This window comes from Variovorax sp. CCNWLW225 (assembly GCF_037204045.1).
GTDB lineage: Bacteria > Pseudomonadota > Gammaproteobacteria > Burkholderiales > Burkholderiaceae_C > Variovorax.
Map to the genome: position 1 here is coordinate 55,244 of NZ_JBBCBV010000007.1, position 56,321 is coordinate 111,564.

Sequence of the window (56,321 nt, forward strand, 5' to 3'; positions counted from 1 at the left end):
GGCGGCGAGCGTCTGCGCATCGCCGGCCACGTCCATCAGGCGGATCTGCAGCGCCGGGCCGATGGCGACCGTGGTGCCGATGAGAAACACGTTGAACGCCGCAGTAAAGACGTTGTGCGCCGCGAACGTGAACATGGCGAGCACCAGCGCCGCATACACCAGCAGGCCGCCGATGGTGCGCATGAGCGACTTGTCGGCCAGCCGCGAGCCGACGAGGTTGCCCGTGACCATGCCCAGGCCGAACAGCGCAAGCACGAAGGGCACGCCGCCCAAAGGCAAGCCAGCCACCTCGATGAGCGTGGGCTTGATGTAGCTGAACACCGAGAACATGCCGCCGAAGCCGATGGCGCCGATGCCGAGCGTGAACCACACCTGCTTGCGCTTGAGCGCGCCAAGCTCGCGCCAGGGGCTGGCGCCTGCGGGCGCCGCAAGATCGGGAATGTCGCGGCGCAGCAGCGCCACGGCAATCAGCGCGATGACGCCGACGAACACGAAGGCCGCGCGCCAGCCGAATAGCTGGCCGAGCCAGGCGGCAATCGGCACGCCGACGAGCGTGGCGCCGGTGAGACCCAGCATGACAAGGCCCACGGCCCGCGCGCGCCGCCCGGGTGGCGCCAGCGTTGCCGCCACCAGCGCGGCAACGCCAAAGTAGGTGCCGTGCGGAAGGCCGGTCGCAAAGCGCAGCAGGTTGAGCGACATGTAGCCCGGCGCCATGGCGCTGGCGAAGTTGCCGGCGGCAAAAATGGCCATGAGGGCAATCAGCAGTGCGCGCCGGCGCCAGCCCGCGGCAAGCACCGCGAGCACGGGCGCGCCGATGACCACGCCAAGCGCGTAGGCGCTGATGACGTGGCCCGCCTGCGGAATGCTGACAGCAATGTCGCGCGCCACCTCGGGCAGCAGGCCCATGATGACGAACTCACCCGTGCCAATGGCAAAGCCGCCGACGCCGAGCGCGAGCACGGCCCGCAAGAAGTTGACGGGCCGAGTCGGCGCAGACAAAGCGGAAGAGGAAATGTCGGTGTCCGCGCCGGTATCGTGCACGGGTGGGGAGGCGTTCAAGGCCAGGCTCCTGGGAGGGTGCCCGGCGGTGACGGGCAGAGCCCGATTTTAGGGTAAACCCTGAATCGCTGCCGATACGCAAAGGCCGAAGGGCTGATACGGGGACGGGCCTTTCCTGGCTTCTGCCCCTTGCGGTCAGATGGCGACGAGCTGCCGCACGCCCTGTGCTTCCATGTCCTTGCCGAGGCCGCGCGCGATCACCTCGCCGCGCTCCATCACGAGGTAGTCGTCGGCGAGCTCCTGCGCAAAGTCGTAGTACTGCTCGCACAGCACGATGGCCATGTCGCCGCGATCGGCCAGCATGCGGATGACGCGGCCGATGTCCTTGATGATGCTCGGCTGAATGCCTTCGGTGGGCTCGTCGAGGATCAGCAGCTTGGGCTTGGGCGCCAGGGCGCGGGCAATGGCCAGTTGCTGCTGCTGCCCGCCCGAGAGATCGCCGCCTCTTCTGTTGATCATCTGCTTGAGCACGGGGAACAGCTCGAAGAGTTCCGACGGAATGGGCGTGCTGCCGCTCTTGTAGGCGAGGCCCATGCGCAGGTTTTCCTCGACGGTGAGGCGCGCGAAAATTTCGCGGCCTTGGGGGACGAAGCCGATGCCGGCTCTTGCCCGTTCATACGGCGTGGCCTTGTGGATCGGCTTGCCCTCGAGCTCGATGCTGCCGCTCTTGATGGGCACCAGGCCCATCAACGACTTCAGCAACGTTGTCTTGCCTACGCCGTTGCGGCCCAGCAGCACGGTGACCTTGCCGAGCGTTGCCTCGAAGCTCACGTCCCGCAGGATGTGGGAGCCGCCGTAGTACTGGTGGATGTTTTTTACTGTCAGCATTTTGTTGACGCCTTCCTTTGTCTTTGTTGGCGGCGCCCGGCATGCGGCACGGTGCGGTCGGCTCCACTATGCCGGCCCTTCGGGCTGCCCTGCGGTGCTCGCGTTTCGCGGGGTCTCGCAGAACTCGCTTCGCTCAGACAGCTGCGAGCCCTGACCCGCGAAACGCTGCGCTCCTCGGCGGCACAGAGGGGCCGCCCGCACCGCGCCGCATGCCGGGCGCTGGTCGTGATGTTGAGGCCACCTGCCCTCACCCCGGCCCTCTCCCAGGGAGAGAGGGAGGAAGTCGGGGAATGCACTACCGCTCTGACCGCGGCGACGGGGGCTGTGCCCTTGGGCGGCCGTTGAGGCGCCGCCGAGCAGCGCAGCGACGGGCGGATCAGGGCTCGCCCTTGTCTGAGCGAAGCGAGTTTGGGCGAGACCCCGCCCGTCGCGAGCAGCGCAGGGAAGCCGCGAAGCGGCCGGTGACGTCGGCCGCCCAAGGGCACAGCCCTCACCGCCGAGCCCCGGACAACAGCAGCGACGAAATCAACGCCCAAGATAAACCTCGATCACGCGCTCATCGGACTGCACCTCGTCCAGCGTGCCCTGCGCCAGTACCGATCCATCGCACAGCACGGTCACGATCTCGGAAATGGTGCGGATGAAGCTCATGTCGTGCTCCACCACCATCAGCGAGTGCTTGCCCTTGAGGGTGAGAAACAGCTCGGCGGTGCGCGCGGTTTCCTCGTCGGTCATGCCGGCCACGGGTTCGTCGAGCAGCAGCAGCTTCGGGTCTTGCATCAGCAGCATGCCGATCTCGAGCCACTGCTTCTGGCCGTGGCTCAGGTTGCCGGCCAGGCGCGACACGCTGTCGGCCAGATGAATGGTGTGCAGCACTTCGGCCAGCCGGTCGCTCTGCGCCGAGTCGAGCCTGAACAGCATCGATGCGCGAACGCCCTTGTTGGTCTTGAGCGCGAGCTCGAGGTTCTCGAACACGGTGAGGTGCTCGAATACCGTCGGCTTCTGGAACTTGCGGCCGATGCCGAGCTGAGCAATGTCGGCCTCGCGGTGGCGCAGCAGGTCGATGGTGCTGCCGAAGAACACCGTGCCTTCATCGGGCCGCGTCTTGCCGGTGATGATGTCCATCATCGTCGTCTTGCCCGCGCCGTTGGGGCCGATGATGCAGCGCAACTCGCCCGGCGCAATGTCGAGCGAGAGCTTGTTGATGGCCTTGAAGCCGTCGAAGCTCACGCTCACGTCTTCGAGGTACAGGATGCGGCCGTGCGTGATGTCGACCTCGCCCGGCGTGGCAATGCGGCCGAAGCCGGCGGAACGACCGCCCGACTCGGTGCTGCCGCTCACGTAGTGCATGCCGTGGGCCCTTGCCGCGCGCTCGGCCCCGGCTTCCATCAGGTCGGGCGTCATGCGCGCGCTCCCTTCACTTCAGGCGCGAGCGGTGCATGCAGCGCCTCGGGCTCCATGCCCTGCGCGGCGGCCATGGCGCGCTGCGCTTCCTCGCGGCCGGCACTCGGTGCAGCGGGTGCCGCCTTCTCACGCGACAGCCATTTCTTCACCAGGCCCACGATGCCGTTCGGCAGGAACAGCGTGACGGCAATGAACAACGCGCCAAGGAAGTACAGCCAGTACTCCGGGTACGCCACAGTGAGCCAGCTCTTCGCACCGTTGACGATGAAAGCGCCGATGATCGGCCCGATGAGCGTTGCGCGACCCCCCACGGCCGCCCAGATCGCGATCTCGATGGAGTTGGCCGCGCTCATCTCGCCCGGGTTGATGATGCCGACCTGCGGCACGTACAACGCACCGGCGACACCGCACATGATGGCCGAGATGACCCAGATGGTGAGCTTGTAAGGCAGCGGGTTGTAGCCCGAGAACATCACGCGCGTTTCGGCATCGCGAATGGCCTGGAGCACGCGGCCGAACTTGCTGCCGATGAGCCATTTGGCAAACAGGAAGAAGCCCAGGAGCGTGATGCCCGTGAGCGCGAAGAGCGTCATGCGCATCTCTTGCGTGGCAATCGGAATGCCGAGGATGCGCTTGAAATCGGTAAAGCCGTTGTTGCCGCCGAAGCCCGTTTCGTTGCGGAAGAACAGCAGCATTGCCGCGAAGGTCATGGCCTGCGTGATGATTGAAAAATACACGCCCTTGATGCGCGAGCGGAACGCGAAGAAGCCGAACACGAAGGCGATGAGGCCCGGCACCGCAACGATGAGGACGAGCGTGGCGATGAAGCTGTCGCTGAAGGTCCAGTGCCAGGGCAGCGTCTTCCAGTCGAGAAACACCATGAAGTCCGGCAGGTCGCTCTTGTAGTTGCCGTCGCGGCCGATCTGGCGCATGAGGTACATGCCCATCATGTAGCCGCCGAGCGCAAAGAAGAGACCGTGCCCCAGCGAGAGAATGCCGGTGTAGCCCCAGATCAGGTCCATGGCCAGCGCGCAGATGGCGTAGCACATGATCTTGCCGACGAGCGCCACGGCGTAGTCGCTCATGTGCAGCGGGCTGTCGGCCGGCACCACCATGTTGAGAACCGGCGCCACCGCGCACACCACGATCAGCGTGACAAAGAAGGCTGTCCAGCCCTTGCCGCTCAACAGCGGCCCTTTGGTTGGAAGTACGACCTTGCTGCTCATGCTTCTGCGCTCCGGCCCTTCATGGCGAAGATGCCCTGAGGTCTCTTCTGAATGAAGATGATGATGAAGACAAGCACCGCGATCTTCGCGAGCACCGCGCCCGCCCAGCCTTCGATGAACTTGTTGAGAACGCCGAGCCCCAGCGCCGCATACACGGTGCCCGCAAGCTGGCCGACGCCGCCCATCACGACCACCATGAAGCTGTCGACGATGTAGCTCTGGCCGAGGTCGGGCCCGACATTGCCGATCTGGCTCAGCGCGCAACCCGCGAGGCCGGCAATGCCGGAGCCGAGTGCGAAAGCGTAGGTGTCGATGCGCGCCGTGTTCACGCCCATGCACGAGGCAATGGGCCGGTTCTGCGTGACGCCGCGCACAAACAGCCCGAGCCGCGTGCGGCCGATGAGCCAGCCCATGGCCAGCAGCACCAGCGCCGCAAAGATGATGATGCAGATGCGGTTCCACGGCAGCGTGACGTTGCTCAGCATGGTGAAGCCGCCGCTCATCCAGCCCGGGTTTTCCACGCCGACGTTCTGCGCGCCGAAGAGCGACCGCACAAGCTGCTGCAGCATCAGGCTGATGCCCCAGGTGGCCAGCAGCGTTTCGAGCGGGCGGCCGTAAAGAAAGCGGATCACCCCGCGTTCGAGCACCGCACCGACGAGCGCCGACGCAAGGAACGCCACCGGAATGGCCGCCACCAGGTACCAGCCGAAGGCCGCCTCGGGCATGTAGCGCTGGAAGATGCCCTGCATCACGTAGGTGGCGTAGGCGCCGATCATCATCAGCTCGCCGTGCGCCATGTTGATGACGCCCATCAGGCCGTAGGTAATGGCCAGGCCCAGCGCGGCCAGCAGCAGCACCGAGCCCAGGCTGATGCCGCTGAACACGGCGTTGATGCGGTCGCCCCACACCAGCGAGCCGTCGATGCTGGCAATGGAAGCGACGATGGCGGCCTTGACGTCCGCTTCGGTCTCGTCGGCGAGCCGCTGGTTGAGCAGCAGCTTGGTGTCAGGGCTGCTGTTGGCGCCAAGCTCCTTGGCCGCGACAAGGCGCTTGGCCTTGTCGGCGCTGCTGAGCATGCTGGCAGCGCGCACCAGCTGGAGCTGCGCCTTGATGGCGGGGTTGGTCTCGGCGGCCAGCGCCTTCTCGACCATGGGCACGCGGGATTCGTCGGGCTCCTTGAAGAGCGCTTGCGCGGCTTCGGCGCGCACCGCGTCGTCCTTGCTGGTGAGCTTGAGCGCGGCCTGCGCGGCATCGAGCGCGCCGCGCATCAGGTTGTTGTTCACCACGTCCTCGGCGGTGTCGGGCACTTTCAGTTCGGCGCCGGTCACGGGGTCGTAGCCTTTGTCATCCTTCATCACGAAGACCTTGTCTTCGGTGTACTTGACCGCGTCTTCCGACATGGCCTGGATGAAGGCGGTGGTTTTTTCGTCGGCCGTGAGCACGGCCTTGTTGAGGGCGGTGATGCGCGATTCGGATTCGCCGGAGGCGATGGCCTTGGCTTCGTCGGCGGTCAGCGCGTGGACGGCCGTTGCCATGAAGAGCATGGCGGCAAGTGCGCAGTGAAGGGTTCGTCGAAGCATTGTGAAGTGGAAGTTGGGATTGGCTCCCTCCCCTTCCGGGGGAGGGTTGGGGTGGGGGCACACGGCGCTCATTCAGGCGCAGTGACCAGATCGACCGCCGCTTGCCCCCACCCCTGCCCTCCCCCAGCGGGGGAGGGAGAAACGCGCTTTACAGCGACTTGCCAGCCGGCTGATCCGGCTTCTTGTCGTTGCCTTCGATGTACGGGCTCCAAGGCTTGGCCTTCACCGGGCCCGGCGTCTTCCACACCACGCTGAACTGGCCGTCGGCCTTGATCTCGCCGATGAACACGCTCTTGTGCAGGTGATGGTTCTTCTCGTCCATCTTCGAGACGATGCCGGAGGGCGCCGTGAAGGTCTGGCCGGCCATCGCCGCGATGACCTTGTCGGTGTCGGTGCTCTTGGCCTTCTCGACGGCCTGCTTCCACATGTGGATGCCGATCCAGGTGGCTTCCATCGGGTCGTTGGTGAGCGGCTTGTCCTTGTGGCCGGCGATGTTCTTGGCCTTGGCGTAGTCGCCCCACTGCTTGATGAAGGCCGTGTTGGTCGGGTTCTTGATCGACATGAAGTAGTTCCATGCGGCCAGGTGGCCGACCAGCGGCTTGGTGTCCACGCCGCGCAGTTCTTCCTCGCCCACCGAGAAGGCCACCACCGGCACGTCCTTGGCCTTCAGGCCGGCGTTGCCGAGTTCCTTGTAGAAGGGCACGTTGGAGTCGCCATTGATGGTCGACACCACGGCCGTCTTGCCACCGGCCGAGAACTTCTTGATGTCGGCAACGATGGTCTGGTAGTCGCTGTGGCCGAAGGGGGTGTACTTCTCGTCGATGTCGGTGTCCTTCACGCCCTTGCTCTTCAGGTAGGCACGCAGGATCTTGTTGGTGGTGCGGGGGTACACGTAGTCGGTGCCCAGCAGCACCCAGCGCTTGGCGCCGCCGCCTTCCTTGCTCATCAGGTAGTCGACCGCCGGAATGGCTTGCTGGTTGGGCGCGGCGCCGGTGTAGAACACGTTCTTGGAGAGCTCTTCACCTTCGTATTGCACGGGGTAGAACAAGAGGCCGTTCATTTCCTCGACCACCGGCAGCACCGACTTGCGCGACACCGAGGTCCAGCAGCCGAAGATCACCGAAACCTTGTCCTGGCCCAGCAGCTGCTTGGTCTTTTCGGCGAACAGCGGCCAATTGGAGGCCGGGTCGACCACCACGGGCTCGAGCTGCTTGCCCAGCACGCCGCCCTTCTTGTTGATGTCTTCAATGGCCATCAGCACCGTGTCTTTCAACACGGTTTCAGAAATGGCCATCGTGCCCGACAGCGAGTGCAGCACGCCGACCTTGATGGTGTCGGCAGCGAATGCCGGCGCAGCGGAGATGCTGGCCAGGGCGACGGCGGCGGTGAGCGCCTTGAGGGTGAAACGACGTTGCATGTGGAACTCCTGCTCCGGGGTGGTTGAAACCTTTGTCGCCGGGCTCGCCGGACGATGGAGGGGAGTCTGCGGATTCGACCGCGCGCGAGAAATACGCCGGGTGGCGTACACGGAGGTATTCAGGGCAGCAGCCCCGGCCCGCCTTAACGTCCCGGTGTCAGGTCAAGCTCCGGCGCCTCGCGCTTGAATTGCGCCGCCGCAAAGGCCCAGACCATCCGCGTGGCATCCGGCCCGGCCGGGTCGCTGAAAAGCAGGCTGGCCTTGCCGCCGCTCCACGCGTGGCCCAAACCCGCAATCTCGCACAGCGTGACCAGCGTGCGGCCCTTGCGGCGGAACTGGGTCACCCGCATGGGGTGCCGCTTGCCGCGCTGGAGCGTGCGCGCGAGCCCCGGCTTTGCGCCCACCGCCGTGGCCCACACGGCCGCACTGTTGACGGCGTTGCTCGGCGCCACCACGGCATCGGCATCGCCGTGCAGCACCAGCATCGGCGGCAATGTCGCGAAGACTGCGGCGGCGCCCATCGCCTTGCCGACCGCGGTGGAGGGCATGGGCGGCGTGTGCTGGCCGCGCATCGCGCCCAGCGCGGTGGCCGAAGATTTCGCGGCGCCCGGCGCCACGCCCGAATGCATGACCACAGCGCGGAATCGCAGCGGGTAGCGGGTTGCCAGCAATGCCGCCATGCTGGCCCCGGCCGAGAGGCCAGCCAGCGCAATGCGCTCGCGGTCTACCGGATACAGCACGCAGGCCTGGTCGATGGCCGCCATCAGCGTGGCGGCTTCGGCGTCGGCCTTGCCCGAGCGCCGCTCGTACCAGTTCCAGCAGCCTTGCGGATGGGCCAGCCTGTCTTGTTCCAGGTAGAGCACCAGGAAGCGTTGCCGCACCGCGAGCGCGTTCATGCGCGTGCTGGCCGCAAAGTCGCGCCCGGTCTGGCCGCAGCCGTGCAGCATGACCATGAGCGGCAGCCTTTCGCCGGGCTTCAGCTTCAGGTCGGCCGGGCGAAACAGGTGATAGCCCCGTGCGCCGCCGGGGCCCAGCGCCATGCCGCTGAGCCAGTCGCCCCGGCCCGGCGGCGGCTTGAGGCGCTTGGCGGTGGCGCGCTGCACCTGCCCCGTCACGCGCTTGCTGTTGCTCAGCGTGAGCTTGGTCAGGGCCTTCAGGTTACGCTCGTAGGCGCGGGCGAAGAGAGAAGCAGTGGTGGAGCGGCGAACCATGGGCGCAGTGTGAGGGCAAAGCGCCGGGCGTCCAAACGGGGCGGTGAAGGCTTGGAGCCCCGCCCCGTGCCTCAGTAGATTTCCGGCACGATCATGCTCGCCGGCACCGGCTGGCGCAGGTAGTCGGCGTGGCGCTCCCGTGCGGGCAGTTGAACTGGCGGATGCGCCACTTCCTGGTACGGCAACTGGCCCAGCAGGTGGCTGATGCAGTTGAGCCGCGCCTTCTTTTTGTCGACCGCCTGCACCACCCACCAGGGCGCCTCGGGAATGTGCGTGCGCTCCAGCATGATTTCCTTGGCCTTGGTGTATTCCTCCCACCGGCGGCGGCTTTCCAGGTCCATCGGGCTCAGCTTCCATTGCTTGAGCGGATCGTGAATGCGCCCGAGAAAGCGCATGTGCTGCTCGTCGTCGGTAATGGAGAACCAGTACTTGATGAGCTTGATGCCCGAGCGCACCAGCATCTTCTCGAACTCCGGCACGGTGCGGAAGAACTCTTCGTACTCGTCGTCGGTGCAAAAGCCCATCACGCGCTCGACGCCGGCGCGGTTGTACCAGCTGCGGTCGAACAGCACCATTTCGCCGGCGGCCGGCAGGTGCGCGGCATAGCGCTGAAAGTACCACTGGGTGCGTTCGCGGTCGTTGGGCGCCGGCAGCGCGGCCACGCGCGCCACGCGCGGGTTCAGCCGCTGGGTAATGCGCTTGATCACGCCGCCCTTGCCGGCCGCGTCGCGGCCTTCGAAAAGAATGACCACCTTCTGCTTGCTGTGCTGCACCCAGTCCTGCAGCTTCACCAGTTCGCCCTGCAGGCGGAACAGCTCCTTGAAGTAGGCCTGCCGCGCGGCCTTGTCGGTGGCGCGGGCGGCGGGATCGAGGTCGTCGATGTTGCGGTCTTCGATCTCCAGCTCCAACTCCTCGTCATAGCTGTCGATCAAATCGCGGGCGATGCGTTGCATCAGGTCTTCGTGGTCTGGAAGTGCGCTCGTCAGCATCATGGCTAGAAAAGAGAGAGATCTGTGGGATGGATCAAGGCATGCTGCACGCAGCGTATGACCGTTGCGTGACGGATTGGCGTCGGCGGACACGAGGTTGTCATATAGGTCGAACACCATCTGGCAAACCCCTTTGGCTTTCCTGATCCACACGCACCTTGCCGGCACTCCATGACCTGGCCGCCAATTCGTACGGCGGCGACGAAGCCGGGCTGATCTGCGGCTATTTGTTCGACGCCGCCGCGCCGGAGCCCGTGCGGGCGATCGACTCGGCGCAGGCCGCGGCCTGGCTGGACACCGGCGCGCCGCCCTCGTCAAACTCCGCATTCTTGTGGTTGCACTTCAACCTGAGCCATGCCCAGGCCGAGCGCTGGCTGCTGCGTCATGCGCAGCTCTCCGACACTTTTTATGAAGCGCTGCACGAGGGCCTGCCCTCCACGCGCATCGAACGCGCCGACGATTCGCTGATTGCCGTCATCAACGACGTGCACTTCGAGTTCAGCTTCGAGCCCTCGGACATCTCCACGCTCTGGATCAGCGTGGGGCCGCGCCTGGTGGTGACGGCGCGCGCCAAGCCGCTGCGCTCGGTCGACGCGCTGCGAACGGCGGTCAAGGCCGGAGACGCGCCGCGCTCGAGCACCGAACTGCTCGAGCACCTGCTGCGCGCCCAGGCCGACGTGCTGGTGAAGATCGTGCGCGGCGTTACTTCGCGCATCGACCGCATCGAGGATGAGCTGCTGGCCGGCCGGCTCGACCACAAGCGTGCGCGGCTGGGGGTGCTGCGCCGGCTGCTGGTGCGGCTGCAGCGGCTGCTGGCGCCGGAACCCGCCGCCCTCTTCCGCCTGCTGCAAGGGCCGCCGGCCTGGATGGCCGAGCCCGATGCGCAAGAACTGCGCGGCTCCACCGAAGAATTTTCGGTGGTGCTGCGCGACATGCAGGCACTGCAGGAGCGCATCAAGCTGCTGCAGGAAGAAATTGCAGCCAACGTCAACGAGGACAACAACCGCAGCTTGTTCGTGCTGACGGTGGTGACCGTGCTCGCGCTGCCCATCAATATCCTTGCCGGCCTGTTCGGAATGAACGTGGGCGGTATTCCGTTGGCCGAGCACAAGTACGGGTTCTGGATCGTGGTGGCCATCGTCGCCAGCTTTACCGCGGTGGCCGCGTGGACGGCTTTTCGCAAGAAGCGCTAAGCCGCATCGGCCGCGGTAGTAATGCTATTTATTTAATAGCAACCACAATAGCATCCATGCGCCCGCATCGGTGTTGCAGACCCAATAGAATGATCATGTGTCCTCTATTCTCAATGCCGATCTGCACTGCCATTCCGTGGTTTCCGACGGCACGCTGACGCCCGAAGAACTGGCAGCGCGCGCCGCCGCCAACGGGGTCGAACTCTGGGCGCTCACCGACCACGACGAAGTCGGCGGCCAGCACCGCGCGGCCGCTGCCGCGCGCGCCAACGGGCTGCGCTATCTCACCGGCACCGAGATTTCGGTCACCTTTGCCAACGAAACGGTGCACATCGTCGGCCTGGGCTTCGACCCGGACGATGCCGCCATGACGCAGGGCCTCTACGACACGCGCGGCGGCCGTGGCAAGCGCGCGCAAGAAATGGCCGAGGGGCTGGCCAAGGTCGGCATTCACGGGGCTTATGAAGGCGCGCTCAAGTTCGTCGGCAACCCCGAGCTGATCTCGCGCACCCACTTTGCGCGCTTCCTGGTCGAGCAAGGCCATTGCCGCGACACGCCCGAGGTGTTTCGCAAGTACCTGACCGAAGGCAAGCCCGGCTACGTGCCGCACCGCTGGGCCTCGCTGAAAGACGCGGTCAGTTGGATCACCGCCGCCAAGGGCATGGCTGTCATTGCGCACCCGGGCCGCTACAAGTTCACCGCGAACGAGGAATACGCGCTGTTCCTCGAATTCAAGGCGCACGGCGGGCAGGCGATCGAGGTCGTCACCGGCAGCCATACGACAGCCGAATACGTCGAATACGCCGACAAGGCGCTCGAGTTCGATTTCGCCGCCTCGCGCGGCAGCGATTTCCACAGCCCCGACGAAAGCCATTGCGATCTCGGCAAGCTGCCACCGTTGCCCGGCGCGCTCACGCCGGTGTGGGAACTGCTCAGCCATCGCATCCAGCAGTGAGCCAGAGCCCCGGGCCCGGCACCGACAGCGCGGCCACGGCCGCACTGGCGAATGCCCGCGCCGCCGCACAGCAGACGCGCGACGTCGAATCCGAACGCATCCTTGCGGGCATTGGCCTGGTGCTGGTGGCGGTGGCCTGCTTTGCCACGCTCGACACCGCCACCAAGACATCGACCGCCGCCGTGCCGATTCTCATGGGCGTGTGGTTTCGCTATGCCTTTCAGGCCGTAGCCACCACGGCGGTGCTGCTGCCCAAGCACGGCACGGCGCTGCTGCGCACGCAGCATCCGCGCTATCAGCTGCTGCGCGGCGCGCTGCTGCTGGCGTCGAGCACGCTGGCCTTCTTGAGCCTGCGCTACATGCCGCTGGCCGAGTTCACTTCCATCGTGCTGATAGCGCCGCTGGTCATTACGCTTCTGGCGGCCACCACGCTGAAAGAGCACGTTTCGGTGCTGCGCTGGGCGCTGGTGGCGGGCGGCTTTGCCGGCACCTTGGTCATCTTGCGGCCGGGCGGCGATGCATTCAGCTGGGCTGTGCTGCTGCCCATCGGGCTGGTGCTGACCAATGCATGGTTCCAGGTGCTCACAAGCAAGCTGGCGCAAACCGAGAACCCGCTCACCATGCATTTCTATACCGGCTGGGTGGGTGCGTTGATCGCGTCCCTGGCGCTGCCGTTCGTGTGGACGGCCCTGCCCTCGTGGCACTGGTGGGCGTTGCTGTGCCTCATGGGTTTCATGGGCACGGTGGGGCACTTCATTCTTATCCTCGCCTACCAGCGCGCGCCGGCGTCCACGCTCACGCCTTACCTTTATGCCCAGATCGCCTTTGCCATGCTGGGTGGCTGGCTCGTTTTTTCCCACGTGCCCGACCGTGTCTCGCTCATCGGCATTTCGATGATTGCGGTTTGCGGTGCGGCCGGCGCCTGGCTCACGGTGCGCGAGCGCCGCGTGCCCATCGAGCCGGCGGAATCGTAATCAGGAGTCTTTCATGGCCCAGTACTTCGAAGTTCACCCGGACAACCCCCAGCAACGCCTGCTCAAGCAGGCCGCCACGCTGTTGCAGCGCGGCGAGATCGTGGCCGTGCCCACCGACTCGAGCTACGCACTGGCCTGCCACCTCGACGACAAGGACGCCGTCGACCAGCTGCGCCGCATTCGCCAGGTCGACGAGAAGCACCATCTCACGCTGATCTGCCGCGACCTGAGCGAACTGGCCAACTATGCGCGCGTCGACAACAAGCAGTACCGCCTGCTGAAGGCCGCCACGCCGGGGCCCTACACCTTCCTGCTCGAAGCCACCAAGGAAGTGCCGCGTCGCGTGAGCCATCCGCAGCGCAAGACCATCGGCCTGCGGGTGCCCGACCACAAGGTGCTGCTCGAACTGCTGGCGCTGCACGGCGCACCGCTCTTGGCCACCACCCTCATCGCACCCGGCGAAACCGAAGCACTGAACGACGCGCAGACCATTCGCGAGCGATTCGAAAAGCAGATCGGCGCCGTTATCGACGCGGGCGCCTGCCCTTCGCAGCCCACCACCGTGGTCGACCTCACGCCCATGGGCACGGGCGACGATCCGGTCGTGGTGCGGCAAGGCCGCGGCGCGCTGGCGGTGCTTGGCCTCTGACGAGCGGCACCGAAGCTTCCAGTCTGTCTGACACAATCGCCCAGTGGATATTTCCAACCTGATACAGACCGTACTTATTTACGCACTGCCCGTGGTTTTTGCGATCACGGTGCACGAGGCGGCGCACGGCTATGTGGCGCGCCATTTCGGTGACGAGACGGCAACAATCATGGGCCGCGTCACGCTCAACCCCATGAAGCACATCGACCCCATCGGGACCATCCTGATGCCGTTGCTGCTGTACTTTGCAACCTCTGGTGCGTTCCTGTTCGGTTATGCCAAGCCGGTGCCGGTGAACTTCGGGCGCCTTCGCCATCCCAAGCGCGACATGATCTGGGTGGCGCTGGCCGGCCCCGCGTCCAACTTTGTGCAAGCCATTCTTTGGGCCCTGCTGCTGGTCGGGCTTGTCGCAGCGGGCATCGATGAAACCTTTTTCATCAAAATGGCGCAAGGCGGCGTGCTGGTCAACCTGGTGATGTGGGCCTTCAACCTGTTTCCACTGCCCCCGCTCGACGGCGGGCGCGTGCTCGCGGGCCTGCTCCCCAACGGCCCGGCTCAGAATTTTCTGGCACGCATCGAGCCCTTCGGTTTCTTCATCGTGATGGGCCTGGTCATCGCCGGCGTCGTCAGCACCTTCTGGCTGCGCCCGCTGATGGATGTCGGCTACACGGTCATCAACGTGCTTATTTCACCGCTCACGGCTTTGCTGCGTTAAGTTCCTCTCCATGGCTTCGTCTTCTTCAGCTCCCCTGCGCGTCCTGACCGGCATCACGCCGTCCGGCACGCCGCACCTCGGCAACTACGTCGGCTCGATCCGCCATTCGGTGCGGCAGAGCGTGGCGCCGGGCGTGGAGAGCTTCTTCTTCCTGGCCGACTACCACGCGCTCATCAAGGTGCAGGAGCCGGCGCTCATCCAGCGCTCCACGCTCGAAATTGCCGCAAGCTGGCTGGCTTGCGGGCTCGACCCCGAGCGCGTGACCTTCTACCGCCAGTCGGACATCGCCGAGATTACCGAGCTCACCTGGTTTCTGACCTGCGTGACCGGCAAGGGTGTGCTGAACCGCGCCCATGCCTACAAGGCCCAGCTCGACAAGAACGTGGCCAAGGGCGAAGACCCGGACTCCGACGTGACCGCCGGCCTGTTCATGTATCCGGTGCTGATGGGTGCGGACATCCTGATGTTCAACGCGCACAAGGTGCCCGTGGGCCGCGACCAGGTGCAGCACATTGAAATGGCGCGCGACATGGCGCAGCGCTTCAACCACCAGTACGGCGAGCACTTCACGCTGCCCGACGCCGAGATCGACGATGCCGTCGCCACCCTGCCCGGCCTGGACGGCCGCAAGATGAGCAAGAGCTACGGCAACACCATTCCGCTGTTTGCGCCGCGCGGCCAACTGCAAAAGCAGATTGCGAGCATCGTCACCGACTCGCGCGCCCCCGGCGAGCCCAAGGACACCGAAGGCTCTGCGCTGTTCCAGATCTACCAGGCCTTTGCCAGCGCCGAAGAAACCGAGACGCTCCGCAAGGCGTACGCCGAAGGCATCGGCTGGGGCGACGCCAAGCAGATGCTGTTCGAGCGCATCGACCGCGAAGTGGCACCGCTGCGCGCCCGCTACGACGAACTGATGAACAACCCGGCGGAGATCGAGCGCATTCTGCTCATCGGCGCTGAAAAGGCCCGCAAGCTCTCGCGCCCCTTCATGACCGAACTGCGCCATGCGGTGGGGCTGCGCAACCTTGCGGCGGGCCGGGACAAGGGCGGCGCGCGCAAGGCGGCCAAGGTCGCCAAGCCCAGCTTCAAGCAATATCGCGAGCGCGACGGGCTGTTCTATTTCAAACTGCTCGATGCGAGCGGCGCTGCGCTGCTGCAAAGCCGTGGTTTCGCGTCGCCGCAGGAGGCCGGGCGCGCAATTGCCGCCTTGCAGCAACAGCGCGGCGCGGCACTGGCCGCGCTCGCCGACCAGTTGGAGCCGGTCGGCACGGAAGAATTGAGTGCCGCGAGTGCGGCACTGGAAGCACTGGCGGAGGCAACGACCGCGACCAGCGGAAGTTGATCCGGCATATGTCCATCGGCCCACCCGCCGGGGACAGACGAGAGTAGACGGGCGATCACAAAGGAAGAAAACATGAGCATTTATGTCATCGACGACCATCCCCTGATGCGCGACGCCATCGTGATGGTGTTGCGGCGCCTGCGGCCGGCCGAAAACATCGTCGAGCTCGAGCGGCTGGACAAGCTCGCGAGCTCGGTTCAGCAGCGCGGCGCGCCGACCCTTTTCTGCCTCGACCTGAAGCTGCCCGACACCAACGGCGTTTCGGGCGTGGTCGCGGTCAAGCAGGTCTACCCCAACGTGCCGATCGCCGTTTATTCGGCGGCACCGGCTGCGGACATGGAAGACGCGTGCATCGAAGCGGGCGCCGACACCTACATCGAGAAGTCGGCCAGCTCGGCCGAACTGGCCGCCGTGCTGCGCGGCCTCTTGATGGCCGGCTCGGAAGAAGCGGACGAGCCCGCGCTGGCCAACAACAGCAAGCTGTCGAAGCGCCAGACGCAGCTGATCGCCATGCTCGACAAGGGCATGAGCAACCGCGACATCGCCACCGACCTGGAGATCAGCGAACACACGGTGAAGGTGCACCTGTGGCGCCTGTTCCGCCGCCTGGGCGTGAAGAGCCGCACACAGGCGCTGCACTACGCGCGGACCAACGGGCTGATTTCGAGTAACTAGTCTCGCCCCCAGGCTCCGCGCACTTCGTGTCGCTTCTCCCTCCCCCTACCGGGGGCAACACCAGCGGCCCGGCAAAGCCGGTTCCGCGGTGTTTCTGGAAGGGACTCGAGCGGATTGTTGGCCGCTGAAAAACCGCGCTGGGCGCGGTTTTTTTATGGCTGCAGCGGCCGGTCAGCCGCCGCCGGAGGCGCTGACGCGGGCTTGGGCTACGGCTTCGTCGGCATCGTGCAGCGCAACGCGGAACACGCTGCCGCTGCCGAGGCGGGAGCGCACACTGACGGGGTGGCCGAGCACGTGGGAGAGCCGGGCGACGATGGCCAGGCCGAGGCCGAAGCCGTCGGAGGTGCCGGCATGGTCGGCCACCTTGTAGAACTCCAGGAACACGTCGCGCAGGTGTTCGGGTGCAATGCCGATGCCGGTGTCCCACACCTCGATGCGCATGCCCTCGCGCGTTTGCCGCGAGGCGAGCAGCACGCCGCCGTCGGAGGTGTACTTGATGGCGTTTGCAAGCAGGTTGCCGATCATGCGGCGAACGCGAATGGGGTCGGTCAGGAAGCTGCCTTCCGTCACATGCACGCGGAAGTCGAGCCCCCGGCTCTCGGCCACTGGGCGGTACTGCAGCTCGAGGTCGTGCAGAAGTTCTGCCACGTCCACACGCTCGATGTGCAGCCGCACCTGGCCTGAGTCGATGCGCGCCAGGTCGAACATCGAATCGAACAGTGCATTCACCGCGTGCGTAGCGCGAACGATCTTGGGCGCGAGTTCCAGCACCAGTTCGGGCTCGTTGCGCAGCCAGTCGGCGTAGAGCGACAGCGCCAATACCGGCTGGCGCATGTCGTGCGCAGCGCTGGCAAGAAAGCGGTTCTTCATGGCCACGGCAGCCACCGCGGCCTGCCGCTGCTGCGTGAGCGACTTGATCAGGATGTGGTTGTGAAACAGCAGCTCCAGGCTGTTGCGCGCCGTCTCGTGAATATGGCGGCCGGCCCGCAGCAGCAAGAACCAATGCAGGATCGGCAGGATCGGCATCAAAAAGCCGTACTGGAAATGCGGCTCCACGATGTTGATGCTCACCAGTCGGATCAGCACCGCTCCGAGCATGGTGATGAACAGCGTGTTGACGTAGCGCTTGAGCAGCGGCGGGTGTAGCGCCAGCCCGTTGAGCGGGAACGTGCCCACGCCGGCCACGATGAGCCAGCTCATGAACTGGTTGACCTGCGGCGTGCGCTCGAAGAACAGCAGGATCGACGCGCCCCACACGATGGCGCTGGTGCTCCACACGAAGCCGTAGCGCTCGGTGAACTGCAGCTGCGCCGCGGCGCTCCGGCCGGCGTAGCGCACCGCATAGACCCTGGCGCCCCACGCGCGGAATCCCGTGGCAACGAAGCCGAAGGCAAGCCACGTGAGCAGCTCCCAATGGGGCACATAGCTCCAGTTCAGGCCGACCATCAACGGCATGAGCGCGGCCGAGACGATGTAGGAGCCGCGCGCGGAGCGCATCAGGCTGCGGATCAGCTCGCCGCGCACCCACGATTCGGCCTCGTCAGCCGAAGCCGGGACCGGTGTCACGCTTGCGATCGACGCATTGGCCATTGGCGCTTCGCCCCCTCTTTATTCGACTACAGGAAATCCCTCAGCATGCCGGGCGTGAAGAGGTGGCGATCTTAACGGCGCCTTTGCCAACATCAGGTGTTCGAATCTCCGTTACCGCGGATGCAAGATGGACGGAGAGTTGATTGGGCCCTTTGTTTCTTATCTCACTTGAGTTGCAGCCAAGGATGCCTCATGGTGAGCTCGATTTTCAGCCTGTCTGTAGCGACGATCGTATCGGTGCGCAGCATCGACGCGCCGTGAACGCGGTAACGACAAAGAATTTCCGGTATGTAGATCGCCCGCATTCCCCTGTCGACAAACTTGCACCAGAAATCGAAGTCCTCCCAGCCGCCTTCGAGATGGCTGTATCCACCGGCTTGCATCCAGGATCGCTTGGAGATCAGCGCCATCGCATCGACGTAGTTGCCGGTCCGGAAGGAACCCTTGCTCCAAATATCAGCATAGCCCAAGCCACTTTGGTTGCCGAAGAACTCGAGCTGGGTGTATGCGGCGTCGAATTCACGATGCCTGACAGGCTCCAACAAGCGCGAAAGCGCGCGAGGGTAGATTTGGTTATCTGCGTCGATAACGAATACCGGGTCTGTACGAGCAACCTCGAACGCTGTGTTTCGAGCCTCGGCCAACCCTTGATTGCGGCGGTGCCGAAGCAGCGAAATTCGATCGAACCGATCGCTGTTCTGCTGCATCCAGCCCAATGCTACGTCCACCGAATTGTCACGCTGCGAGTTGTCGTCCACCACGATCAACTCCAAGGATTGGTGCGTCTGGCTAGCGATCGAATCCAGGCATTCAGCTATGAATTGGGCATAGTTGAACAGGCTGACAGCCACTGTGATTCCGTCCCTCGAAGGCAGCGCACGGTTGATCCTCTCGAAGAGAGTCTCGTAGGGTACAACCCGTGGCGACGTCCGATCTCTCATCGCAAGACTCCGTCCATATGCTCTTCAAGAAACGAGAGGATAGATGCCGTGCGAACGAAATTGTCTTCGTCGTTCGACAGAAGTTGAGCCGTGTTTTTTACAACTCTTTGCGCCTCGTTGCGCCCATCGACGTCGAAGATAAGCCATTCCAACAGGTTCGGAATATGGCGCACATCCTCCTGAAAGAAATGCTCTCCAGGCTTCAGGCATGGGTGAGATAAGCATGGATCGGTGACGACGAGTGATCCAGATGCCATACCCTGACGAACGATGCGATGCCATTCGAAGTAAGAAAATTCATCTCGATGGATATTGAGGCTTATTTTTGAATGCCCAGCCACATGGCCTGCGATGCGAGTGAGGGATTCACCCTCCGACTGATCGCGGATCACTCCATGCGACTGTCTACGACAGTAGATAAAGGCCGAAAACTTCGCCAAAACAGAAGCATTACGCGCGAGAAAAGACTCTCTGCGATCGCTTTCACTTCCAAAAAAAGAAATATCAATCGGGCGTTCGATCCAGGGAACGAAGCCAAAATCCGAACTCTTGGCGCGCGCCGGTAAGGCGCTGACGAGTGGATGATCCAGATCGGCATCCTCAAGCCAATGGGTTCGCAATGCAGCGCCCGGCTCCAGGTGCATGGCAGGTAAACCTGCCTCGCCAAGAAGATGAGCGACCTGCGGCGAGATGTCGAACACACCGGGAGATGCAAGAATCGCGGGAAGAGACTTTGCAAACCATGGGGTCTGCAACTGCTCGGTGTTGTAGACGAATGAAGATTCAATTACTTCATCCCGCATCCAGCTCTTACCGTCACCGAGTGTGAAGAACTCATGCGGAGCTACCACGATGCTAAGAGGTTCTCTCTGCGCCATGTCCGATGTCTCATCTCGAATGAATACGTCTATTCCCGCACGGCGAAGGTCGACAGCGATATCTTCAGCTATCTCCTTCATGAAGATGTTGCCCAGCGAACTGACATAGATCGATGCAGCAGGAACTCGCTTTCTGAATGCCGAAAAATGATCATCAAGCGACCCGTAAGTAGGGGGAGGCGTTGCTTGATCGTCCAAGAAAATGGATGCACGCCCCAGCGAACGAGCGACTTGCTCACGATCGAACAGTGCCCGCCCTTCCGCTGCACCATAAAAAAGTGCATGAAAATACGGATCAATACCGTGAGCACCTACGTCCGGGTGCATCCTGAGGTAGCTCTTGTCGGAAAACAGCGTCATCGCGGCAAGCCTAGACAGCGATTTTTCTGCTACCGAGCGCGAGATGAGAGGGAAATGAGGGCTTGCGCTTTCATACGATTCAGCGCGCTCTAGCAAATTTGCCATTGACGTTAAATAAATGCTAGGTATTTGGACGAAATTTAGCTTCAGCCGAAGTGAGAGAAACGCTGCCGCAAAAATTCAATAGGCTTCAATCACGCCGATGGACGAAGGATCTTGCGAATCCTAGATCTCAGCGTCAGCGGAACTCGACGAGCAATAGCGCGAAGTGGGCCAGCGAGACGCCAACTCGTGGAGTGCCATACCGCAGCCAACTGACCCTCCCGGGTCGCAAGCTCCGCAGTCAACAACTCCTCCCGAGCCCTGAGTGCGTCCAAGGCTGCGCGATAGCTCTCCAATTTCTCCTCCCACCGCTGCCGCTTTAGTTGCAAAGAGCGCTGAGCATTTTCACGAAGACTTGTTTCGCGTTCCAGCGCGATCTTCAAATCTTCAATCTGTTCCTTTTGCACATCTACTGTGGATTTCAATTCAGCCACCAGCGAGGCATTTTTCTCGTAATGCAGCTGGGGCATGGACAATGGCGCCCATTCATTTAGATCTTTTGACGTATCTACAAAATGAACCTTTGGAAACCGAGGTCGAATCGAATGCTCAAAAATCGCTCTATTTTTATAATAGGCATTTGGCAGCAGATAGACATTCTTCTTTAAGAACGCTGAAAGAATCGAAACATGCAAGCGGTCCGTCTGGACTGTCTCAAAAGGAGCAGCAAAGGCCGCCATGCTGTTGGTTACGTGGGCACAAAAATCTGGGGAAGTCCAAAGATCGCCGTTCCATGACAATGACATGTCGAGATTGTCTTCGGATATTTTTACTTGCCCCGTTGTTTCCCCGTCAGTGCGAAGTGCCTTGAGAATTCCTTCGCCTCTTCCAAAGAAACGAGAAAAGTAGTCATCATCGAGAAAAAAAGTAACGTCGTGCGATAGATGCGTTTGCATCGGCGAAGCACCATTCAGCAACGCCATTTGATAGGAGACCGGTTCTCTGCAAAAAACGGTTAAATTGCGGTGCGTCTCGGCCAACACATCCGCGAATCCCACAATAGTATGCGGCAGCAACACTATCTGATTTTTTTCTGCATGCCGCCGGATCAGCTCCGCAACATCGTTGTATCTTCCCTCTACGAGATTCCCTCCACCGCCTATGAGAACCGTCTCGCCTTCAACGGTGTCTGTTTGATGGTGAGTAATGAAATTTATCCCATGCGACCTGAAAAGCTCGTACGTTGCGTGCGCAATAAATCCGTCACCCGCATTTCCAGATTTTGGAAAAAAGTGCACATTTTTGCCTGAAAGTGATTTCAGCAGAACAAGAAACGGATCGTCGGATCGATAGGGCATGATGTCGCTCGAATCGCTGGTACGTTGTATCTTTATACAAAAAGGCCTGCACACAGATCGCTCAGCCTGAACCATCCCGATCTATTATCCGCTACGCCGATTGTGCGCAAGCTAAAAAGGCTGCTGATGAGCTATTAAAAAGAATCGCGGGAGCACAACTGCCAAATTGCCCTTGGCCGAATAGTTCCCAGTCAACCCATTATTTCCACCACTTGCAGTGCCACCCCTCGCCTGCCCTTACTAACTGCTCTTCACGGCGCGCAGTAAGTCCAACAGAGTCCCGAGTAGCCATCAAGTTCAAAGAAATTAATGTCTTGCCGCTGGCAATCGCGTAGAGGCGTGCTGCATTATGACAGTTTCGAGTTACGAAATTCCCACGCTCCGGTGAGAGAATCGCGATCCAACTTCGCGCCTGAAAAATGGGCGTCCATCGCATCAGTTTTTATGTGCGCATGAACTCAAACGCAATAAAAAAGCACCCCGAAGGGCGCTCATTTATTATCAACTTTTCTGGAGGAGAGGGAGGGATTCGAACCCTCGGTACTATCGCTAGTACGCCTGATTTCGAGTCAGGTACATTCGACCACTCTGCCACCTCTCCGGTGCTGTCGAGCCTACGATTATAGCAGACAAAAACGGGGCTTTTAAAGCCCCGGGCGCGTCAGGCGCGCAACACTTCCAGCCCACCCAGGTAGGGCCGGAGCGCCGCAGGCACGTTGATCGAGCCGTCTTCGTTCTGGTGGTTTTCCAGCACCGCGACCAGCGTGCGGCCCACGGCCAAGCCGGAGCCGTTGAGCGTGTGGACGAGTTCGTTCTTGCCCTGCGCGTTCTTGAAACGGGCGTGCAGGCGGCGGGCCTGGAAGGCTTCGCAGTTCGAAACCGAGCTGATCTCGCGGTAGGTGTTCTGCGCCGGCAGCCACACCTCGAGGTCGTAGGTCTTGGTGGAGCCAAAGCCCATGTCGCCGGTGCACAGCAGCACCACGCGGTACGGCAGTTCCAGCGCCTGCAGCACGGCTTCGGCGTGGCCGGTCATCTGCTCGAGCGCGTCGTAGCTCTTTTCGGGGTGGACGATCTGCACCATCTCGACCTTGTCGAACTGGTGCTGGCGGATCATGCCGCGCGTGTCGCGCCCGGCGCTGCCGGCTTCGGAGCGGAAGCACGGCGTGTGGGCGGTGAGCTTGATTGGCAGCTGCGCCTCGGGCACGACTTCGTCGCGTACGAAGTTGGTCAGCGGCACTTCGCTGGTCGGGATGAGGTACAGCGCCGAATGGTCGGGCGCGGGCTCGCCGTCTTGCCCGCCCTTCTTGGCCGCAAACAGGTCGCCTTCGAACTTGGGCAGCTGGCCGGTGCCGCTGAGCGTGGCCGCATTGACGATGTAGGGCACGTAGCACTCGGTGTACCCGTGCTTCTCGGTCTGGGTGTCGAGCATGAACTGCGCGAGCGCGCGGTGCAGCCGGGCAATCGGCCCCTTCATCACGCTGAAGCGCGAGCCCGAGAGCTTGGCGCCCATTTCAAAATCGAGCCCCAGCGGCGCGCCCAGGTCCACATGGTCTTTTGGCGTGAAGGCCAGCGGCGTGGCATTGGCACCGGCTCCGCCGTGGGGGCTCCAGCGGCGCATTTCGACATTGCCGCTTTCGTCTTCGCCGACCGGCACGCTGGCGTGCGGCAGGTTGGGTACGGCCAGCAGCAAGGCGTGCAGTTCGGGCTGGATTTCATCCAGGCGCCTGGACTGCGATTCCTGCTCGGCCTTGAGCGCGTTGACCTCGGCCATCAGCGCATCGACCGATTCGCCCTTGGCCTTGAGCGGGCCGATCTGCTTGTTCAGCGTGTTGCGGCGGGCCTGGATTTCCTCGGTGCGGGTTTGCAGCGTCTTGCGCTCGGCCTCGAGCGCGGTGAACGCCGACACGTCGAGGTAGGGCTGGTTCTTCTTGCGTTTTTCGAGGCCGGCCACAGCGGAGGCCAAATCTTTGCGGAGCAGGGTGATGTCGAGCATGCAACGATTTTAGGCGGGCGTAGTATCTCGGCCTCGACAACCAAAGGGGAAACAACAATGCAAGCCTATCTGACATTCAACGGCAACGCCGCCGAAGCACTGGCCTTCTACGCGAAGGCGCTGGGCGGCAAGGTCATCTTCAGCATGACCTTCGGCGAAAGCCCCATGGGCGCTGAAACGCCCGATGCCTACAAAAGCAAGATCATGCACGCGACGCTGGAAGCCCGCGGCCACCAGCTGATGGCTTCCGACATGCCGCCGGGCATGGCGTTCGAAGGCTACAAGGGGTTTTCTCTCTCGGTGCAAGGCAACAACGTGGACGAAGGCAAAAAGCTCTTCGAGGCGCTGGCCGAGGGCGGCGAGGTCACGATGCCCTACGGCCCGCAGTTCTGGGCCGTAGGCTTCGGCATGCTCACCGACAAGTTCGGCGTGTCGTGGATGGTGAACTGCGAGAAGTAAACCAGAGCTGCGCCGTCAGCCGACCGTCGCCGGATCGACATTCGCTCCGCAGACGATCAGGCACACCTTCTCGCCCTCGCGCGGCACGTAGGCGCCGGTTTGCAGCGCCGCCAGCGGCAGCGCGGCGGCGGGCTCGACGGCCAGCTTCAGCTCCTTCCACAGCCACTGCTGGGCGGCGCGGATGGACTCGTCGGACAGCAGCAGCGCGTCCTGCACGTATTTCTGGGTAATTTCCCAGGAAATGGCGCCAATGCGCCGCGCGCCGAGCGAATCGGCGGCAATGCCGCCCACGTCGACATCGACCGGCTCGCCGGCCTGGCGGGCACGGAACAGCGTCGGCGCTTTGTCGGGTTCGAGCGCCACCACGCGGGCGCGCTTTTCGAACCAGCCGGCGAGGCCGCCGATCAGGCCGCCGCCGCCCACGCTCACCAACACTGAATCGGGCAGGCCGCCCTGCGCTTCGATTTCGACGCCCAGCGTGCCCGCGCCGGCCACGACTTCGGGCTGGTCGTAGGCATGGGTGAGCAAGGCGCCGCTTTCCTTCTGGCGCACGAGGCAGGCGGCCAGCGCGTCTGGGTACAGCTCGCCGACGACGACCACCTCGGCACCCAGCGCACGCAGCCGGGCGCGCTTGGCTTCGGGCGAAACACCGGGCAGGAACACCTGGCAACGCACGCCCAGCGCCTTGGCCGCTGCCGCGGTCGCAATGCCGGCATTGCCGCCCGACGCCACGACCACGCCGCTTTCGGGGATGTCGTTGGCCAGCAGGCGGTTCATCATGCCGCGCGCCTTGAAGCTGCCGCTCACCTGCATGTGCTCGAGCTTGAGCCACACCTCCACACCCGGCATCTCGATGCCGAAAGCGGAGGCCGGCAGCTTCCAGAGCGGGGTTTCGCGCAGGAAATGAGCGGCACCCTCGCGCAGCCTGCGGGAGGCGCTCTCGGTTTCAAGGCGCCAGTTGGTCGTTTGATTGTTCAAGAGATGTGTCCCGGGGGAGGAATGTCGTCGAGCTTGAGGCCCTTGGGGAGCGGAAACTTGATGGTTTCCTCGATGCCGTCCATCTTGCGGACCGACACCGCGCCGAGCGCCCTCACGCGTTCGATCACCTCGCGCACCAGCACTTCGGGCGCCGAGGCGCCGGCCGTCAGGCCTACCCGGGTCTTTCCTTCGAACCACTCCGGCTTGAGCTCTTCGGCCGAATCGACCATGTAGCTTTCGGTGCCCAGGCGCTGTGCCAGCTCGCGCAGCCGGTTGCTGTTGGAACTGGTAGCGCTGCCGACCACGATCACCAAGTCGACCTGGGGGCTCAGTATCTTCACCGCGTCTTGCCGGTTTTGCGTGGCGTAGCAGATGTCCTGCTGCTTGGGCTCGCGCACCATCGGAAAGCGCGCGCGCACGGCAGCCGCGATTTCGGCGGCATCGTCCACGCTGAGGGTGGTCTGCGTCACGACGGCAAGTTTTTCGGTCTGCGCGGGCGACACCGTCGCCACGTCTTCCACGTCTTCGACCAGGTGGATGCCGCTGGAGAGCTGGCCCATGGTGCCTTCGACCTCGGGGTGCCCCTTGTGGCCGATCATGATGAACTCGTAGCCTTCCTTGGCGAGCTTGGCGACCTCGACGTGCACCTTGGTCACCAGCGGGCAGGTGGCGTCGAAAACGTCGAAGCCGCGGTCGCGCGCCTCTTGCTGCACCGCCTTGCTCACGCCATGGGCGCTGAACACCAGCGTGGCGCCGGGCGGCACGTCAGCCAGGTCTTCGATGAAGATGGCACCCTTGGCCTTGAGCTCGTTCACCACATAGGTGTTGTGCACGATCTCGTGGCGCACGTAGATGGGCGCGCCAAACTTGGCCAGAGCGCGCTCGACGATTTCAATGGCGCGGTCCACGCCCGCGCAAAAGCCGCGCGGCTCGGCAAGAACGACTTCTTCGAGGCCCTTGTTCATAGAACTCCGATCAGCCGCACCTCGAAGGTCACGGGCTGCCCGGCCAGCGGGTGGTTGAAGTCGAAGCGCACCGCGGTTTCGTTCGATTCGACCACCGCGCCGGCGTAGCTGCCCGTGCCGTCGGGCGTGGGGAACTGCACCACGTCGCCGACCGCGTATTGCTCGTCGGGGTCACCCATCTGGGCCAGCAGCTTCCTGGCCACCCATTGCTGCATTTCGGGGTTGCGCTCGCCGAAAGCCTCGCCTGCGGGCAGCTCGAAGGTGGCATGCGTGCCCTCTTCCAGGCCCATGAGCCGCTGCTCCATGGCCGGCGAAAGCTCGCCCGTGCCCAGCGACAGGGTGGCGGGCTTGTCGGCGAAAGTGTTGATGATGTCGCCCGCCGGACCGGCCAGCCGGTAATGCAGGGTAAGGAACGAGCCGGAAGTCACGACGTGGGACATGGGTGCAGCGGAGGTAGGCAAAGACTAGGTGGGTGTCCCGATAAACTGGCCTGCATTTTAAGGAGCCGGGGGTTCCACCCGCTCTTTCAAGGTTTCACCCAGGTTTTCGATGGCATTCAAGGATCTCCCCGCCCACGCCCGCCCGCGCGAAAAGCTCATCGCGCGAGGCGCCGCCGCGCTGGCCGACGCCGAACTGCTGGCGTTGCTGCTGCGCACGGGCGTTGCCGGAAAAAACGTGCTCCAGCTCGCCCAGGAGCTGCTCGACCACTTCGGCGGCCTTTCGGGCCTGCTGCAGGCGGGCGCCGACGACCTGAAGGTGATCAAGGGCATGGGCGGCGACGCCAAGCGCGCCGAGCTCATCGCGGTGCTCGAACTGGCACGCCGCGCCATGGCCGAGCGGCTGAAGGAGCGTGCGGTCTTCGATTCGCCCGGGGCCGTGAAGGAATACCTGCAGATGCACATCGGCTCGCGCCCGTACGAGGTATTTGCGGTGCTGTTTCTCGATGCGCAACACCGGCTGATCGTGCTCGAAGAACTGTTTCGAGGAACCCTCGCGCAAACGAGCGTCTACCCGCGCGAGGTGGTCATGCGCGCACTGCACCACAACGCCGCGGCCGTGGTGCTTTCGCACAACCACCCGAGCGGCAGCATCGAGCCTTCGCGCGCCGACGAATCCCTGACGCAAACGCTCAGGGCGGCGCTTTCATTGATCGACGTGCGCGTGCTCGACCACGTGATCGTCAGCGCCGGCCAGAGCTTTTCAATGGCCGAGAAAGGGCTGCTCTGATGGCTTCCCGTACGCCGCCCATCAAGAACCTGGCCGACCTGAAGCAGGTGCAGCGCGCGCTGGCCGAAACCCGCGAGCGCGAAGCGGCTGCGGCAGCCGCCAAGGCCGCGGCCGAGCGCAAGCGCGCGGCCGAAAAAGACCTGTTCACGCGCGCCATCGGCGCTACGGAGCCGCTTCGCCGCAAGGCGGCCGTGGTGCCGCTCGCGCCGGAGCCGCCCGCGCCCATCCCCGTGCAGCACCAGCTCGACGAACAGCGCGTGCTGCGCGAATCGCTTTCCGACGAGTTCGACGTAACCACCCTGCTCGACGTCGACGACGCCATGAGCTTTCGCCGGCCGGGCATCGGCACCGACGTGACCGCGCGGCTGCGCAAGGGCGACTGGAGCATTCAGGCGCAAATCGACCTGCACGGGCTGCGCAGCGATGAAGCGCGCGAGGCGCTCGGCGGGTTCATTCGCAACGCCTACAAGCAGGGCCTGCGCTGCGTGCGCGTGGTGCACGGCAAGGGGCTGGGATCGCCCGGCAAGCAGCCGGTGCTCAAGACCAAGGCGCAGCGCTGGCTCATCCAGAAGAACGAGGTGCTGGCCTTCGTGCAGGCCAAGCCCGCGGAGGGCGGCGCAGGCGCGCTGGTGGTGCTTTTAGCGCCAGCGCGGCGCTGAGGCTGAATTGCCCGGCGGCTTACGCCAAGTGATTCTTCAGCGGAACAGACGCATCCGCCACCGCCGCTGCATCCGGATTGCGCCCTGCTTCGAGCAGCTTGCGGCACATCATGTGATCGACCGGCGCATTGACTGATTCGACGCACACCAGCTGTCCATCCACATAGTGGAACAGCGAGAACGCATCGGGCTTGGGCCCGGCGCGCCGCACGCTTGCCAGCCCCGGCGTGCCTTCGGCCGGCATCAGGCCGACCATCTGCAGCCGCAAGCCGCCCTGGTCAGACCAGAACCACGGCACCACGTCATGCGGCCGAGCGGCGCCGGTCAACGTGGCCACGGCCGTGCGTGCCTGGTCGTTCGCGTTCTGCACCGACTCGAGCCGCAGCGCGCGGCCTGCGCGCCGATCAGGGAAGCGCGTGCAATCGCCCACTGCGAGCACGTCGGCCGCGCTGGTCTGCATGTGGCTGTCGACCACAATGCCGTCCGCGCACTCGATGCCCGCGGCCTGCGCCAATGCGGTCTCGGGCACAGCCCCGATGCCGAGCAGCAGCAGGTCCACCGGCTGCTTCGCGCCGTTGACCTGAATGGACAGCAGCCGATCGCCTTCGACCTCGAACGCACCGGTACGCGCACCAAGCACGATGTCGATGCCCGCCGTGCGATGCGTCGCGAGCACATGCGCCGACAGCTCGGGCGACACGGCGCGGCCCAGGAGGCGCGGCGCGCTTTCGATCACCTGCACACGCTTGCCGAGCGCATTGGCGGTGGCCGCCACTTCGAGCCCGATGAAGCCGCCGCCCAGCACTGTGACCTGCTGCGCATCGGCCAGCCGCTCGCGCAGGCGATGCGCCTCGTCGGCGGCGCGCAGGGTCGCAACGTTTTCAAGGCCCGGCTTCAGGTCGGGCATCTGGCGTGCACGCGTGCCGGTGGCCAGCACCAGCCGCTCCCATGGCAGGACAGCGCCCGAACGCAGCGTGACCGTGTGCGCCTCGCGGTCGATGGCAACGGCCGCATCGCCCAGGTGCAGCGTGATGCCGGCTTCGCGGTACCAGTCGGCGGCCTTGTGCGGCTGCCTGGTCTCCTCGGCGCTCTTGAGAAAAGCCTTGGAAAGCGGCGGCCGGTGGTACGGCTCGCAGGCCTCCTCGCAAACCAGGTGCACGCGCGCGCCCTGCCCGGCTTCAGCCAGGCCCGCGCAAAGCTGGGCCGCGGCATGGCCGCCGCCGATGATGACGATTGAATTCATTGAAGAGAGTCTCTTTCGGAGTCGTTGTCTGTCTTATTGCTCGCCGCGGTTTCGCATCCAGTCCGCTGTCTGGAAGAACGAATCGCGCAGCCTGGCGCGCAACCCCTCGGGCACGCCGGTTTCACCCATCGCCTGGTCCATGCAGGCCAGCCACTGGTCGCGCTCCTTGATGCCGATGCTGTGCCCGCCAATGCTCTGCGGCAAATGGCGCGCACGCAGCATCGGATGGCCGAAGCGGTCGGTGTAGTGCTGCGGGCCGCCGAGCCAGCCGCACAGGAACCAGAAGAGGCGCTGTCGCGCGTTGTCCAGGCTGGTGCCGTGCACCGCGCGCAGTTGCGCATAGGCGGGTTCGAGCTCCATCAGGTCGTAGAACCGATCGACCAGCGCCTGTACCTTGGGTTCGCCGCCGATCCATTCGAACGGGGTGTCGACGGGGGGCTTTTCGTGAATCTGCATGGCGGGAGTATCCCTCCAGCAGCCTCCCCGGCCCGCACGCCGACTGAATTCTTGCGATTCCAGTACCGGCATCAGGACCATTCGGGCACCCATATGTATATGTCGATTGAGGATTTAATAATCCACGGTTTTATTGATATGGTCCCGTCCCTGTTTTCCAAGAAGGAGAAGAACATGCGCTTGAACTTCATCGCCGCGGCCGTCGCCGCTTCCGCCCTCTTCACGGGCATTGCGGCCCACGCGGACCAGCTTGCCGACATCAAGAAAAAAGGCGAACTCGTGGTGGGCGTGCTCGGCACCGATGAGCCCGCGACCTTCATCGACCCGAAGACGCGCCAGATCGTCGGCTACGAAGTCGACCTGGTGAACGCCATCGCCAAGAAGATCGGCGTGAAGCCGGTGCTCAAGCAGATTGCCGTGGCCGCGCGCATCCCTGAGCTGCAGCAGGGCCACGTCGACCTGGTGGCTGCGGGCCTCACGCACAACAAGGAGCGCGAGGCGCAGATCGACTTTTCTCTCACCACCTTCGTCACCGGCCAGAAGGCCATCGTGAAGAAGGACAGCGGCATTACCGACGTGCCGCAACTGGCCGGCAAGAAGGTGCTCACCATCCGCGGCGGCACGCAGGAGCCGAACATCCGCAAGGCCGTGCCCACCGCCGAAGTGGTGACCTTCGACACGAGCCAGCAGGCCTTCCAGGCGCTGCAGCAGGGCAAGGGCGTGGGCTATGTGGACGACGAGGCCGCGCTGCTGCGCAGCTACGCCAAGCTCGGCCCGCAGAAGGCCAAGTACGTGGTGCTCAAGCAGAACCTGAGCACCGAGGCGCTGGCCATCGGCATCAAGAAGGGCGAGAGCGGCCTGAAGGCGGTGGTGGACGACACGCTGCGCGAACTGGAGAAATCGGGCGAAGCGCAGAAGATCTTCGTCAAGTGGTACGGGCCGAACACGGCGTCGGGCTTCCAGACGCGGGACTTCAAGTTCGAGAGCGACAAGATCGACTGACTTCGGGTCTTTCTCCTTCCCCCTTTGGGGGAAGGCAGGGATGGGGGCTGACAGCTTTCGCACAGGCGCGACGCATTCAGCGCCGTCGTGCCCCCACCCCGACCCTCCCCCAGCGGGGGAGGGAGCCAATCCCTCCCGCGGCGGTGATACTGTCGCCCCTCATGCCCCTGTTCGACTATTCGCTGCTGCTCACCGGCCAGTACCACGACATGCTGGTCGCGGGCCTGCTGCTCTCGCTGCAGTTGCTGGCGGCCTCTTTGCTGCTCGCCCTGCCCATCGCATTGGTGGTGGCGCTGCTCCGCCTCTCGCCCGTCGCGCCGCTGCGCTGGCTGGGCTTTGCGTATGTGGAGTCGATCCGCAACATTCCGCTGCTCGCGCACATGCTGTTCTGGTACTTCGGCGCGCCCGAGCTGCTGCCCGAAGGCATCAAGCAGTGGCTGTACGCGGGCCATATCGAGGCCTACAGCGCGATCATCGCGCTGGCGCTCTACACCGCCGCCTTCATGGCGGAAGACATCCGCAGCGGTATCCGCGCGATTCCCGCGGTGCAGTTCGAGGCCGGCCGCGCGCTGGGCTTCGGCTTCATGGGCACCATGCGCCGCGTGGTGCTGCCGCAGGCGCTTCGGGTGACGGTGCCGCCGCTCATCTCGCAGACGCTGAGCCTCTGGAAGAACACATCGATTGCCACGGTGATCGGCGTGGCCGAGCTGATGTACCAGGCCGGGCAGGTCGAGAGCGCAACCTTCCGCAGCTTCGAGTCGTTCGCGTTCGCGAGCGCGGCGTACCTGACGGTGTCGCTCGCCATCACCGGGCTGGCCACCTGGTACCACCACCGCTTTCCGGTAAGAACCATCTAGAGCGGCCGACCAGATGCTCGAGATCATCAACGACTACTGGGTGTACTTCCTCATCGGGCAGTACCCGAACGGGCCGCTCGGCGGGCTGGTGCTCACGCTGCTGCTCGCGTCGTGCGGCCTGGTGCTCGCGCTGCCGCTGGGCATTGTGCTTGGCCTGGCACGCGTGAGCCCTTGGCGCTGGCTGCGCTGGCCGGTGACGGGCTTCGTCTTCGTGGTGCGCGGGCTGCCATTGCTGATGGTGATCTTCTGGGCCTACTTCTTCCTGCCCAGCGTGACGGGCGTGAAGACCGACCAGTTCACCACCATGCTGATCGCACTCGTGATCTTCGATGCGGCCTACCTGGCCGAGATCGTGCGCGCCGGCATCCAGGGCCTGCCGCGCGGGCAGATGGAAACCGCGCGTGCGCTGGGCCTGGGCTACGGCCGCGCGATGCGGCTGGTGGTGCTGCCGCAGGCCCTGCGCAGCATGCTGCCCTCGCTGGTGAACCAGTTCGTCTCCACCATCAAGGAAACGTCGCTCGGCTACATCATCGGCCTTGCCGAGGTGTCGTTCATCGCCACGCAGATCAACACGCAGGTGTTCACCAAGCCGGCCCAGATCTACCTGATCCTGGGCGGGACCTATTTCATTCTCTGCTTCGGGCTGTCGCGCTTCGCCTACTGGCTGGAGCGTCGCCTCGCGCGTCGCGGCATGTCCATGGCCGACCCCGCCACGGCTCCCAAGGTGTCCGCATGATCGAACTTCAGAACGTCAACAAGTGGTATGGCAGCTATCACGCCCTGGTCGACATCAGCGAGACCATCCACAAGGGCGAAGTGGTGGTGGTGTGCGGGCCCTCGGGTTCGGGCAAGTCGACGCTGATCCGCACCTTCAACCGGCTGGAGCCGATCCAGTCGGGCCGCATCTTCATCGAAGGCAAGGACATCCATGCGCCGGGCACCGACGTGAATGCGTTCCGCTCGCGCATCGGCTTCGTGTTCCAACAGTTCAACCTGTTTCCGCACCTCACGGTGCTGCAGAACTGCACGATGGCGCCGATGCAACTGCGCGGCCTTACGCGCAAGGAGGCCGACGAGCGCGCGATGGCACTGCTGCAGCGCGTGGGCCTGGCGCACAAGGCGAATGCGTGGCCCAGCGAACTTTCGGGCGGCCAGCAGCAGCGCGTGGCCATTGCGCGCGCGCTCGCGATGCAGCCGCCGCTGATGCTGTTCGACGAGCCCACCAGTGCGCTCGATCCCGAGATGGTGGGCGAGGTGCTGCTGGTGATGCGCGATCTCACGCGCGACGGCATGACCATGGTCTGCGTCACGCATGAGATGGGCTTTGCGCGCGAGGTGGCCGACCGCGTGCTGTTCATGGACGAAGGCAAGGTGCTCGAGCGCGCCACGCCCGACGACTTTTTCAACCGGCCGCAGCACCCCCGCGCCCAGCAGTTTCTTTCGGACATCCGCTCGCCGTTCTCGCGCGGCGCATGACATGCTCTCCACGCCCATGACAGACATGCAGACTCTTCCGCTGATCGATGTCGCGCCGCTCGTGGCCGGCGCGCCTGAACGCGACCGTGTGGCCGCGCAGATCGGCGCCGCGTGCCGCGCGCACGGCTTCTTCTACGCCACGGGCCACGGCGTCGACCCGGCGCTGGTGCAGCGGCTCGAAGTGCTGAGCCACCGCTTCTTCGAGTTGCCCGAAGAAACGAAGATGCAATGGCGCATGGCCCTGGGCGGGCGCGCGTGGCGCGGCTACTTTCCGCTCGGCGGCGAGCTGACCTCGGGCCGGCCCGATTGGAAGGAAGGCCTGTACCTGGGCACCGAACTGCCGGCCACGCACCCGCTGGTGCAGGCGAAGACGCCGGTGCATGGCCCCAACCTGTTTCCCGATGTGCCGGAGTTTCGCGAGACCATCCTCGACTACATGACGGCCGTGACGCAGCTGGGCCACCGGCTGATGGAAGGCATTGCGCTGAGCCTCGGCCTGTCGGCCACGTATTTCGCCGAGCGTTACACCGCTGATCCCCTGGTCTTGTTCCGCCTCTTCAACTACCCCTCGCAGCCCGTGCCCGAAGGCCTGGACGTGCAATGGGGCGTGGGCGAGCACACCGACTACGGCCTGCTCACCATCCTGCACCAGGACGAGGTTGGCGGCCTCGCCGTGCACACGCCAGGCGGCTGGATCGATGCGCCGCCAATCGCCGGATCGTTCGTCTGCAACATCGGCGACATGCTCGACCGCATGACGGGCGGGCTCTACAAATCGACCCCGCACCGGGTAAAGCGCAACACCTCGGGGCGCGACCGGCTTTCGTTTCCGCTGTTCTTCGATCCGAACTTCGAGGCCCGCGTGCAGCGCATCGAAGGGCTGCAAGGTGCCGAGGCGCGCGACGACAGCGCCGAGCGCTGGGACCGAGCCAACGTGCACGCCTTCAGCGGCCGCTATGGCGACTACCTGCTCGCCAAGGTGTCGAAGGTGTTCCCGCAGCTGCGCGACGAAGTGCTCTGAGCCGGCAGGTCAGGCGCGCTTCTGCTCGAGGGCGGGAAACCACAGCGGCAGGTGCGCCATGGCGTCGTGCAGCGAATCGAGCACATGAAACGCCTGCCCGATGATCGACTCCGGCGGGTGCTTGAGGTCCGGCACGATGACGACCCTGAGGCCCGCCGCCAGCGCCGCCTTCGCGCCGTTCTCGCTGTCTTCGAAGGCCACGCACTCCGCCGGGTCCACACCCAGGCGCTCTGCCGCAAGCAGGTACAGCGCCGGATCGGGCTTGGCGCGTGCCACCTCGTCGCCGCCCGCGAAGGCCTCGAAATGATGGAGCAGGTCGAGGCTGCCCAGGCAGGCCTCGATCTGGCCGCGCGTGGACGACGATGCAACCGCACAGCGTGTGCCGAGTCCGCGGAAGGCAGTGAGCAACTCGGCCGCGCCGGGCTTGATGGGGAAGAGCGGCCGCAGGTCGCCGTCGGCGCGCTGCAGCTGCAGCGCGGCGGTCACTTGCGATGCCGCGTGCTGGTAGGCGGCCGCGCCGCCGAGCAGCGCGGCAAGGATCTGCTTCGACTCAGCCATGGCCAGCCCCACGCATTGCAGGTACTGGGCGTGCGAAAGCTCGATGTCGAGCGTGCGGGCCGCTTCGATCCAGGCGGCCATGATGGGCCGCTCCGAATCGATGAGCAGCCCGTCCATGTCGAAAATTGCGGCGGCGAACATGAGCCGAATCCTAAGCCAGCCCGCGCTGCGGCGCCTGAAACGAAAAAGGGGCCGACCGGCCCCTTTTTCGAACACCCGCGTTGACGGTGATCAGTCCCGTACCAGCGCCCGGTTGAGCCCCAGCGCCGCCAGCGTGCCGACCGCACCGGACAGCAGGTAGACGCTGACATAGGCCAGCCCGAAATTCGCCGAGAGCCCCAGCGCCACCAGCGGCGCGAAGGCGGCACCGATGAGCCAGGCCAGGTCGGCCGTGAGGGCCGCGCCGGTGTAGCGGTACTTGGGCTCGAAGTTCGAGGTCACAGCACCGGCGGCCTGGCCATACGAGAGCCCCAGCAGCACGAAGCCCAGCAGAATGAAGATGTCCTGCCCGATGCGGCCGCCGTCGAGGAGCGTGGGCGCAAAGCCGCTGAACACCGCGATCATCGCGGCCAGCCCGCCCAGCGTGAAACGCCGTCCCACGCGGTCGGCAATCAGGCCCGAAGCCACGATGCCGCCGGCGCAGAACACCGCACCGATCATTTGCACTACCAGGAATTCGGTAATCGATTGGTCGGAGTACAGCGTGATCCACGACAGCGGGAACACGGTGATCAGGTGGAACAGCGCGTAGCTGGCCAGCGCGGCAAACGCGCCGATCAGCAGGTTGGCGCCCTGCGAGCGGGTCAGCTCGACCACGCTGGTGGGCTGCAGCTCGCGCTCTTCGAGCAGCCGCGAATACTCTTCGGTGGCCACCAGCCGCAGGCGCGCGAAGAGCGCCACCACGTTGATCGCGAACGCAACATAGAAGGTGTAGCGCCAGCCCCAATCGAGAAAATCCTTGAGCGCCAGGCTGCCGTAGAGATAGGCAAAAAGTGCGCTGGCCACAAAGAAGCCGAGCGGAGCGCCCAGCTGGCCGAGCATGGCGTACCAGCCGCGGCGGTTCTGCGGCGCATTGAGCGCCAGCAGCGAGGGCAGCCCGTCCCACGAGCCGCCGAGCGCCAGGCCCTGTGCGAAGCGGAACACCGACAGCAGCACGATGGATGTGAACCCGATGCTCGCGTACCCCGGCAGGAAGGCGATGCCCGCGGTGGAGGTGCCCAGCAGGAACAGCGCAATGGTCAGCTTGGCCTCTCGCCCGAACCGCCTCTGGATGGCCATTGAAATGACGGTACCGAACGGCCGCGCAATGAAGGCGAACGAAAAAACCACGAAGGCGTAGAGGGTTCCCTCGAGGCGCGCTTCGAACGGAAAGAAAACCGCCGGAAATACCAGCACCGAGGCGATGCCGTAGACGAAGAAATCGAAGTATTCCGATGCCCGCCCGATGATCACGCCGACGGCGATCTCGCCCGGCGCGATATGGGAATGTCCGTCGCCCTGCCGGGCGTCGTTTTCGGACGTGTTCGGCACCGGCGGTGCGCCTTGCGGAAGGATGCTGGACGTCGTCGTCATTGCGTTTTGTAATTCGGGTGTCACGTGCAGTGACAAAGGTAGACCATGAACAGGGAGGCTCCAAGCGTCTCACCGAACGGGGATTCCCGCCATAGGACAAAACGTCCAATAGCGGGGCGCAACCTTTGATCGTAGATTGTGGGGTCTTTGCGCAGCCCCTGCACTTCTTTCTTTCGGCATGCCCACCCTCAATACTCTTCGGCGATGGTCCCTGTTGCTTCCCCTTGCCTTCCTGGCAGGCTGCAACACGGTGCTCATGAATCCTTCCGGCGACATCGCCAATCAGCAGGGGCGACTCATCGTTGTCTCGACCGTGCTGATGCTGATCATCATCGTTCCGGTGATCGCGCTGACGCTCTTCTTTGCCTGGCGCTATCGCCAGTCGAACAAGGAGGCCGACTACAGCCCCGACTGGGACCACTCCACCCAGCTCGAACTGGCCATCTGGGGCGCGCCGCTCCTGATCATCATCGCGCTGGGCGCCATCACCTGGATCAGCACGCACACGCTTGACCCTTACCGGCCGCTCAGCCGGCTCGACGCCGAGCGCCCGATTCCCGCCGAAGCCAAGCCGCTGGTGGTCGAAGTGGTGGCACTCGACTGGAAGTGGCTCTTCATCTACCCCGAGCAGGGTTTTGCCACGGTGAACGAAATGGCCGCGCCGGTCGACCGGCCGATCACTTTCAAGATCACGGCCTCTTCGGTGATGAACTCCTTCTTCATTCCCGCACTGGCCGGCCAGATCTACGCCATGCCGGGCATGGAAACCAAGCTGCACGCGGTCATCAACAAGCCCGGCGAGTTCGAGGGCTTCTCGGCCAACTACAGCGGCGCCGGCTTCTCGGGCATGCGCTTCAAGTTCCACGGCCTGAGCAACACCGACTTCGACCATTGGGTGCAGAAGGTCAAGGCCGGCAAGGACGGCGAACTCACGCGCGAGCAGTACAAGAAGCTCGAAGTGCCGAGTGAGCGCGAGCCCGTGCGGCACTACGCCACGGTTGCGCCGGACCTGTATGACGCGATCCTCAACCTCTGCGTGGACCGCAACAAGATGTGCATGAAGGAAATGATGGCCATCGACGCGAACGGCGGGCTGGGCAAGCCCGGCGCGTTCAACATTGCCACCACGCAGGCTTGGCAGGCTGACCCCCTCATCAATTCGCCAACGCGCAAGTACGTCACGGCGATGTGCACCACCGAAGAATGACGATGCTCGAAAACCTTGACCTGACGAAGCTTGTCTTCGGCCGCCTCACGTGGGAGGCGATTCCTTACCACGAGCCCATTCTGCTGGCGACCTTTGCGGCCGTGGTGCTGGGCGGCCTTGCCATCCTGGGCGCCATTACGTATTTCAAGCTCTGGGGCACCCTGTGGCGCGACTGGATCACCAGCATCGACCACAAGAAGATCGGCATCATGTACATCGTGCTCGGCCTGGTCATGCTGCTGCGCGGCTTTGCCGACGCACTCATGATGCGCGCCCAGCAGGCCATTGCCTTCGGCGACAACGCCGGCTTTTTGCCGCCGCACCACTACGACCAGATCTTCACCGCGCACGGCGTGATCATGATCTTCTTTGTGGCCATGCCGCTGGTCACGGGCCTCATGAACTTCGTGGTGCCGCTGCAGATCGGCGCGCGCGACGTGGCTTTTCCGTTCCTGAACAACTTCAGCTTCTGGATGACCACCTTCGGCGCCGGCCTGGTGATGGCGTCGCTCTTCGTGGGCGAATTCGCCAAGACCGGCTGGCTGGCCTATCCGCCGCTGTCGGGCATTCTCTTCAGCCCCGACGTGGGGGTCGACTACTACATATGGTCGCTGCAGATAGCGGGGGTAGGTACCCTGCTCTCGGGCGTCAACCTGCTGGCCACCATCGTGAAGATGCGCGCGCCCGGCATGACGATGATGAAGATGCCGGTCTTCACCTGGACTGCCCTGTGCACCAATGTGCTCATCGTGGCCGCCTTCCCGGTGCTCACCGCCGTGCTCGCGCTGCTGTCGCTCGACCGCTATGCCGGCACCAACTTCTTCACGAACGATCTCGGCGGCAACGCCATGATGTACGTGAACCTGATCTGGATCTGGGGCCACCCCGAGGTGTACATCCTGATCTTGCCGGCCTTCGGCATCTTCTCGGAAGTCGTGTCCACCTTCAGCGGCAAGCGCCTCTTCGGCTACGCCTCGATGGTGTACGCCACCATCGTGATCACCATCCTGTCGTACCTCGTCTGGCTGCACCACTTCTTCACCATGGGCTCCGGCGCCAGCGTGAATTCGTTCTTCGGCATCACGACGATGATCATCTCGATCCCGACGGGCGCGAAGATCTTCAACTGGCTCTTCACCATGTACCGCGGCCGCATCCGCTTCGAGCTGCCCATGATGTGGACCGTCGGCTTCATGATCACCTTCGTGATCGGCGGCATGACGGGCGTGCTGCTCGCGGTGCCCCCGGCCGACTTCGTGCTGCACAACAGTCTGTTCCTCATCGCGCACTTCCACAATGTGATCATCGGCGGCGTGCTGTTCGGCATGCTGGCGGGCATCACCTACTGGTTCCCCAAGGCCTTCGGCTACAAGCTCGATCCGTTCTGGGGCAAGTGCTCGTTCTGGTTCTGGCTCGTCGGCTTCTGGGTCGCTTTCATGCCGCTGTATGTGCTGGGCCTGATGGGCGTCACGCGCCGCATGAGCCACTTCCAGGACATGTCGCTGCAGTTCTGGTTCCAGGTGGCGGCCTTCGGCGCGGTGCTGATCGCGCTGGGCATTGCGTCCTTCCTGATCCAGCTGGTGGTGAGCTTCGTGCGCCGCGATTCGCTGCGCGACGCCACGGGCGACCCGTGGAACGGCCGCACGCTCGAATGGTCGACCTCGTCGCCGCCGCCGGCCTACAACTTCGCGTTCACGCCGCGCATCCATGACAACGACGCCTGGACCGACATGAAGCGCCGCGGCTACGCCCGCCCGCTCGAAGGCTTCACGCCCATCCACATGCCCAAGAACACCAGTGCCGGCTTCATCATCGCGGCCCTGGCGGCGGTCTGCGGCTTTGCGCTGATCTGGCAGATGTGGCTCGTGGCGGGTATCGGCTTTGTCGCCATGCTGGCCGCCGTGATCATCCACACCTTCAACTACAAGCGCGACTACTACATTCCCGCGGAAGACGTCGTCCGTACCGAAGCCGAACGCACGCACCTCCTGGCAGCAGCCCATGTCTGATACCACCGCCCTCCACTCCCCCGCGGCCGGCCACGCCCACAGCGACCAGACGGGCAAGCCGCCCGTGTTCGAGCTGTTCCACGTCGGCAACGACCACCACCCAGAGAACGGCACGCTGCTCGGGTTCTGGCTCTACCTGATGAGCGACTGCCTCATCTTCGCCTGCCTGTTCGCGGTGTATGGCGTGCTGGGCCGCAGCTATGCGGCCGGCCCCTCGGGCGCCGACCTGTTCGACCTGCCGCTGGTGGCCGTCAACACCTCGCTGCTGCTGCTGTCTTCCATTACCTACGGCTTCTCGATGCTCGAGATGCAGAAGAACCGCATGGGCGGCACGCTGGTGTGGCTGGCCATTACGGGCCTGCTGGGCGCGGGCTTCATCGGCCTGGAGATCTACGAGTTCGCGCACCTCATCCATGAAGGCGCGGGCCCGCAGCGCAGCGCGTTCCTGTCGTCGTTCTTCGCGCTGGTCGGCACCCACGGCCTGCACGTGACCTTCGGCATCATCTGGCTCGTCGTGCTGATGTTCCAGCTGCCCAAGCACGGCTTCACCGCCGCCAACCGCCGCCGCCTGATGTGCCTGTCGATGTTCTGGCACTTCCTGGACGTGGTGTGGATCGGCGTCTTCACCTTCGTTTATCTGATGGGATCGATGGCATGAGCACCGCCCACACCAACACTGCCGCCGCGCACGGCCACGACGCGCAGCACGAGCACCACGCACACGACGACCATCACGACGATGGCCCCGTGAGCCACAGCACCTTCAAGGGCTACATGACCGGCTTCGTGCTGGCCGTGATCCTGACCGCGATTCCGTTCTGGCTGGTGATGGGCAAGGTGCTTGCCAACACGCACACCACCTCGCTCATCATCCTCGGCTTTGCCGCGGTGCAGATCGTGGTGCACATGATCTACTTCCTGCACATGGACGCCAAGTCCGAGAGCGGATGGAACATGCTGGCGCTGATCTTCACCATCGTGCTCGTCGTGATCACGCTGGCCGGCTCGCTCTGGGTCATGTACCACATGAACGCCAACATGATGCCGATGTCGGTGCACGACATGAAGAACATGCCTTGACGACGACCCTGCCGCCAGACCACAGCACCCGCAACACAATGGCCGGCCGCCAGCGCTCCACGGCCGCGCGGGTGATCTTCATGGTCTGCGCGGCGCTTGCCTTTGCCGGCTTCGTGGTGCTCGGCAACTGGCAGGTCGAGCGCAGGGCCTGGAAGCTCGATCTCATCGCCCGCGTCGAACAGCGCGTGCACGCCCCGGCCACTGAAGCACCCGGGCGCGACCGCTGGCCGCAGATCAACGCGGCCGCCGACGAATACCGTCATCTCCGCGTCACCGGCACTTTTCTGCACGACAGGGAAACCCTGGTGCAGGCCAGCACCCGGCTCGGTGCCGGCTTCTGGGTGCTGACGCCGCTGCAGGCCGCCGATGGCACCACGGTGCTGGTCAACCGCGGCTTCGTGCCGCCCGAGGCACGCGAGCGCTCGTCGCGCAAGGCCACCGAGCCTAAGGGCGAGACCGCCGTGACCGGCCTGCTGCGCATCACCGAGCCCAAGGGCGGCTTCCTGCGCAAGAACGACCCGGCCGCCGATCGCTGGTTCTCGCGCGATGTGCAGGCCATTGCCGCCGCGCGCGGCCTGGGCAATGCGGCGCCCTACTTCATCGATGCCGAGGCCATGCCCTCCGCCCCAGGTGCAGCACCGGCATGGCCCGCTGGGGGGCTCACGGTCATCGCCTTTCCCAACAGCCATCTTGTCTACGCCATCACCTGGTACGGCCTGGCGCTGATGGTCGCGGGCGCGGCCTGGTTCGTGTGGCGCGACGATCGCCGCCGCCGCAAGCTCGCCAACCCAGCCGACAGCAGCGGCGACAATGCCTCTCATGCCGACGGAAGACAGCGCCAAGACGACCGCCGCCCCGACTGAGGTCTCCGCGGTGGCGGGGGAACTGCACGCGCCCCGCGCGGGCGTGGCAAGCCTGGACAACGCCACCGGCCACAAGAACATGCAGCAGCTGATCCAGCTGCGTTGGTTTGCGGTGGTCGGGCAGGTGATCACCATCCTGTTCGTGCACTACGGCTTCGGCATCCGGCTGCCGCTCGACCAGATGCTGCTGGTGCTGGCGTGCCTGGCTCTCTTCAACGTGGTGAGCCTGCTGCGCTCGCGCACGCTTCGCAAGGTGACGAACGGCGAATTGTTTCTGGCGTTGCTGGTCGATGTGGCCACGCTCACTGCCCAGCTTTACCTCAGCGGCGGTGCGACCAATCCGTTCGTTTTTCTGTATTTGTTGCAGGTCATTCTGGGTGCGGTGCTGCTCAAGGCATGGTCGACATGGACCATCGTGGTTGTCACCGGCCTGTGTTTCGCGGGGCTGGCGCTTTTCTCGCGCCCCCTCGCACTGCCGCTCGACCACGACCGGGGGCTCTGGAGCCCTTATGTGCAGGGCATGCTGATCTGCTTTGCGCTCAATGCGGCGCTGCTGGTGGTGTTCATCACGCGCATCAGCCGCAACTTGCGCGCGCGCGATGCGCGGCTGGCCGACCTGCGGCAGCGCGCATCCGAAGAAGAGCACATCGTGCGCATGGGCCTGCTCGCATCGGGCGCCGCACACGAGCTGGGCACGCCGCTTGCCACGCTGGCGGTGATCCTCGGCGACTGGCGCCGGCTGCCGCATTTCAGTTCCGACCCCGAGCTGCTGACCGAAGTGGCCGAGATGGAACTGCAGATCCAGCGCTGCAAGAGCATCGTGAGCGGCATCCTGCTGTCCGCCGGCGAGGCGCGGGGCGAATCGTCCGAAGAAACGACGGTGAGCACTTTCCTCGACGAACTGGTGGAGGAATGGCGCACCACGCGCCCCGTGGAAGAGTTCGACTACGACAACCGTTTTGGCCGCGACCTGCCCATGGTTTCCGACTCGGCCGTGAAGCAGATGATCTGCAACGTGCTCGACAATGCGCTGGAAGCCTCGCCGCACTGGTTGCGCCTGGAAGTGGCGCAGGACGCCGATGCGCTGACGCTCACGGTCACCGATGCGGGGCCGGGCTTTCCGCCCGCAATGCTGAAGCAGTTCGGCAAGCCCTACCAGTCGAGCAAAGGCCGGCCGGGCGGCGGGCTCGGGCTGTTCCTGGTGGTGAATGTGGCCCGCACGCTCGGAGGCCGCGTTGCGGTGCGCAACCGGCCTGAAGGCGGCGCCATCGTGTCCATTGCGCTTCCGCTCGCGGCCGTGGTGCTGGAGGAAGAGGACGGCGACGAGGCCATCGACGACACCATTGCCATGACTGGAACCAAAAGCCCATGACCGAAGAACCCGCCGAAGCCGAGCGCCAGTTGCTGATCGTCGAGGACGACGCAGCTTTTGCGCGCACGCTCGGCCGCTCGTTCGAGCGCCGTGGTTATGCGGTTACGCATGCAAGCAATGCCGACGAGGTCGAAGCGCTGCTGCAAGACCATTCGCCCGGCTACGCGGTGGTCGACCTGAAGCTCAACGGCGAAGCCTCCGGCCTGGCGTGCGTGCAGATGCTGCACCGGCACAACCCCGAGATGCTGATCGTGGTGCTCACGGGTTTTGCGAGCATTGCCACCGCCGTGGAGGCCATCAAGCTGGGCGCCTGCCACTATCTGGCAAAGCCTTCCAACACCGACGACATCGAAGCCGCCTTCGGCCGCGCAACGGGCACCACCGAGGTAGAGTTGACCAACCGCTCGACGTCGATCAAGACGCTGGAGTGGGAGCGCATTCACGAGACGCTGGCCGAAACGGGCTTCAACATTTCCGAGACCGCGCGGCGGCTCGGCATGCACCGGCGGACGCTGGCGCGCAAGCTCGGCAAGCAGCAGGTCAAGTAGCAAAGCGAATCGACAAACATGAGTTCCGGCAAGCCGACATCCACTGTGCGTGACCAGACCACGCTGGAAGAAATCTTCAACGCGCTGAGCCACGGGTTGGGCCTGCTGCTGGCCATCGTGTCGCTGCCGATCCTGGTCTACAGCGCCGCGCAGAAAGGGCAAGCCGCCAGCATCGTCGGTGCATCTCTCTTCGCGGGAACAGCCATCGTGCTGTATCTCATTTCGACGCTGTACCACGCGCTGCCTACCGGCAAGGCCAAGGCGTGGTTCAACCGGCTCGACCACGCGGCCATCTACTTGTTCATTGCGGGCAGCTACATGCCGTTTCTGTTCGGCGTGCTGCGCGGGCCGTGGGGCTGGACGTTGTTCGGAGCCATCTGTGCGGCGGCAGCGCTGGGCGTCGGTGCCAAGCTGTTCAACCGGCTGCAGCATCCTCTGTGGTCAACGGGGCTCTACGTGGCAATGGGCTGGATGGCGTTGATGGCGGCGGTACCGCTGTACGAACGCATGTCGCCGGCAGGCCTGGGTTGGCTCGTGGCCGGTGGGCTTTTCTACACGGCCGGTGCGGTGGTCTTTTTATTCGACAGCAAGGTGCGATTTGCGCACTTCGTATGGCACCTGTTCGTGCTGGCTGGCAGTTCTTGCCACTTCTTTGCTGTGCTTTGGCATTCGCACGGCTGATCTTGTCTTGGCGCTCTTGTTCGGGGCGCTGTTGTTTCGGAGCACTCTTGTTCAGGGCTTGTGCAAAGGCCACCGGGTACTCCCCTCCGCGAATGTCCCCCGGGGCTACGCCCCTCCTCCTTTATTTCGCTGCGCGGAGCACCCGATGCCCTGTGCACTGAGACACGCTGCTGGTGTACCGCTGATCAACCACCGCTCTGTGCAACGCACCCGCTGGCGGGGTGCCTTGCGCAGCGAAATAAAGGAGGAGGCCGCAGGCCGGGGGACATTCGCGGAGCAAGGTACCCCGTCGGCGGGTGCGCCGCCCTGAACAACCGGCGTCCCTAAAACACCAAGCGCAAACCGGGCTCTCAGTAATGCGGCGGTAGTTCGTCCCGCAAGCTGCGCGCCGCCCCCTCCTGCCCCGCGTTCTGGCTCTGCTGTTTCAGCTGGGTCACCTGAAGAATCAGGCTGTCGATCTGCTGCTGTTGGCGGTAGATCGTCATGTTCAGTTGCTCCAGCAGATCTTCCGCGTAACTCGACTTGATCTCGAGTTCGGTCAACCGCTCTGCAATGTCGTCCGGTAGATGTTCCATGCCTCTATTGGACAGGAACTGCCGCCAGAACGCTTTCGTCGACAGGCGTGGCGGACTCGTTCGTCATGCGGCTCAGCATGAGCGCGGCCCGCAACGGGTACAGCGTGCGCTCATCGCCCTCTGCCTTGTTGCTCACGATGGTGCCGGTCGAAGGCCCCATGCTGGCCGTGCGCACTGCATCGGGCCGATGAACCGGCACCATGAACGGCGAGTGCGTGGTGTAGATGATCTGGTTGTCGAAGTCTCGCTCGAAGTGCTCGAGCAGGTCGGCCTGCGAGCGCGCATGCAGGTGCAGGCCTGGCTCGTCCAGCAGCAGGATGGCATCACCCGCACGGCCGCCCTTGGTGTCCGCAAAGAAGGTGATGTAGAACGAGAAGAACCATTGAAAGCCGCGGCTGCGCTCGTCGAGGTTCACTTCCACCTCGTAGGTGTCGTCGGGGTCGGACACCAGCGTGTCCATGTACGGTCCGTCGAGGTTGAAGCGCACCTTGAGTTCGCGGTCCTTCCAGAGCCGGCGAATCTCGGAAGTGACGACGGCGCCCGCGCGGTTGACGAGCTGGTTGCGCGTGGCCAGGTCGTTCTTGTCCAGCAGGTCTTGCAATTGCTGCGGGTCGAGTCCCGCCGCCTTGCAGAGCTTTTCGAAGCCCTGCTGCTCGGGCGCCGCCTGGCCCCAGCCCTTGCGCACCAGGTAGTCGGCAATGTTCTGGCGGCCGGGCAGCGCCGGATACTCATCCACGTAGATGAAGCGGGGCAGCTTCTCGAGCACCCACTGCTTTGCCTTCGCGAGCGCCGGCGTGTCGTTGGCAATCGCGCGGGCCATGTCCTCGAGCTCGACCAGCATCTGCTCCTGCTTGTCGCTGAGCTCGGCATCCGCAGCGGCCAGCGCCTTGCGCAAGGTTTGCAGCGCCTTCACTGCGCCTTCCGACCACCGGATGTAGTCGGGGCTCAGGATCATTGCGGCGTCGAAGGCGTCGGCCTCCTGCTCCAGCGTCGCCCTTGCTTCCTCGGCGACTTTCTCGGCCGCGGCCTTTACAGCCGGCACGATCTTGCGCACCTTGCCCTTGATGTCCGACACGTCGAGCGACAGCTCAGCCAAGCCTTCGAGTCCCGTCCAGCGCGCCGTGCCGTAGCCGCGGCCCGCGGTGACGTGCCACACGTTGGCCGCGCGCGGAAGCATCTCCGCCAGTTCGGCCCGCTCGCCCTCGTCGAGGGCCCAGCGTGTAGCGACGACCGGTGTATCGGGCTGGCACTCTTCAAGGCGGCGGTGCCGCGGAAAATCCTTGATCGGGCTGAGCTCGGCTATGCCTTCGGCGGGGTTCAGGCTGTGCAGCGCGCGCAGCAGGTTCGACTTGCCGCTGTCGTTGCGGCCGAGAATTGCCGTGAGCTGTGTGGAATCGATGGGGCCGCTGTCGTTGATCGAGCGAAAGTTGGTGATCTGGAATGACGCCAAGCGCATGTAAGGGGGTTCTCATCGAATGAATGCAGGGCCGGGGAATGTATTGCATTCCCAGGCCCTTCCCGCCCGCGGCTAAAGAAAAAAATCTATCTCTATCAATTACTCACTCGGCCGCGCGCCGCAGCGTATCCACCACCGGCCTGCGCAGCACGTCGCGCAAGCCCCACCATCCTGCGGCCAGCGCCAGCACCGCACCCGCGAGCGCGCCGGCTATCGGCACCACGGGCGATGCGGTCCAGGTGAAGTCGAACACGTAGCGCGCCAGGCCCCAGCCGATGACCGATGCCACGATGCTCGCCAGGAAGCCCGCGAGCAGGCCGACGCCTGCCAGCTCGGCACGCTGCACCTGGCGCAGCAGGCTGGCGCGCGCGCCCACCGCGCGCATCACCGCGAACTCGCGCGCGCGCTCTTCACGCGTGGCGGTGACCGCGGCGAACAGCACCACCAGGCCCGCCGCAAGCGTGAAGCCGAACAGGAACTCGACCGCGCGAATCACCTGGTCGAGCACGCGCTGCACCTGGTTGATAGTGGCGCTCATGTCCACGTTGGTCACGTTGGGGTAGCTGCGCACCAGCGCGTTGTCGAAGCCACGGGTTTCGGGTGCGCGGAAGGCGCCCATGTAGGTCACGGGCACATCGGGCAATGCGGCCACGGTGTACATCACGAAAAAGTTCGCATGCATCGAGCCCCAGTCCACCTTGCGCAGCGAAGTGATGCGTGCGTCGTTCTGCATGCCGCCGATGTCGAAGCGCAGCACGTCGCCCAGCTTGAGGCCGAGCGTTTCGGCCAGGCCTTCTTCCACGCTCACTTCGCCGGGCGCGTCGGGCTTCCACGCACCCGCGACGATGCTGTTGTGCGCCGGTGCCTCCACGCTGTTGCTGAGGTTGAACTCGCGGTCCACCAGGCGCTTGGCGCGGTCTTCCACGTAGTCGTCGGGGGACACCGGCTTGTCGTTGATGGCCACCAGCCGGCCGCGGATCATCGGGTACCAGTCGAACTTGCGCACGCCGGCGTCGCGCAGCGATTTCTGGAACGCCGTGCTCTGGTCGGGCATGACGTTGATGACGAAGCGGTTAGGCGCATCGGGCGGCGTGGCCTTGCGCCAGCTCGCGACCAAATCGGTGCGCAGCAGCACCAGCAGCACCAGCGCAAGCAGGCCGACTGCCAGCGCGCTCACTTGGACCACGGCGTACGCCGGCCGCGCCGAGATCTGGCGCGTGGCCAGCACCAGCCAGCGCGGCGCGGTGGTTTCGTTGACGCTGCGGCGCAGCACCTTCACAGCGAGCCAACTCAGCAGTGCGAACACGGCCACGGCGCCCGCAAAGCCGCCGACGGCGATCAGGCCCAGCTTCAGGTCACTGCTGGCCGCGATCAGCAAGGCCGCAAAGCCGGCCACGCCGATGCCCAGCACCGCGAGCGACGCGGGCTTGAGCCCGCCGACATCGCGCCGTATCACCCGCAGCGGAGGCACCTTGGCCAATTGAAGCACCGGCGGCAGGCCAAAGGCGAACAGCAGCGTGAGCCCCATGCCCAGGCCGAACGCCACGGGCCACAAGGTGGCCGCCGGCAGCGCCGTTTCGACCAGCCCGGCAAGCAGCACCACGAACACGTAGTGCACGGCAAAGCCGATTGCCACGCCGAGGCTGCTGGCGACGATGCCGACGACCGCAAATTCGAACGAGTAAGCCATCGCGATGGTGCGCTGGCTCTGGCCGAGCACGCGCAGCATGGCGCAGTCGTCGAGGTGGCTGGCCGCGAAGCCGCGCGCGGCCAGCGCCACGGCCACGGCCGAGAGCAGCGCCGCTAGCAGCGCGACCAGGCTCAGGAATTTCTCGGCCCGGTCCAGCGTCTGGCGCATTTCGGGGCGCCCCCCTTCGAAGGAGTCGAGCCGCACGCCGCGCAGCTCGCCCTTCTTGATGGTGGCCTCGGCCCAGTCGGAAAAGCGCTTGACGTCTGCATCGTCTCCGGCCACGGCATAGCGGTAGCCCACCCGGCTGGCGGGCTGCACGAGGCCGGTGCGCGGCACGTCGGCCTGGTTGAGCATGACGCGCGGCGAAAAGCTCATGAAGCCCGCGCCCCGGTCGGGTTCGAGCGTGATGACGCGTCCGATGCGCAGGCTGCTGTCGCCAAGAAGAAGCATGTCTCCCACCTTGAGCGCGAGCGAATCGAGCAGCGAGGCATCGACCCAGACCTCGCCCGCCGGGGGAATGTCGCGCGTGATGCTGCCGGGTGCATCGGCGGCATTCGCGGTTTGCAGGTTGCCGCGCAATGGGTAGCCCGCGGTCACGGCTTTCAGCGCCACCAGCTTGCTGGCACCGCCCTGGGCGTCGTCGGCCCGCGCCATGGTGGGAAAGCCGTAGGTGCTGGTGCCCTGGAGCCCGTACGTGCGTGCCTGCGCGATGAAGGCCTCGGGCGTGGGGTTGTCGCTCACTACCACGGCATCGCCGCCGAGCAGCTGCCGCGCGTCGCGCTGCAGGCCTCCCTGCAATCGGTCGGCAAAGAAGCCGACGGCCGTGAGTGCGGCCACGGCCAGCAGCACGGCAACGATCAAGAGGCGCAGTTCGCCGGCGCGCAAATCGCGCCAGAGGGTGCGCCAGCCAAGGCGGAGGGAGGCATTCATGGGCGAGACGATAGCCGACGCGGGCGCGCCGGCGCCTTTCAGGGACTTACCGTGAGTAGGGAGAACAGCCCTTAGGCCGGATTGCGGCGCGCGAGTTCCGGCTGCAGCACGAGCCGGTCGACACCCGCATAGCAGACGAAGTGCCGGTTGGTGGCACGGCCAATGGCGCACAGGCCGACGCGCGTGGCCACCTCGTGGCCCATTTGCGTGATGCCGCTGCGCGAAACCACGATGGGCACGCCCATGTGTGCCGACTTGATCACCATTTCGCTGGTGAGCCGGCCTGTCGTGTAGAAAACGCGGTCGCCCGCCAGAGCGCCCGCCGGCTGCATGGCGCACCAGCCCGCAATGGTGTCGATGGCGTTGTGCCGGCCAACGTCTTCGACGAAGCAGTGCATCGTCGCCTCGGTACCGCCGGGCTCCAGCGTGAACAGCGCACACCCGTGCACCGAACCGGCCGACTTGTAGGTGCTCTCCTGGAGCCGGATGGCGTTGACCAGCGCATAGAGCTGCGCCTGCGTCATGCGGGTGGGCGGCAGCTGGAGCTTGTCGATGTCGGCCATCAGGTCGCCGAACACGCTGCCCTGGCCGCAGCCGGTGGTCACCACCTTCTTCGCGGTGCGCTCTTCGATGCGGTCGATGCCGGCGTGCGTCTTGACCGCCGCGGCGCCCACTTCCCAGTCGACCGTGACCGACTCGACGTCAGCGGCCGATTCGATCAGGCGCTGGTTCAGCAGGTAGCCCAGCACCAGCAGTTCGGGCTGGGCGCCGAGCGTCATCAGCGTGACCAGTTCGCGCCGGTCCACATACACCGTGAGATCGCGCTCGGCCGGAATGGACACGGTGCCATGGGCGCCATGCTCATCGACGACCGCGACCTCGCGCGTGAGCGCGGCGCGGGCCTGGGTAAGACGGGGAAGCTGCAACGGCAAACGCGTCGTCACTGCGCCTTGGGCGTGGGATTGACGGTGGCCGCGGGCTGGTTGGTGCTGGGTGGCGATGCGGCCGTGGGGGCCGGCGAATGCGCGCCCGAAACCTCGAGCGGCTTGGCCTGTTCCACCGGCGGCGCAAAGGCGAAAGGCCCGGGGTCGGCGCAAGGCGGCGTTGCGGCGGCCGTGGGCACCGGCTTGCCGGCCGCGGCCGCGCTGGCGCGGTATTTCGCGGCCACGCGGTCCTGCGCCAGGCAAAGCTTGTACGAATCGACCTTGCCGCTCCAGGCCGTCCTGGCGGCGGTTTCGGCGGCCTTGGCCTTGGCCTCGGGCGTGGCGGGCGGCGGCGGCAGCTTGGCCCATGCCATGGGCGCGGCCAGCGCAAGCACCAGCGCGGAAAGTTTCAACGACACAGACAGCTTCTTCATGAGGACGTTCCTTCGGCGGGCCGCGGTGCCCGCACTGCGACGGGTGCCGACGCATCGGCCGGAACCGTGCGCTGCGCGGGGATCTTGCCCGCGGCAATGTCGTCGTACCAGAGTTCGTGGTGTTCCTTGGCCCAGGTCTCGTCGACGTAGCCGGTGCGCATGGCCTTGTAGGCGCCCGTCATGCCCAGCGTGCCGATGTAGATGTGGCCCATGATCATCGCCATCATCAGCAGCGTTGCAACGCCGTGGATCATGTGCGCCACCTGCATCTCGCCGCGGGTGTAGACGAAGCCGGGCAGCAGCTTGTCGAGGAAGAGCCCCGAGCCGATGACGAAGAGCCCGAGGAACAGCACGCCGCCCCAGAAGACCAGCTTCTCGCCCGCGTTGAAGCGGTGCGAAGGCACTTCCTTGCCGCCGAAGAGGCCGCCGAAGCGCGCAAGCCATTTCAGGTCCATCGCGCGCGGAATGTTGTCGCGGATGAAGGTGAACACCATGAACACCGTCGTCACCACGAACAGCGGGCCGACGAAGTTATGGACGTTCTTGAGCGCGTAGGTGATCCAGCCGAACAGCGTCAGGCCCATCCACGGCAAGAGGAAGAACTTGCCGAACGCCATCACGATGCCGGAGATGGCGAGCGTGACGAACGCGATGGCGTTCGACCAGTGCGTGGCCCGCTCGAACGGTGTGAAGCGCTCGATCTTGCGGCCGGTTTCCTGGCCGTGCAGGCGAATGGGCCCGCGCGTGAAATAGAAGATGGCAAGCGCCAGCAGCGTGACGAACAACAGGGCCGCGCCGTAGGGAATGAGCCAGTCGTTGCGCACCTGGCGCCAGGCTTCGCCGGCATTGGTGAAGCGCGAGCCGGGGTACTGCACGAACGGCTGGATCAGGTTGCCGGCTTCAGGCGCCTCGCTTTTCGGCAGGCTGCTGTAGCCGGTAACGCCCTGCCCCACCTGCCGCCACATGGGCGCGTTGTTTCCGGGCTGCACCTTCATGCGCTCGCCGTTGGTCTGGTTCGGGTAGTTCGGGTCGGCGCTCGCTTCGGGCTTGACCTCGAAGATGTTCTGGCCGCGGATGCCGCCCGCGGCGGGCGCCGGTGCGGCGGTTGCAGCCGGCGCCGGGGGAGCGGCGGTGGTTCCCGGCGCGGCCGGCGGCTGCGCCTGCGCGAACGCCGAACCCAGCGCGGCGGAAAGAACGAGAGCGGTCAGCGCTTGCTTCATGGGCTCTCCGTTCAGTTCTCTTTGTTGTATTCGTTCTGCCCGTTTTGCGTGCGGGTCTTGAGCTGCTGCTGCCAGGCGGTCTTGTCGCCGACCTTCCAGTCGGGCGCGGTGAACACCGTGCCGGCGTTCTCCTTGGTGCCGGTGCCGCTCCAGGGAACGGCGTCGTGCTTCACGCCCTGCGCATTGGTCTGCGGCTTTTCGCCGCAGGCCGCAAGACACGTTGCGACCAGCGCAACGCCCAGGACGACGAGGCCCTGCCGCTTCACTTCTGCACCCCGTTCACCGGCGGCGTGCCGGCTTGCTGCGAGCCGTAGGCAGTGCCCCAGCCCCACACTTCGGCGCCCTTGCCGCGCTGGACGACGCGGGTGCGGAAGATGTCGGCCACCACGTCGCCGTCGCCGGCCAACAGGGCCTTGGTCGAGCACATCTCGGCGCAGGCCGGAAGCTTGCCCTCGGCCAGCCGGTTGCGGCCGTACTTTTCAAATTCGGCTTCCGAACCGTTGGCTTCGGGGCCGCCGGCGCAGAAGGTGCACTTGTCCATCTTGCCGCGCACGCCGAAGGTGCCTTGCGACGGGAACTGCGGTGCGCCGAACGGGCAGGCGTACGAGCAGTAGCCGCAGCCGATGCACACGTCCTTGTCGTGCAGCACCACGCCTTCATCGGTGCGGTAGAAGCATTGCACCGGGCACACGGCCATGCAGGGCGCGTCGGAGCAGTGCATGCAGGCCACCGAGATCGACTTCTCGCCCGGCACCCCGTCGTTCAGCGTGACCACGCGGCGGCGGTTCACGCCCCACGGCACTTCGTTTTCGTTCTTGCAGGCAGTGACGCAGCCGTTGCATTCGATGCAGCGTTCAGAGTCACAGACAAATTTCATTCGCGCCATGGTGCTTCCTTATGCCTTTTCCACATTGCAGACCGTGGTCTTGGTCTCTTGCATCATGGTCACGCTGTCGTAACCGTAAGTCGTGCCGGTGTTGATGGCTTCGCCGCGTACCACCGGGGCAGCGCCCGCCGGGTAATAGCCGAGCATGTCGACACCCTGCCAGCGGCCCGAGAAGTGGAACGGCATGAAGACCGTGTCGGGTCCCACGCGCTCCGTGACCAGGGCCTGCACGTTGAGCTTTGCGCCGGTGGGTGTGTGCACCCAGGCGCGCTCGCCGTTGCGAATGCCCTTCTCGGCCGCGACCTTCGGGTTGATCTCGATGAACATCTCCTGCTGCAGCTCGGCAAGCCAGGGGTTCGAGCGGGTTTCCTCGCCGCCGCCCTCGTACTCGACCAGTCGGCCCGAGGTCATGATGTACGGGAATTTCTCGTGCACCTTGTCGGCGATGTTCTTCTGCTGCACGGTCTTGTAGAGCGTGGGCAGGCGCCATAACGCCATCTTGTCGTCGTGCGTCGGGTACTTGGCCATCAGGTCGGGCCGGTTGCCGTACAGCGGCTCGCGGTGCTGCGGAATGGCGTCCGGGAAGTTCCAGACCACTGCGCGCGCCTTGGCGTTGCCGAACGGATGGCAGCCGTGGTTCTTCATGAACACGCGGATCATCCCGCCCGAGCTGTCGGTCTTCCAGTTCTTGCCCTCGGCCTTCGGCTTCTCGGCCTCGGTGAGCTCGTCCCACCAGCCCAGCTTCTTGAGCAGCATGTGGTCCAGCTCGGGGTAGCCGGTGGTGATGTCGGCGCCCACCGAATGCGAGCCGTCCTCGGCCAGCAGGTTCTTGCCGTCGCGCTCCACGCCGAAGTTCGCGCGGAAGTTGCCGCCGCCTTCCATCACGTGCTTGGACGTGTCGTACAGGTTGGGCGAACCCGGGTGCTTGAGCTCGGGCGTGCCGTAGCAGGGCCACGGCAGGCCGAAGTAGTCACCAGTGAGGTCGTAGCCGTTGACCTTGTCCTTCACGCCGGCCTTCACCTTGAGCGTGCGCACGTCGAAGGCGCCCATGTTGCGCATGTGCGCCTGCAGGCGCTCGGGGCTCTGGCCGGTGTAGCCGACGGCCCAGCAGGTCTTGTTGATTTCGCGCAGGATGTCGTCGGGCAAGGGCTCGTCCATGCCCTTGACCTTCTGCATCTTGTAGTTCTTGCTCAGTTCCTTGCCAAATCCCAGGCGGTCGGCGAACTGCTGCATGATCATGTGGTCGCTGCGGCTCTCCCACAGCGGCTCGATCACCTTCTCGCGCCACTGGATCGAGCGGTTCGACGCCGTGACGGAACCGCTGGTCTCGAACTGCGTGCAAGCGGGCAGCAGGTAGACGGCGCGGTTGGGGTTCAGGTCTTCCGGCCGGCCGGGCATGGCGGCCATGGCGGCCGTGGCCGACGGATACGGGTCGACCACCACGAGCAGGTCGAGCTTGTCCATGGCGCGCTTCATCTCGAGACCGCGGGTCTGCGAGTTGGGCGCATGGCCCCAATAGAACACGCCGCGAAGGTTCGAGTCCTGGTCGATCAGCTCGTTCTTCTCGAGCACGCCGTCGATCCAGCGCGACACAGTGATGCCGGGCTTGGTCATCATCGCGGGCGATGCGAAACGGCCCTTGATCCATTCGTAGTCGACGCCCCAGGTGGCGGCAAAGTGCCTCCACGAGCCTTCGACGATGCCGTAGTAGCCGGGCAGCGAGTCGGGGTTGGGGCCCACATCGGTCGCGCCCTGCACGTTGTCGTGGCCGCGGAAGATGTTGGTGCCGCCGCCCGACTTGCCCACGTTGCCGAGCGCCAGCTGCAGGATGCACGACGCGCGCACGATCGCGTTGCCGATGGTGTGCTGCGTCTGGCCCATGCACCAGACCACGGTGCCCGGGCGGTTTTCGTTGAGCCAGGTGGCAACCTTGAGCACCTGCGCCTCTTTCACGCCGCAGGCCTCCTCGACCTTGTCCGGCGTCCACTTGGCCAGGACTTCTTCGCGCACTTTTTCCATGCCGAAGACGCGGTCGTTGATGTACTGCTTGTCTTCCCAGCCGTTCTTGAAGATGTGGTGCAGGATGCCGAACAGGAAGGCGATGTCGGAGCCCGAGCGGATGCGCACGTACTCGTCGGCCTTGGCCGCCGTGCGCGTGAAGCGCGGGTCGACCACGATCATCTTGCAGCCGTGCTCCTTGGCATGCAGCATGTGCAGCATGCTGACGGGGTGGGCCTCGGCCGCGTTGGAGCCGATGTACATGGCCACCTTGGCGCCGCGCATGTCGTTGTACGAATTGGTCATGGCGCCGTAGCCCCATGTATTCGCCACGCCCGCAACGGTGGTCGAGTGGCAGATGCGCGCCTGGTGGTCGCAGTTGTTGCTGCCCCAGAAGCTCACGAACTTGCGCAGCAGGTACGACTGTTCGTTGCTGTGCTTGGACGAGCCGATCCAGTAGACCGAGTCGGGGCCGCTGGCCTGCCGCAGGTCTTTCAGCCTGGCCGTGATCTCGGTGAGCGCGGTGTCCCAGCTGATGCGCTCGTACTTGCCGTTGACCAGCTTCATCGGGTAACGCAGCCGGTACTCGCCATGGCCGTGCTCGCGCAGCGCGGCGCCCTTGGCGCAGTGCGCGCCCAGGTTGATGGGCGAGTCGAACACCGGCTCCTGGCGCACCCACACGCCGTTCTCGACCACGGCGTCGGAGGCGCAGCCTACCGAGCAGTGCGAGCACACCGTGCGCTTGATTTCAACCTTGCCGGCGCCCACCGCGGTGGGACGGGCATCGCCTGCCGCCTCGGCCTTGCGCATCAGCGTGAGCTGGCTGGCAGCCAGCCCCACGCCCACGCCGAGCCCGGAGCGGCGCAAAAAGGCACGCCGGTCCATGGTGGGCAGCGCGCCCGAAAGGCCGCGCCGCAGGCTGTGAATGAACGGAGAAGACTCGCGTTCCCCTTGCCGCGACACGCTGTTCGCGGGGGTCGTTTTCTTGGTCAGCAACATCGTGGGTGTCCGCTTCAGGCCGAAGCGGTCTTGTAGTAGTGCTTGACGTGTTCGCTGAGCGAATAGCCGCCGCCTTTTTCAGGCGCGGGCTTCAGCTCGGGAGCGGCAGCCTCGACGGCTGCGGGGGCCTCGGCCACCTTGGGAAGCACCGAAACCGCGGCGACCGCGGCACCTGCGGTGGCGGCGCCAAAAAAGAAACCTCGACGCGAGGCCGGCTTGATACCGACCGCTTGGCTGTCCTGCATGTGATCTCCAGGAGTGGCTGGGGGCAAATCAGATGTGAACTGATCTTCGTACATCTGGATACTAGTCTAGACCCTAATTTCTAACAATCGTATTTCTACGGAGCAAAAAGCTCAGTCGAGCATGTCGAAGCCCTGGACTTCGACCTCGGCAAAAGCGCGGGTGAAACCCGCCAGGGACGCATAGAAATGCGCCTTGGGATGTTGCGCGACCGCGTCGCACAAGGTCGGCAGCCAGGACTGCAGGTGCGCCGCAAAAAACGCCTGCTGCTGCGCGAGGTTGGACACCGCCGCGTCGTCACCGGCAATAAGGTAGCGCATCACCTCGAACAGGCAGGCGACGTGGTCTTCGCTTTCGGACACGGCCTCGTCCCGCGCGAGGCCCAGCCGCGCCAGATCGGTGCGCAGCTGCGCCAACGGCTTGTCGTTGAGAAAACCGCTCAGGTAGTGCGAGCCGAACAGGTAGACCTCGGGCTTGCCCATGCCGCCGAAGAGCGCGTCGTATTCGGCATGCACCGCGGCGGCATCGGTGCCGCGCGCCGTGCCGACCAGCTGGCGCCAGGGCTCCTCGAGGAAGGCACCGGCTGCGGGAGCCTCGGTGGGCGCCACGCTGAAGGCGCCGAGCAGCTCGGCGTCGGGCGCGGCGTACCAGAGGTGCGCAAGCAGACCGTAAACCTCGGCACGCGCAATCTCCTCGTCGAGCGCCGAGGTCATGGGGGGAAACTGGCTCATAGCTGCGTGATCTTCATTTCGTTCTGCGCGCTGTACAGGTCGATGACCCGGCAGTCGCTGCACATCTTGAGCCGCTCGAGCGCCTCGCCCTGGAACATGGCGTGGCCCGCCAGCTTGCCGAGCATCGCTTCGATGGCTTTCTGCGTGCCGAATGGCTTGCTGCAGCGGATGCAGGCCCAGGGCTTGGCCTCGTTGAGCACCACGGGCTGCTTGCGTTCGGGCGCAGCCAGCAGGCGCGGCACGAGCGCAATCGCGTTTTCGGGGCAGGTGGTTTCGCACAGGCCGCACTGCACGCAGTTCTTTTCGATGAACCGAAGCTGCGGCGCGTTCTGGTTGTCTTGCAGCGCGCTGGCGGGGCAGGCGCTCACGCAGGCCAGGCACAGCGTGCAGGTGTCCTTGTTGACTGTGATCGCGCCGAAGGGAGAACCGGCGGGCAGGGGGATTGAGAGGGGTGCGGCGGCATCGTTCGACGGCGCCGCAAGCACGGGCGCTTGCGCCATCAGGTGGTCGAGCGTCATCTCCAGCGTGCCGCGCTTTTCCCCGCCGACGGCAAAGCGTGCCGCGGTGACCGGCACGCGCTGCCGCGTGGCGCGCAGGCCAGCCAGGGCCGCATCGAGCGCGGCC

General features: G+C 64.8%; 55 protein-coding genes and 1 tRNA gene (2 of these 56 running past the window's edge). 23 read left to right on the forward strand and 33 right to left on the reverse strand.

From position 1 onward, the window contains the following. The 8 genes from V9L20_RS14260 to ppk2 form a co-directional block, all read right to left on the reverse strand. A protein-coding gene (locus V9L20_RS14260; protein ID WP_337297100.1) for an MFS transporter crosses the window boundary here: on the reverse strand, positions 1-1,059 show its 5' portion. It extends 201 nt beyond the left edge of the window; only the first 1,059 of its 1,260 coding nucleotides appear in the window; its start codon is at positions 1,057-1,059; its stop codon lies beyond the left edge, outside the window. Positions 1,060-1,194: 135 nt separating this feature from the next. After that, positions 1,195-1,887 (reverse strand): urea ABC transporter ATP-binding subunit UrtE, encoded by a 693-nt coding sequence (gene urtE, locus V9L20_RS14265; RefSeq protein ID WP_337297101.1) that lies wholly within the window; start codon positions 1,885-1,887, stop codon positions 1,195-1,197. A gap of 525 nt (positions 1,888-2,412) precedes the next feature. Next, positions 2,413-3,291, reverse strand: a complete 879-nt coding sequence (urtD, locus tag V9L20_RS14270; RefSeq protein ID WP_337297102.1) for an urea ABC transporter ATP-binding protein UrtD — start codon at positions 3,289-3,291, stop codon at positions 2,413-2,415. Beyond that, positions 3,288-4,517: an urea ABC transporter permease subunit UrtC gene (gene urtC / locus V9L20_RS14275; RefSeq protein ID WP_337297103.1), complete on the reverse strand. Its 1,230-nt coding sequence runs from the start codon at positions 4,515-4,517 to the stop codon at positions 3,288-3,290. Before urtC ends, urtD begins: the two co-directional genes overlap by 4 nt. Further along, on the reverse strand, positions 4,514-6,061 hold the full coding sequence (urtB, locus tag V9L20_RS14280) for an urea ABC transporter permease subunit UrtB (RefSeq protein ID WP_337297210.1): 1,548 nt from the start codon (positions 6,059-6,061) through the stop codon (positions 4,514-4,516). Before urtB ends, urtC begins: the two co-directional genes overlap by 4 nt. 184 nt (positions 6,062-6,245) lie before the next feature. Then, positions 6,246-7,514, reverse strand: coding sequence for an urea ABC transporter substrate-binding protein (gene urtA / locus V9L20_RS14285; protein WP_055803051.1), 1,269 nt, complete (start codon positions 7,512-7,514; stop codon positions 6,246-6,248). Between the two features lie 143 nt (positions 7,515-7,657). Beyond that, entirely contained in the window at positions 7,658-8,725 is a 1,068-nt protein-coding gene (locus V9L20_RS14290) for an extracellular catalytic domain type 1 short-chain-length polyhydroxyalkanoate depolymerase (protein WP_258501933.1), read from the reverse strand. A gap of 71 nt (positions 8,726-8,796) precedes the next feature. Then, positions 8,797-9,714, reverse strand: a complete 918-nt coding sequence (gene ppk2, locus V9L20_RS14295) for a polyphosphate kinase 2 (RefSeq protein WP_443098589.1) — start codon at positions 9,712-9,714, stop codon at positions 8,797-8,799. Between the two features lie 158 nt (positions 9,715-9,872). Here ppk2 and V9L20_RS14300 point away from each other — a divergent pair, with 158 nt between their 5' ends. From V9L20_RS14300 to V9L20_RS14330, 7 genes are all read left to right on the forward strand, one after another. After that, positions 9,873-10,907, forward strand: coding sequence for a transporter (locus V9L20_RS14300; RefSeq protein ID WP_337297105.1), 1,035 nt, complete (start codon positions 9,873-9,875; stop codon positions 10,905-10,907). Positions 10,908-11,004: 97 nt separating this feature from the next. Further along, complete coding sequence (locus V9L20_RS14305) at positions 11,005-11,862, forward strand: 3',5'-nucleoside bisphosphate phosphatase (protein ID WP_258501937.1); 858 nt, start codon at positions 11,005-11,007, stop codon at positions 11,860-11,862. Beyond that, a complete protein-coding gene (locus V9L20_RS14310) occupies positions 11,859-12,836 on the forward strand; it encodes a DMT family transporter (RefSeq protein WP_337297106.1) in 978 nt (325 codons plus the stop codon). Before V9L20_RS14305 ends, V9L20_RS14310 begins: the two co-directional genes overlap by 4 nt. A 13-nt stretch (positions 12,837-12,849) precedes the next feature. Further along, positions 12,850-13,485, forward strand: coding sequence for an L-threonylcarbamoyladenylate synthase (locus V9L20_RS14315; protein WP_258501941.1), 636 nt, complete (start codon positions 12,850-12,852; stop codon positions 13,483-13,485). A gap of 43 nt (positions 13,486-13,528) precedes the next feature. Next, positions 13,529-14,200 (forward strand): site-2 protease family protein, encoded by a 672-nt coding sequence (locus V9L20_RS14320; protein WP_337297107.1) that lies wholly within the window; start codon positions 13,529-13,531, stop codon positions 14,198-14,200. Positions 14,201-14,210: 10 nt separating this feature from the next. Then, the gene (locus tag V9L20_RS14325; protein WP_337297108.1) at positions 14,211-15,542 is read left to right on the forward strand and encodes a tryptophan--tRNA ligase; all 1,332 of its coding nucleotides are present in this window, start codon (positions 14,211-14,213) and stop codon (positions 15,540-15,542) included. Between the two features lie 72 nt (positions 15,543-15,614). After that, positions 15,615-16,217 carry a response regulator transcription factor gene (locus V9L20_RS14330; protein ID WP_258501945.1) on the forward strand — a complete coding sequence of 201 codons (603 nt, stop codon included), beginning with the start codon at positions 15,615-15,617 and terminating at the stop codon, positions 16,215-16,217. A 171-nt stretch (positions 16,218-16,388) separates the two neighbouring features. Here the strand turns inward: V9L20_RS14330 and shkS are convergent, their stop codons facing one another. The 6 genes from shkS to serS all read right to left on the reverse strand — a co-directional run bounded on the left by shkS (position 16,389) and on the right by serS (position 23,379). Continuing rightward, the gene (gene shkS, locus V9L20_RS14335) at positions 16,389-17,807 is read right to left on the reverse strand and encodes a surface-behavior sensor histidine kinase ShkS (RefSeq protein WP_337297109.1); all 1,419 of its coding nucleotides are present in this window, start codon (positions 17,805-17,807) and stop codon (positions 16,389-16,391) included. Positions 17,808-17,971: 164 nt separating this feature from the next. Beyond that, positions 17,972-18,658: a glycosyltransferase family 2 protein gene (locus V9L20_RS14340; protein WP_337297110.1), complete on the reverse strand. Its 687-nt coding sequence runs from the start codon at positions 18,656-18,658 to the stop codon at positions 17,972-17,974. A gap of 86 nt (positions 18,659-18,744) precedes the next feature. Further along, a complete protein-coding gene (locus V9L20_RS14345) occupies positions 18,745-19,986 on the reverse strand; it encodes a hypothetical protein (RefSeq protein ID WP_337297111.1) in 1,242 nt (413 codons plus the stop codon). A gap of 194 nt (positions 19,987-20,180) precedes the next feature. Beyond that, positions 20,181-21,386, reverse strand: a complete 1,206-nt coding sequence (locus V9L20_RS14350; protein WP_337297112.1) for a polysaccharide pyruvyl transferase family protein — start codon at positions 21,384-21,386, stop codon at positions 20,181-20,183. A 511-nt stretch (positions 21,387-21,897) separates the two neighbouring features. Then, a tRNA-Ser gene (locus V9L20_RS14355) sits at positions 21,898-21,987 on the reverse strand. Positions 21,988-22,047: 60 nt separating this feature from the next. Further along, complete coding sequence (gene serS, locus V9L20_RS14360; RefSeq protein WP_337297113.1) at positions 22,048-23,379, reverse strand: serine--tRNA ligase; 1,332 nt, start codon at positions 23,377-23,379, stop codon at positions 22,048-22,050. A 57-nt stretch (positions 23,380-23,436) separates the two neighbouring features. Between serS and V9L20_RS14365 the strand changes: the two genes are divergently transcribed. Then, the gene (locus V9L20_RS14365; protein ID WP_337297114.1) at positions 23,437-23,838 is read left to right on the forward strand and encodes a VOC family protein; all 402 of its coding nucleotides are present in this window, start codon (positions 23,437-23,439) and stop codon (positions 23,836-23,838) included. Between the two features lie 15 nt (positions 23,839-23,853). Here the strand turns inward: V9L20_RS14365 and V9L20_RS14370 are convergent, their stop codons facing one another. The 3 genes from V9L20_RS14370 to V9L20_RS14380 are packed head-to-tail and all read right to left on the reverse strand — an operon-like array spanning position 23,854 to position 26,221. Next, the gene (locus V9L20_RS14370) at positions 23,854-24,816 is read right to left on the reverse strand and encodes a threonine/serine dehydratase (protein WP_337297115.1); all 963 of its coding nucleotides are present in this window, start codon (positions 24,814-24,816) and stop codon (positions 23,854-23,856) included. Continuing rightward, the gene (ispH, locus tag V9L20_RS14375) at positions 24,813-25,781 is read right to left on the reverse strand and encodes a 4-hydroxy-3-methylbut-2-enyl diphosphate reductase (protein WP_337297116.1); all 969 of its coding nucleotides are present in this window, start codon (positions 25,779-25,781) and stop codon (positions 24,813-24,815) included. The genes V9L20_RS14370 and ispH overlap by 4 nt, the downstream gene beginning before the upstream one ends. After that, complete coding sequence (locus V9L20_RS14380; RefSeq protein WP_157615257.1) at positions 25,778-26,221, reverse strand: FKBP-type peptidyl-prolyl cis-trans isomerase; 444 nt, start codon at positions 26,219-26,221, stop codon at positions 25,778-25,780. Before V9L20_RS14380 ends, ispH begins: the two co-directional genes overlap by 4 nt. A 109-nt stretch (positions 26,222-26,330) precedes the next feature. Between V9L20_RS14380 and radC the strand changes: the two genes are divergently transcribed. Together radC and V9L20_RS14390 are read left to right on the forward strand one after the other, a co-directional pair. Beyond that, the gene (radC, locus tag V9L20_RS14385; RefSeq protein ID WP_337297117.1) at positions 26,331-27,008 is read left to right on the forward strand and encodes a RadC family protein; all 678 of its coding nucleotides are present in this window, start codon (positions 26,331-26,333) and stop codon (positions 27,006-27,008) included. Beyond that, on the forward strand, positions 27,008-27,667 hold the full coding sequence (locus tag V9L20_RS14390) for a Smr/MutS family protein (RefSeq protein ID WP_258501962.1): 660 nt from the start codon (positions 27,008-27,010) through the stop codon (positions 27,665-27,667). Before radC ends, V9L20_RS14390 begins: the two co-directional genes overlap by 1 nt. 19 nt (positions 27,668-27,686) lie before the next feature. Here V9L20_RS14390 and V9L20_RS14395 read toward each other — a convergent pair whose 3' ends face one another. Together V9L20_RS14395 and V9L20_RS14400 are read right to left on the reverse strand one after the other, a co-directional pair. Beyond that, on the reverse strand, positions 27,687-28,910 hold the full coding sequence (locus V9L20_RS14395; RefSeq protein WP_337297118.1) for an NAD(P)/FAD-dependent oxidoreductase: 1,224 nt from the start codon (positions 28,908-28,910) through the stop codon (positions 27,687-27,689). Positions 28,911-28,943: 33 nt separating this feature from the next. After that, complete coding sequence (locus tag V9L20_RS14400; protein ID WP_126748457.1) at positions 28,944-29,366, reverse strand: group II truncated hemoglobin; 423 nt, start codon at positions 29,364-29,366, stop codon at positions 28,944-28,946. A gap of 174 nt (positions 29,367-29,540) precedes the next feature. Between V9L20_RS14400 and V9L20_RS14405 the strand changes: the two genes are divergently transcribed. From V9L20_RS14405 to V9L20_RS14425, 5 genes are all read left to right on the forward strand, one after another. After that, the gene (locus V9L20_RS14405; protein WP_337297119.1) at positions 29,541-30,368 is read left to right on the forward strand and encodes an ABC transporter substrate-binding protein; all 828 of its coding nucleotides are present in this window, start codon (positions 29,541-29,543) and stop codon (positions 30,366-30,368) included. A 161-nt stretch (positions 30,369-30,529) separates the two neighbouring features. Then, complete coding sequence (locus V9L20_RS14410) at positions 30,530-31,225, forward strand: amino acid ABC transporter permease (RefSeq protein ID WP_337297120.1); 696 nt, start codon at positions 30,530-30,532, stop codon at positions 31,223-31,225. A gap of 13 nt (positions 31,226-31,238) precedes the next feature. Beyond that, positions 31,239-31,961, forward strand: coding sequence for an amino acid ABC transporter permease (locus V9L20_RS14415; protein WP_337297121.1), 723 nt, complete (start codon positions 31,239-31,241; stop codon positions 31,959-31,961). Continuing rightward, on the forward strand, positions 31,958-32,701 hold the full coding sequence (locus V9L20_RS14420) for an amino acid ABC transporter ATP-binding protein (RefSeq protein WP_258501970.1): 744 nt from the start codon (positions 31,958-31,960) through the stop codon (positions 32,699-32,701). The genes V9L20_RS14415 and V9L20_RS14420 overlap by 4 nt, the downstream gene beginning before the upstream one ends. Positions 32,702-32,726: 25 nt before the next feature. Next, a complete protein-coding gene (locus V9L20_RS14425) occupies positions 32,727-33,722 on the forward strand; it encodes an isopenicillin N synthase family dioxygenase (RefSeq protein WP_337297122.1) in 996 nt (331 codons plus the stop codon). 9 nt (positions 33,723-33,731) lie between these two features. Here V9L20_RS14425 and V9L20_RS14430 read toward each other — a convergent pair whose 3' ends face one another. Both V9L20_RS14430 and V9L20_RS14435 read right to left on the reverse strand, forming a co-directional pair. After that, positions 33,732-34,421 carry an HAD family hydrolase gene (locus tag V9L20_RS14430; RefSeq protein WP_337297123.1) on the reverse strand — a complete coding sequence of 230 codons (690 nt, stop codon included), beginning with the start codon at positions 34,419-34,421 and terminating at the stop codon, positions 33,732-33,734. A 90-nt stretch (positions 34,422-34,511) separates the two neighbouring features. After that, a complete protein-coding gene (locus tag V9L20_RS14435; protein ID WP_258501973.1) occupies positions 34,512-35,852 on the reverse strand; it encodes an MFS transporter in 1,341 nt (446 codons plus the stop codon). Between the two features lie 178 nt (positions 35,853-36,030). On the opposite strand from V9L20_RS14435, the gene cyoA reads away from it, so the two are divergent. Genes cyoA through trhA form a run of 8 tightly spaced genes read left to right on the forward strand, consistent with a single transcriptional unit; the run spans position 36,031 to position 43,612 of the window. Next, on the forward strand, positions 36,031-37,059 hold the full coding sequence (gene cyoA, locus V9L20_RS14440; RefSeq protein ID WP_337297124.1) for a ubiquinol oxidase subunit II: 1,029 nt from the start codon (positions 36,031-36,033) through the stop codon (positions 37,057-37,059). Further along, complete coding sequence (gene cyoB / locus V9L20_RS14445; RefSeq protein ID WP_443098585.1) at positions 37,056-39,068, forward strand: cytochrome o ubiquinol oxidase subunit I; 2,013 nt, start codon at positions 37,056-37,058, stop codon at positions 39,066-39,068. The genes cyoA and cyoB overlap by 4 nt, the downstream gene beginning before the upstream one ends. Next, positions 39,061-39,726, forward strand: coding sequence for a cytochrome o ubiquinol oxidase subunit III (gene cyoC / locus V9L20_RS14450; RefSeq protein ID WP_337297126.1), 666 nt, complete (start codon positions 39,061-39,063; stop codon positions 39,724-39,726). The genes cyoB and cyoC overlap by 8 nt, the downstream gene beginning before the upstream one ends. After that, positions 39,723-40,148, forward strand: coding sequence for a cytochrome o ubiquinol oxidase subunit IV (cyoD, locus tag V9L20_RS14455; RefSeq protein WP_337297127.1), 426 nt, complete (start codon positions 39,723-39,725; stop codon positions 40,146-40,148). Before cyoC ends, cyoD begins: the two co-directional genes overlap by 4 nt. Positions 40,149-40,186: 38 nt before the next feature. After that, positions 40,187-41,011, forward strand: a complete 825-nt coding sequence (locus tag V9L20_RS14460) for an SURF1 family protein (protein WP_337297211.1) — start codon at positions 40,187-40,189, stop codon at positions 41,009-41,011. Further along, positions 40,968-42,383 (forward strand): ATP-binding protein, encoded by a 1,416-nt coding sequence (locus tag V9L20_RS14465; RefSeq protein ID WP_337297128.1) that lies wholly within the window; start codon positions 40,968-40,970, stop codon positions 42,381-42,383. The genes V9L20_RS14460 and V9L20_RS14465 overlap by 44 nt, the downstream gene beginning before the upstream one ends. Next, complete coding sequence (locus V9L20_RS14470; RefSeq protein ID WP_258501982.1) at positions 42,380-42,931, forward strand: response regulator transcription factor; 552 nt, start codon at positions 42,380-42,382, stop codon at positions 42,929-42,931. Before V9L20_RS14465 ends, V9L20_RS14470 begins: the two co-directional genes overlap by 4 nt. Before the next feature lie 18 nt (positions 42,932-42,949). After that, a complete protein-coding gene (gene trhA / locus V9L20_RS14475) occupies positions 42,950-43,612 on the forward strand; it encodes a PAQR family membrane homeostasis protein TrhA (RefSeq protein WP_337297129.1) in 663 nt (220 codons plus the stop codon). A gap of 350 nt (positions 43,613-43,962) precedes the next feature. Here trhA and V9L20_RS14480 read toward each other — a convergent pair whose 3' ends face one another. The 12 genes from V9L20_RS14480 to V9L20_RS14535 all read right to left on the reverse strand — a co-directional run. Next, complete coding sequence (locus tag V9L20_RS14480) at positions 43,963-44,187, reverse strand: SlyX family protein (protein ID WP_126748443.1); 225 nt, start codon at positions 44,185-44,187, stop codon at positions 43,963-43,965. Positions 44,188-44,191: 4 nt separating this feature from the next. After that, positions 44,192-45,643: an AAA family ATPase gene (locus V9L20_RS14485; protein WP_337297130.1), complete on the reverse strand. Its 1,452-nt coding sequence runs from the start codon at positions 45,641-45,643 to the stop codon at positions 44,192-44,194. Positions 45,644-45,746: 103 nt separating this feature from the next. Then, the gene (locus V9L20_RS14490; protein WP_337297131.1) at positions 45,747-48,263 is read right to left on the reverse strand and encodes an ABC transporter permease; all 2,517 of its coding nucleotides are present in this window, start codon (positions 48,261-48,263) and stop codon (positions 45,747-45,749) included. Between the two features lie 71 nt (positions 48,264-48,334). Then, complete coding sequence (locus V9L20_RS14495) at positions 48,335-49,207, reverse strand: formate dehydrogenase accessory sulfurtransferase FdhD (RefSeq protein WP_337297132.1); 873 nt, start codon at positions 49,205-49,207, stop codon at positions 48,335-48,337. Beyond that, on the reverse strand, positions 49,204-49,620 hold the full coding sequence (locus V9L20_RS14500) for a hypothetical protein (RefSeq protein ID WP_337297133.1): 417 nt from the start codon (positions 49,618-49,620) through the stop codon (positions 49,204-49,206). The genes V9L20_RS14495 and V9L20_RS14500 overlap by 4 nt, the downstream gene beginning before the upstream one ends. Further along, positions 49,617-50,840, reverse strand: a complete 1,224-nt coding sequence (locus V9L20_RS14505) for a formate dehydrogenase subunit gamma (RefSeq protein WP_337297134.1) — start codon at positions 50,838-50,840, stop codon at positions 49,617-49,619. The genes V9L20_RS14500 and V9L20_RS14505 overlap by 4 nt, the downstream gene beginning before the upstream one ends. Before the next feature lie 11 nt (positions 50,841-50,851). Next, on the reverse strand, positions 50,852-51,106 hold the full coding sequence (locus V9L20_RS14510) for a hypothetical protein (protein ID WP_126748437.1): 255 nt from the start codon (positions 51,104-51,106) through the stop codon (positions 50,852-50,854). Then, positions 51,103-51,726, reverse strand: coding sequence for a formate dehydrogenase FDH3 subunit beta (gene fdh3B / locus V9L20_RS14515; protein ID WP_126748436.1), 624 nt, complete (start codon positions 51,724-51,726; stop codon positions 51,103-51,105). Before fdh3B ends, V9L20_RS14510 begins: the two co-directional genes overlap by 4 nt. A gap of 9 nt (positions 51,727-51,735) precedes the next feature. Beyond that, positions 51,736-54,723 (reverse strand): formate dehydrogenase subunit alpha, encoded by a 2,988-nt coding sequence (locus tag V9L20_RS14520; protein ID WP_337297135.1) that lies wholly within the window; start codon positions 54,721-54,723, stop codon positions 51,736-51,738. Between the two features lie 14 nt (positions 54,724-54,737). Then, positions 54,738-54,968: a formate dehydrogenase gene (locus tag V9L20_RS14525; protein WP_337297136.1), complete on the reverse strand. Its 231-nt coding sequence runs from the start codon at positions 54,966-54,968 to the stop codon at positions 54,738-54,740. A 111-nt stretch (positions 54,969-55,079) separates the two neighbouring features. Then, complete coding sequence (locus V9L20_RS14530) at positions 55,080-55,697, reverse strand: TorD/DmsD family molecular chaperone (RefSeq protein ID WP_337297137.1); 618 nt, start codon at positions 55,695-55,697, stop codon at positions 55,080-55,082. After that, positions 55,694-56,321, reverse strand: partial view of a 4Fe-4S dicluster domain-containing protein gene (locus tag V9L20_RS14535; RefSeq protein ID WP_337297138.1) — the final stretch only. The gene runs 1,511 nt beyond the window's last position; the window shows 628 of its 2,139 coding nt (coding positions 1,512-2,139); its start codon lies off the right edge, out of view; its stop codon occupies positions 55,694-55,696. The genes V9L20_RS14530 and V9L20_RS14535 overlap by 4 nt, the downstream gene beginning before the upstream one ends.

Bases quoted from the DNA above. Each gene is read 5' to 3' on its own strand.
- cyoA (WP_337297124.1), top strand. From the start codon at position 36,031: ATGCCCACCCTCAATACTCTTCGGCGATGGTCCCTGTTGCTTCCCCTT.
- V9L20_RS14460 (WP_337297211.1), top strand. From the start codon at position 40,187: ATGGCCGGCCGCCAGCGCTCCACGGCCGCGCGGGTGATCTTCATGGTC.
- V9L20_RS14400 (WP_126748457.1), bottom strand. From the start codon at position 29,366: ATGCAGATTCACGAAAAGCCCCCCGTCGACACCCCGTTCGAATGGATC.
- V9L20_RS14390 (WP_258501962.1), top strand. From the start codon at position 27,008: ATGGCTTCCCGTACGCCGCCCATCAAGAACCTGGCCGACCTGAAGCAG.
- serS (WP_337297113.1), bottom strand. From the start codon at position 23,379: ATGCTCGACATCACCCTGCTCCGCAAAGATTTGGCCTCCGCTGTGGCC.
- V9L20_RS14410 (WP_337297120.1), top strand. From the start codon at position 30,530: ATGCCCCTGTTCGACTATTCGCTGCTGCTCACCGGCCAGTACCACGAC.
- V9L20_RS14465 (WP_337297128.1), top strand. From the start codon at position 40,968: ATGCCGACGGAAGACAGCGCCAAGACGACCGCCGCCCCGACTGAGGTC.
- urtA (WP_055803051.1), bottom strand. From the start codon at position 7,514: ATGCAACGTCGTTTCACCCTCAAGGCGCTCACCGCCGCCGTCGCCCTG.
- V9L20_RS14500 (WP_337297133.1), bottom strand. From the start codon at position 49,620: ATGAAGAAGCTGTCTGTGTCGTTGAAACTTTCCGCGCTGGTGCTTGCG.
- urtE (WP_337297101.1), bottom strand. From the start codon at position 1,887: ATGCTGACAGTAAAAAACATCCACCAGTACTACGGCGGCTCCCACATC.
- V9L20_RS14520 (WP_337297135.1), bottom strand. From the start codon at position 54,723: ATGTTGCTGACCAAGAAAACGACCCCCGCGAACAGCGTGTCGCGGCAA.
- shkS (WP_337297109.1), bottom strand. From the start codon at position 17,807: ATGGCCAATGCGTCGATCGCAAGCGTGACACCGGTCCCGGCTTCGGCT.
- V9L20_RS14425 (WP_337297122.1), top strand. From the start codon at position 32,727: ATGCAGACTCTTCCGCTGATCGATGTCGCGCCGCTCGTGGCCGGCGCG.
- urtB (WP_337297210.1), bottom strand. From the start codon at position 6,061: ATGCTCTTCATGGCAACGGCCGTCCACGCGCTGACCGCCGACGAAGCC.
- V9L20_RS14315 (WP_258501941.1), top strand. From the start codon at position 12,850: ATGGCCCAGTACTTCGAAGTTCACCCGGACAACCCCCAGCAACGCCTG.
- cyoC (WP_337297126.1), top strand. From the start codon at position 39,061: ATGTCTGATACCACCGCCCTCCACTCCCCCGCGGCCGGCCACGCCCAC.
- V9L20_RS14530 (WP_337297137.1), bottom strand. From the start codon at position 55,697: ATGAGCCAGTTTCCCCCCATGACCTCGGCGCTCGACGAGGAGATTGCG.
- V9L20_RS14435 (WP_258501973.1), bottom strand. From the start codon at position 35,852: ATGACGACGACGTCCAGCATCCTTCCGCAAGGCGCACCGCCGGTGCCG.
- V9L20_RS14330 (WP_258501945.1), top strand. From the start codon at position 15,615: ATGAGCATTTATGTCATCGACGACCATCCCCTGATGCGCGACGCCATC.
- cyoB (WP_443098585.1), top strand. From the start codon at position 37,056: ATGACGATGCTCGAAAACCTTGACCTGACGAAGCTTGTCTTCGGCCGC.
- V9L20_RS14525 (WP_337297136.1), bottom strand. From the start codon at position 54,968: ATGCAGGACAGCCAAGCGGTCGGTATCAAGCCGGCCTCGCGTCGAGGT.
- V9L20_RS14485 (WP_337297130.1), bottom strand. From the start codon at position 45,643: ATGCGCTTGGCGTCATTCCAGATCACCAACTTTCGCTCGATCAACGAC.
- V9L20_RS14395 (WP_337297118.1), bottom strand. From the start codon at position 28,910: ATGAATTCAATCGTCATCATCGGCGGCGGCCATGCCGCGGCCCAGCTT.
- V9L20_RS14505 (WP_337297134.1), bottom strand. From the start codon at position 50,840: ATGAAGCAAGCGCTGACCGCTCTCGTTCTTTCCGCCGCGCTGGGTTCG.
- ispH (WP_337297116.1), bottom strand. From the start codon at position 25,781: ATGAACAAGGGCCTCGAAGAAGTCGTTCTTGCCGAGCCGCGCGGCTTT.
- V9L20_RS14380 (WP_157615257.1), bottom strand. From the start codon at position 26,221: ATGTCCCACGTCGTGACTTCCGGCTCGTTCCTTACCCTGCATTACCGG.
- urtD (WP_337297102.1), bottom strand. From the start codon at position 3,291: ATGACGCCCGACCTGATGGAAGCCGGGGCCGAGCGCGCGGCAAGGGCC.
- radC (WP_337297117.1), top strand. From the start codon at position 26,331: ATGGCATTCAAGGATCTCCCCGCCCACGCCCGCCCGCGCGAAAAGCTC.
- V9L20_RS14405 (WP_337297119.1), top strand. From the start codon at position 29,541: ATGCGCTTGAACTTCATCGCCGCGGCCGTCGCCGCTTCCGCCCTCTTC.
- V9L20_RS14480 (WP_126748443.1), bottom strand. From the start codon at position 44,187: ATGGAACATCTACCGGACGACATTGCAGAGCGGTTGACCGAACTCGAG.
- V9L20_RS14490 (WP_337297131.1), bottom strand. From the start codon at position 48,263: ATGAATGCCTCCCTCCGCCTTGGCTGGCGCACCCTCTGGCGCGATTTG.
- V9L20_RS14430 (WP_337297123.1), bottom strand. From the start codon at position 34,421: ATGTTCGCCGCCGCAATTTTCGACATGGACGGGCTGCTCATCGATTCG.
- V9L20_RS14420 (WP_258501970.1), top strand. From the start codon at position 31,958: ATGATCGAACTTCAGAACGTCAACAAGTGGTATGGCAGCTATCACGCC.
- V9L20_RS14290 (WP_258501933.1), bottom strand. From the start codon at position 8,725: ATGGTTCGCCGCTCCACCACTGCTTCTCTCTTCGCCCGCGCCTACGAG.
- fdh3B (WP_126748436.1), bottom strand. From the start codon at position 51,726: ATGGCGCGAATGAAATTTGTCTGTGACTCTGAACGCTGCATCGAATGC.
- V9L20_RS14415 (WP_337297121.1), top strand. From the start codon at position 31,239: ATGCTCGAGATCATCAACGACTACTGGGTGTACTTCCTCATCGGGCAG.
- V9L20_RS14325 (WP_337297108.1), top strand. From the start codon at position 14,211: ATGGCTTCGTCTTCTTCAGCTCCCCTGCGCGTCCTGACCGGCATCACG.
- V9L20_RS14350 (WP_337297112.1), bottom strand. From the start codon at position 21,386: ATGCCCTATCGATCCGACGATCCGTTTCTTGTTCTGCTGAAATCACTT.
- V9L20_RS14470 (WP_258501982.1), top strand. From the start codon at position 42,380: ATGACCGAAGAACCCGCCGAAGCCGAGCGCCAGTTGCTGATCGTCGAG.
- urtC (WP_337297103.1), bottom strand. From the start codon at position 4,517: ATGAGCAGCAAGGTCGTACTTCCAACCAAAGGGCCGCTGTTGAGCGGC.
- V9L20_RS14365 (WP_337297114.1), top strand. From the start codon at position 23,437: ATGCAAGCCTATCTGACATTCAACGGCAACGCCGCCGAAGCACTGGCC.
- trhA (WP_337297129.1), top strand. From the start codon at position 42,950: ATGAGTTCCGGCAAGCCGACATCCACTGTGCGTGACCAGACCACGCTG.
- cyoD (WP_337297127.1), top strand. From the start codon at position 39,723: ATGAGCACCGCCCACACCAACACTGCCGCCGCGCACGGCCACGACGCG.
- V9L20_RS14345 (WP_337297111.1), bottom strand. From the start codon at position 19,986: ATGACGCTGTTTTCCGACAAGAGCTACCTCAGGATGCACCCGGACGTA.
- ppk2 (WP_443098589.1), bottom strand. From the start codon at position 9,714: ATGCTGACGAGCGCACTTCCAGACCACGAAGACCTGATGCAACGCATC.